Below are 53,798 nucleotides of genomic sequence, written 5' to 3'. Positions count from 1 at the left end.
ATCGGCATGCCTGTCATTTGTTTGTCCTACATATTATTGAAGATGTATTCTAAATGATAATTTTCACTATTTCTAAATTCGAGTTTAGAAACATTCTTAATTTAGCGTGATTACACATTAATGCCAAAACCATTATCAAGCTGACTGAGCTCAAATGCAAACAAGATGTTGAGAATAATTCCTATAATTGCAAATCCTATTCCTATGAACAAACAATTTTTTGCTTTTCTTGGATCATCTTTTCTAATGACAAAGTAAGCAATTACTCCACCAATTAGGCCTAGAAAAATTGGTAACATATACCACCAATTACTTCTTGGCTTTTCTGGATACATTATCATTACAAAATTCTGGACGTCTATGAACTTTTTGGCTTTATTGCAACCTTTTTTTGTTCTTGTGTAATCTCAATCTCTACTGTCTCTAATGGATCATCTACTTGATTTCGTCTGATTGAAAACATCTTTGGTTTTTCGAAATCTTGGGTACAGTCTGGACATGCATAAACCAAAACCCTGTGTTCATTTGGTGCCTTTGGATTGGATAATCGTGGGTAATAGACTAGTCTTGCTCCACAATCCACACAATATCTGTTGGCCCTTCTAGTTCTGGCCAATGTAAATCTCCTGCATTATTCCTTATGTGCGATCAATTATTAGATCCATACAGTCTAATTGAGTAAACAATTTGGTGTTGTTCGATCACTATTATGCCTCTGAAAAATCATTCAAGCTTTGAAATGAAATTGTTTCTAAATTCGAGTTTAGAAATATTAGGCGCCGCCCGACAGACTTGAACTGTCGACCATCCGATTAACAGTCGGATGCTCTACCACGCTGAGCTAGGGCGGCATAGATTTGTTCCTTGATAAAAGCGATTTAATCCTTACGAACTTCATTTTTAGACACTAAGAGACGAAATTAGTTGAATTTTGCAAAGAATTCCTTAATTTCTTTGGCATGTTTTTCAACAAGATCTACAATCTCCATGTGCTCTTCTTTTGATGGTTCACGTTTGTGAAAAATCTGAAATGCACTTAATGCAGAACCCACCATCTCTCCAACAAAAAAACCACACAAAAAATCTCCTGTCCTTTCAACATCCCATATTTGACTAATTCTTGGTGAAGCTCCTGCGTTTTTGTAAAGTTCTAATGTTTGTTCTATTAGAAAATTGGTCTGCTTTTCAAACTCAGAATCTAGAGTCATGAAAAATTTTACTTTTCGATGCCAGAAGTTTTCTCAAAGATATAGATACCATCAAGAAATACTCTGTGATCTTTTCCTTTTACCTTTGTTGCTTGTTCAATATTTGCAGCCGTTTGGGTTACTTCTGTTAGTACATGTCCGGTGATAATTACGTCTTCACCTTTTGGATTTACTTTTGTTTTGCCAATGATTTGACAAACTCTTGCAGATCTTTCACCTTGAAAGTTTTCAATCAAAACTTTATCGTCTTTTGTTTTAACTGTGATTGGAAAGTGTGCAAACACAACTTTCATCTTGATTGTATATCCAGAAACTACTCCTTCGCAAAGTCTTTTGATAATTGAACGAGATGTGTTTAGAATTGCATAGTCTTTTTTTCTTGTATCGAGTGCTTTTAAGGAAACGTTACTTCCTTCCACTTTGATATCAACAGGAATTTTTTTGAAGTTTTTGTATGTTTTACCCAAAGGTCCTTGTACAAGTAACATATGTTTATCTAGAGATACTTTTACTCCTTCAGGAACTTTAACACTTGTTGCAAATTTTTCTAATTGTTTAGTAGACATATCCTATCAAAAATCCTCCTAAATCTTTACTTGCCGCCTCATGATGTGACATAACTCCTTGATTTGTAGTTACCAATAGCATTCCTCTATCATATGATGGGAGATATTGTTGTTCCCATGCTGCATATTCGTCTTTTTTGACTTTGAATCTTGGTGAAATTGCACCACATTTTGTTATCTTTGCTAATAGTGAAATTTTGAACTTGCCTCCTCTTTTATCATCAATATGCTCAAACTCCCCAATGTATCCGTCTTTCTGTAGCACCTTTAGTACATTAATTCCTAATTTTGATGTTGGATACACTAGACATTCATTCTTCCTTCTAGCTTCAGTATTGTATATTGTGACAAACAAGTTTGCAAGAATATTAGTTGCTGGCATAATATCACCTAAGTTTCTTAAATCCCAGAGAATTTGCAACTTCTCTAAAACATCGTCTGCATATCATAAGATCATATTTTTGAATCACCGCAGTATAGTCACCACATCTTTTACACCATTTAGAACCTCTTCCAAATTCATGCTTTTTTCTTCCTGTGTGTTCATATGATCTATCTTTCATTATACTATAACAGCTCCAAATTCATTTTCCATAAACTCTTTTGCCTCATCCTCTGATATTCTATGTGTTTTTCCAACACTTGCCTTGTGTTTGCTTCTTTTTCTAATATTATAACCTGGTCTTGTGAGATTTACTGCAACATCTAATCCTAAAATTCCAATATTTGGATCATATTTGATTCCAGGAATATCTATGTGTTCTAGAATTCCAAAAGAAAAATTCCCAAAGTCATCAAAGGATCTTCCTTTGATTTGATTTCCTTTTGCTTGTAATAGTCTTTTTAGTAATTCCTCTGCATCTTTACCTCTAATTGTAACTGCAACCCCTATTGGTTCCCCTTTTCTAACTCCGAAATCTCTTTGTGTTTCTTTTGCATCTCTTGCACATGATTTCTTACCGGAGATTTGATCAAGTGCTTTCTTTGCAACGTCAATTGCATCTCCTGATTTACCTACCCCCATGTTTAATACCACTTTATCAAGTGAAATTTTCTTCATTATGTTTTCAGTTTGAGACATATTTTATCACCGAATTTGTAAGACTGGTTTGTCTTTCCCTACTGCCATGATAATGTCTGTTGGAATTTCGATTTGTCTTTTGCCAAGTTTCATTGATGCCATTTTTGGAAGAATAAAAGTTCCCTCTTTAATCTCTTCTATAGTTCCAGTCTGACCTGTGTTTGCACCTCTTGTAACGATTGCCTGACATCCTTTTTCTAATTTAATTATCTCAAGTATTTTTTGTTCTGGAACTTGCATCAAACAGGTATCTCCAACATTTACTTTTTCATCTGAAATCATAGAACGTCCGTCATGGAATCCTAATTGGGTCCTTCCACCTCTAATGGTAGTTTTACTAATTACTCTGCAAAGTTTTTTTGTCTTTTCTGATTCGTTTATCTTGATAGGCTTGAGTACTGTACCATCTATTGGTACTAGGCGATAAATATCTGAAACATTTTCTAATTCGACTACGTCCATTAACCCAATTCCATGATGAAGTGATTTTCTTTTGACTCCGTCTACTGTAACTTTTCCTCCGTAAATTGCAGATTTTGATTCTCTTAAGCTAGAAGTCATCTTTAATGTGTCCCTCAAAAACACAGCTGATGGAATAGATGCTTCTTTAGAGTGTGGGCCAGGTTTTACAGTTACTACAAATCTCTTGTCTTTTCTTGTAATTCCCCAGAAAAGAGGCGCCATTTGTCGTTTTAGTTTTTTACTGCCTGCTATGCTTACCATGATTATTCACTTTTCTCCTTTTTTTTAGCTGGTTTTGATTCTTTCTTTGTTGGTTTCTTTTCGGTATCTATTTTCTTTTCTTTTGGTGCTTCTTTCTTTGGTTCTGGTTTTTTTGCTTCTTCCTTAACTTCCTTTGGCATTTCCTTTTTCACATTTTGTGGTTTTTTACCTTCTAGTTTGGACATTCTCCAACTATCTGATGTGTTTAATGATGTGATCATGATATTTGATGTGTGAATTAAAACATCAAATTTATCCCCTTGTCCTTTCTCTTTTTTAATTCCTTCAATTGCGACACTGTTTTGTTCAACTGAAACACTTGCAACTTTACCATCTACATCTTTGTATTCTCCACGAATTACTTTGACAGCATCTCCTTCAATTATTCTGACACTACGTTTTCCATATTTTTTTCTTAATTCTTTTGATAATGTTGATCCTAATTGACTACTTCTTGTAGTTAATGATGCGCGATAAATCTGGTTATTTCTCATTTTAGTTGGTTTCATTTTATACCACCATTGATGCCAAATTAGCTAACCTTGGCCATTTTTCAGAGGCTTCAGCTGCTACTGGTCCTTTAATGTCAGTTCCTTTCATTTCGCCTTCAGGTGTCATTAATGCCGCTGCATTATCTTCAAAGGCTACTCTTACTCCGTTTAGTCTTCTAATTGGATACTTTTGTCTGATGATAACTGCTCCATAGATTTGTTTTCTGAGTTCTGCAGGTCCTTTCTTTACTACTACGTTAACAAAATCTCCGACTGCTGCAGCAGGTAATCTTGAAACACGAGTTTTAGTTTTTTGTACCATGACTATCTCTAAAATTTTAGCTCCGCTGTTGTCTGCACAGATAATTTGAGCCCCAACTGGCAATGCTCGTGTAACATATGGTCTAAATTCTGCTACTCCTTTTGCTTTGCCTCTACTTCTGCCCTGCGACATTACTCTTTAACCTCCACAACAACAAATGCTACTGACTTTGACAGTGGTCTGCATTCTGCTGCCAGCACTTTGTCTCCTTGTTTTACATCCAAGTTTGAGGGCACATGTGCATGTATGCTGCTTTTGCCTCGTGCATATCTTTTGAATTTACTGAAGTAAATTGGTGATTCTTTTTCAATTACGACTGTGTTTTTTGCATTTGCTTTTACAACGGTTCCTTCAAATAATTTTCCACGAATTGCCAATGTTCCATTAAATGGATTTTTCTTATCCCCTGCTTCTGGCTCTTTTTCAGGTGTCTTTACTGGTAATCCTATATTTCTAGTCAAATCTTTATCCTCCATCGATCCTGTGGTTTTTTTGCAATTTGATTTCCATCGAGTATGATTTTTTCATTTTTAAAATCAAATTCCCATTTGGAATTTTCTTTAGGAAATTTCTTATCCCCTGCTTCTGTCTTTAATGTGAACATTGATTTTGTCTCATCGATAATGATTCCATTCTTGGTTATGATTTCTTCATTTGTTGATTCTACAATTTTGGTGTGTAGTCCAATCATTTCTGATACTGCTAATAATTCCTGTTTACTCATTGTTTCTTCATCTCATTTAGTCGTGTAAGAATTCTTGCAATGTCTCTTCTAAGTGGTTTTAATTTTCCACTCTCTTTACGTAATGTTCCCTTTGATGCATCGGTGTATAGTTTTAACAACTCAGAGCGTGATTGTTGAAGTCTGTCTTTCAGATCTTTTTCATTTAGTTCTCTAACTGTCTTCATTTTAATTCTGGCCATTACTTGAGTTTCTCCTCCTCTTCATCTAACAATTCCATCTCTTTGATCTTTTCTTCTTCCATTGCAATCTGTTCTGATTCTGTTCTGGCCTTCTTTTCAGCAGCAGTCTCGTCTCTCATCTTTCCAGTTAACTCGTCTTTGACTTGGTGCTTCTTTGCTTTGGATGTCTTTAATTCAAATTCTGGTACGAATTTCTCTTTTCTAGCAATTCTTATTCTAATTCCTATCAATCCCATGGCTGTTTTTACATGTGCAATATCTTCTGCTACTATGACATCTGCATGATGACCTGCACGTGGTAATATTCCGGCAGTGTGTTTTTCAAATGCTGAACGGTCTCCTCTTAGTTTACCTGAAATTGTAATTTGAACTCCCATTGCTCCATTATTCATTATCTGTTGTAATGTCCACATGGTGGCCCTTCTAAATGCAGTTCCTCTTTCTAGATGAGCTGCCATTCTGTTGCACATCACACTTGGTGATAACTCTGGTTTGTCAATTTCGACTACAGATATTTGTGGATTCTTTAATTCAAAGTCTGATGCTAATTTTTCTGTAAGTTCCCTAATACCAACTCCTTTTCTACCGATTACTATCCCTGGTCTTGTAACATGTAAAGAAACTCGTGTACCTGTTGGTGTCTTTGATATTTCTGCATGTGAAAATCCTGCCTCTTTAATTTGCTCTCTTAGGTAATCTTTTAGAAGCATCATGTTGTAGTTGTCTTTAATTACATTTTTTACTGCAGACATTTCTATACTTCCTGAGCCACCAGCTCTACATGTGTTAATACGTTATTCTTTGGAGTTGCTCTTCCCATTGCACGTGGGGTAAATCTTTTGATTAGTATTCCTTTATGAGAAGTTGCATTAACAATTTTTAGTCTATCTAAATCCATTCCTTTGTACTCTGCGTTTGATTCTAAGTTGTCTAATAACTTGATAAATTCAAGAGCAGTTTTTTGTGGATATCTTCCTGCCATCACTCCAGGATCTGAACGGTGACCTACGTTTGTTTTGTATCTTCTAAATGGAACTGCACGCTCTTTGTTTATTACATTTGTAAGATAATCTCTTGCTTTTTCAATTGTCATTCCCTTGATTTGTTTTGCTACTTCACGTGCATGTTTATGTGAAATTTGTTTTTCACGTAGTGAAGCACGAACATGCTTTGTTGTATCATAATTTTGAAATGCGTAATCGAATCTTCCCATAATAATCACTTTAGTGGTACATACAAACTTGAACGTGATGCTCCTACACCTGGTGCACCATGTGTTACTCGCTTATTTGTAATGACATACTCTCCAAGATAATGTCCTATCATCTCTGGAATGATGGTGACTGGTCTGAACTCTTTACCTGAAAAAACATTTACAGTAACTCCGACCATGTATGGTAAAACAATCAAATCCCTAACGTGGGTTTTAATGGCGTTTTTTGACTTTCCTGCTTTGGCGGCTTTGATTTCTTCAATCAATTTTCTTTTGCCGTCGGTAATGCCTCTAGTAAGGGATCTTCTCTGACGTGAATTAAACAATTTGAATAGATTTTCCAATGAGAGTCCTTCTAATTCCGTTAACGGCATTCCTCTATACTCGAATTTCTTAACCATGCATACACACCTTTAGTGAAACTTGAAATTTTGCGACCATATTATAGCATTCCTATCTTTGTAGCCAAGTCGCGTGCTTTTTCGGTATCTGAAAACTGAACAAATGCCTTTTTGCCTATGTTTGTTCTTGCTGTGTTTACTTTGACTGCTTTTTCATTGTATAATGTAGAAACAGCTTCAATTATCTCTGGTTTTGATGCTGATTTTTCAACAATAAAACAAATTTTACTTTCATTTTCTACCATTGCAAATGTTTTTTCAGTAATGTATGGTCTCAATACAATCTTTGTTGCCTGTTCTAAATTCATTTAACTTTCACCATGATCTCCATATGTGTGGATTTTATCTTTGACATTTCTTCAATAGCGTTTTTTGAATAAACTGTTAATCTTATTGGATCAGAACCTGGAGCTAAATCTAAAACACTGAGCTGATTTGCTGTTCTTACTTCTACTCCGGGAATACTTCCACAAGCTTGTGCAATTTTATCTGCAGATTTTGTTACAAACAGTATGCTTTTTCCAATCTTTTTACTGCGCCCTCTTAATGCAGATTTACCAGTACGTGATTTTCTTTTTGATAATCTTTCTACATCTTGTGTCAGTTTTAAACTGTCTAATACTTTGAGTAAGTCTTTGGTTTTAGAAATATTTTCAATCTCATTTGATACTACCATTGGAAATGATTCTATACCTTCTATCTTATGTCCTCTTTTTTGAATCAATTCTTTTGATGCGGTAGCTGCTATTGCAGAGCATAAAGCTAATTTGTTTTCTTTTCTGTTTATTTTTTTGTAAATTACCTTTTCAACTTTAGGTGGATGTGCTTGTCTTCCTCCTCTTACTGATGCAACTCCTCCTGCTTCTCCTTGTCTTCCACCGCCTCCTCCTCTCATTCTTGCAATTCTTGCACTACCATGTCCTGTTGGTGGATCATTTGAGCGAGCTACTACATCCATGCCTGCTGTGGGATGAGTACCTTTTGGTTGGTAGTGATGAGTATCTAAATTCACATATGCTTTGTGAATCAAATCTTTTCTGATTGGTGTTTCAAAAACTTGTGGAAGTTCTACATCTCCATCTGCTGAACCAGTAATTGATAATACTTTGACTTTCATTACACGACAATCTCCAAAATATTTGGTTTTGTAATCTTTGGTGGAACATTACGTACTTGAGATCTTAGCTTGACCATTCTCTTGTATGTTCCTGGTACTGAGCCTTTTAGAACAATGTAATCGCCTTTTACTAATCCAAAATGTTTGTATCCTCCTTCGGGATTTATCTCAAGTTTTTTGTCATCAGTGTTATTCATGATTAGAATTCGTTTATCATATTCTACTCTTTGATGTAATCCCATTTGACCTGCACGAGGAACTGTATACATGACGTTTTGTGGAGATATTGGTCCTAACGAACCTAGTTCTCTAACAGTTTTTCTTGATTTATGCTGTTTCTTTTTTGCCCCATATCTTTGGATAACTCCTTGCCATCCTTTACCTTTTGTAATAGCTGCAACATCAACACTTCCACCTAACTCAAAAACTTGATCAATCTTCACTTCTTTTCCAAGTAATTCTTTTACATAGTTAAACTGCTTTTGAATGTCTCCACCTTTGATTGCTGCTTCAAAGATGTATGGCTTTTTTTGTTCAATACCTATAACGTTAGGAGATACTGCAACAAGTGCAAAAATTTCTTTAATTCTGCCCAGCATTTTTTCTGCTTTTTCTAAAGCCCCCTCTTTATTTTTCAATGAGATATGTTTTGCAATGTACTTTGGAATGTCTTCTGAATAAACATCAAATTCTGCGTGTAGTCCTGTTGTGCTATTTGAGTATCCTCTGATACCTAGAACTGTAATTGGTGGTGTAACTAAAACAGTGCCTAAACTAACAAGCTGCTTTCCATGGTTTGGAGTTTTTTCTCTATCGTCAATACTTACGACTTGTATGCATCCTGCCTTGAATCCTACATGGGCAAGTAATTTTGGCTCTTCTGAATTTACTTCAGGCCAAGTCCTTATTCTGGCTTCAAAGCTTTTGGCACGACCTCTAGGTAAATATGCCAGACTTCCTCTACGTGGTTGACTGTTCTTTCTATGTCCCATGGATAAAGCGAAAATGTCGTTAACCCCATTATATACCTACAAGTCAAGATCCCATGAATTTTGGGATGTTCAATATTAATCACAAGCAAACCCGGTGATTGATTATGGTGATAACAAATTGCTTGTCATAGAAATTATTGAATATCCTCCAATGATGACACCAGTTATGCCTACTATAATTGCTAAAAGAAAAAAATTCTTTTTTTCAGGCATGAATTCCTTTATAGGATTTTAATTTTAAATGTATTTAGAGATTAATGATTGATAAAGTACCCAGAAGGGCTTCTTCAATACGTACGGTCTCTGTTGCTTGACTTGGGAAAAAATTATAGACTTTAGAATTTTGCAACGAATTGATCTTATTTCCAAGTAACTCGTAAACTCCACGATCAATTGCTCCAAAAACTATCAAAATTGGGTCTGTTTCTTTTTTGTACTCCTGAATTTGTTGTGGTGTGATAGTTTTTCCTTTTCTTGAAGTAAGAATTGTCTTCCCATTCCAAGTTCTGATCAACTCATGAAGATTACTTCTTTCTTTTATCATGTATCCCCAATATTGTTTTACTTCCTCTTTTGTAATCTCTTTAATTGAAAAATTTGGATAACCTGTTTTGAATTGAACAGTTGCACGCTTTCCGATATCGTTTTTTCCAAAGTATGGAATTAATTCGTTAATTCCTATGTCTACAAATCTTTTGCCTTTAAACGGAACTATTACTCCCTCTCGAATATCTCCTGATTTAATTATTTTTGGATTGGCAGGAGTTACATGGCTAGGTATCTTTAATGGATGAAGAACTCCGGCATATTTTAACTCGTTTACTTTCGGAAATAATCTTTTTCGAAGAAATGGTGGTGTTTCAAGATATTTTAAAATGGTAACGAGAGTTGTTTTGTCTTGTTTTGAACCGTTATCCTGGTAGATGTAAATGTAATTGACACTAAAAATTGCACAAGCTCTTGCAATTAATGAAATCTTTCTTGACTTGTCTAAAAGTGTAGTTTCATCAGAGACACATGAATCAGGTATTGCTATTGAAAGATTCACTTGTTAACTCACAACATCTTGTTTTTATGAAATTTATGAGTTTGCAGGATACTTTTCTTTAGCTGTTTTTGCATAAGTAGCTATTTGTTGAGCTGATACAATTTCAAATTGTTTTGTTGCTGTTTTAATGTGTGCCATACGTATGTGGTCTGTACCTTCTTTGTCATCACTTGCCAAGTATATTCCAGCTGTGGCTAATGCGGAAGCTTCATCTAATGATATCTCTGGTTTGAAAGTTTTTTCCAAAAAGTCTGTTACTTGATCTGAGTTTGAACCAATTGCAACTGCATCATATGAAATGTATGTTCCACTTGGGTCAGTAAGATACAATTGACTTTGTCCCTCACTGTCTACGCCACCAAGAATTAATGCTACTCCAAATGGTCTGACTCCTGCATATTGGGTAAATTGTTGACATTGATCTGCAAGATGTTTTGCGATTGTCTCTACATCGACTGGTTCATCATAAATTAACTTGTTACTTTGTGAGAAGAATCTGGCATTGTCTACTTGACTTCTGGCATCTGGTATGTATCCTGCTGCAGCTACTCCCACATGTTCATCAATCTGAAAGATTTTTTGTGCATTTTCTGATATTTGCAGTTTTCGTGGTTTTTCTTCTACTGCAATGACAATTCCTTCTTTGCTTTTTACTCCCACAGCTATGGTTCCACGACGAACTGTTTCAATAGCATATTCTACTTGATATAATCTGCCGTCAGGTGAAAATACTGTGATTGCCCTGTCGTAACCTTGCTGTGCTGGTAGCATTTCGATTTTTTTGATTTGTACGTTATTATTAAGTCTAGCCTCATACTGTGACCGTGAAATATGATATAGAATTCTCAGGTCATCAAAATATTAGATCCCTCCATCAAAGAACTATTGAGATAACAAAAGATTCTTCACTTACTCCTAGTGGTGATTGTATTATTGGTGTAAATGCTACAAGTGCATGTAGTGAAATTCCTGAAGAATTAAGAAAAAAACTACAAGATCCTAAAACTATAATAAAATTTACTATATCTGTAGGTGATTATGCCTTTGTTATCCATGGAAGAGGACATTCTGAATTATCTCTTACGCATACCCACGACATTGTAATTAGAAAAAGCGAATTTGTATGTCCTCGAACTCTTGCAGTAGGCTGCGATAAAGCATCTGATTCTATTCCGAGAGAAATGATAAAATTATTACAAGATCCTAAGTGTAAAGGTATTTTCTCAATTGAAGTGGATTAAAAGCCCAAAGGTTGAATGTTTCCATTAAGGGATAATCCGCATTCTTCAATCTTTAATTCCAATTTTTTCATACAGTCTTTTGGAACTGCAATGCAAAATGGAATGAATTCTCGTTCAACTCCGATTTTATTTATTACAGCATTTGCAAAGTCTTCGAATTGTTCTCTAGTTTTCTCCGAATCTAATTCTTCACAAATTTTCGCTTCTCCAATGTTGTATGTGTCGTTGTCCATATGATATGCTATTACATCTGGTTCATGAGAACCAATTTTTTCACATTTTTGAAAATCTCCATAATCTGCTGAAATAATTTTGTAACCATGTGAGTCATAATAGTCAATCAACCCTTTTACAAGCCTTTCATGCTCGGAATTAGTCATGATAATTTATTCTGAAATCACAAATCACATAAAGTTTAGTATTGTTGGAAAGTAAGTAGCGTTTGAAACTTAAGGCCGAAAACGATTGTTATACGACGACAGCTTCTCTCGCTAATTATTGATACTCAAAATATTATCTATTTCTTAGTATGTTCATCACGCACACACCTGCCTTTTGAGAACTAAAAGATGACCAAATAGTTTGAAAAATCACACATCATTAGCGTAATAACAAAATTTGTAGTTAAATCTAGTCTATCAAATCTCCCGTGACCCCAATGCCCAACATTCTCGTTTATGGGGGATTTGGTGGATCTTTTCTCAATTAAATTGAATTTTATAATGTAAAATGCACTTTTGGTTATGGGATTAAAGTCAAAGTTATTGGTTGTATTGCCTCTGGCGATATTTGCGGCTATAATTTTTGGATATGGAATGTATAATACAATATGTAAAAATTCCCACTTAGACATATTCAATTGTTGATTAATTTTTGAATTAAATTTAGTAGAAAAATCATCACATGTTGTAAAAACCAGTTTAGCATGAATTTCTTATGTTCTAGTGAATTACTCCCACCATGGAGAAAAAATCCCTTGAACTAACAGTAAATGAGGATCTTACTGATTTACAAGCAAAAAAAATTCGTGAGTATTTTCGTGATGTTCCGATCGATGAGATTCTTTCTGGATTAAAATTTGCAAAAAATAGATGGTCTGCTAAGGATGCCGGAATCTTGAAAGTTGGAAGAAAAAGTATCATACAAAAAGAAGTTCATTCAGTTACTTCGGAACAAGCACAATGGAGATTAAAGAATTGGAAGATGATGATTGCAAATTATCGAAGACGTGGTTATAGCTATCCGACAATTTCTAGAATAAAAAAAATTTTAATTCAAAAAAGTAAAAAGAAATAATTTTTTCTTTAATGTTTTAGATTAAGGCCTCTCTGGCAGCGATTTCTTTTCTTAATTCTGCTGGAATCTCTGGGAACTTTGATTTTGCCTCTCCTTCAATTACTGAGTGTGCTTCTTCTAATATTGCAAGAGTTTCAGCATTAGATGAGTGTGTTGGTGATAATAACTCATCACTTCCAACTGCTGATCCTGATAGTACGTCTCCTAGCATTTGTGAAAGATCCTGCATTGATGCGTTTGCTTCTGGCATTAATCCTCCTAATGATGTGCTTAGACCTTTGATTACAGACATGCATGGACTTAGTGTAACTACTACATCTCCTAGTTCTGAAACTGTGTTTAATCTAATCTGAATTTGCTCCATAGCTAGTTTTGCTCCTCCAATCATGTTGTTCATTTTTCTAATTTCATGAAGTTCTGATGCGTATGCTCTTGCATAGGCTACATTGTTTGTTTTTTGAGCCTCGACAATTTTATTGAAAACAAAATCATGCTTTTTCTTTAGTTTTCCATGAATAGAATCTAACTTTAAAATTTGAATCTCTAATTTTCTTTGCGCATCATCAATTTTGCTTTTTAGTGGGGTATCTGGTTTTACTTTGTCTAGAACCTTCTGTGACAAGTTCGTTTTGTTTGAATCCGTATTCCATTTTATCAAGTCTTATTTCCCCGCTAATGCTTGAAAAATTTCTTTTAAAGAGATCTGTCACCTTAGGTGTTGTCACTCCGGTTACACAATATGATAGTTACACTACCCGAACGTAAATGTGTAAATTTCAAATCCCGGTTTATCGATGTAAATTTCAAGTAGATGCGATGATGCAATATCGCTTTTTATTATGTTGTATAGCCCATCTTCTGAAGTATTAAGAATTCCTTCAGTTGTAATGTCTAATCCCATATGCTCTGAAGGAAGTAATGCCCCATCTAGTTGTATTCTAAGTGTAGCTGGGTTTGCAGTGACAATATTAACCTCCTTTGCATGATATGGAAGTTTTATTATTCCTGAATCTGATACTATCTTCATACTTCCTTCCAAATTAGTCCATGTACCTTCTAGATAGAAATGATGTTGTTCTAGCTTTTCTGGCATTGTGTACGAAATATCTTGATTAGGATGAAATCCCTCTGAATTACCTAGTTGATTCCTTCCTTGGGCAAATTTGTATCCAAAGTACAACTCGGGCGTTCTAAAGGCAGAGTGCTCAAATTCTTCCAATTCTACAAGTTGTTGGGCTGAAGACACTTGTAATCCAAGATTCATTGCCCTTTCTTTCAAAAGTTGTTGAATAACTTTCTCTGTTTCCTCATAGGCTCCTTCCCCAATGTGATCATATCTTATGTATCCTTCATTATCTGCAATGAATTTTCTGGGCCAATATCTGTTTTCAAATGCTTTCCAAGTCTCCCAATCATTATCTAATACTACTGGATAATCTATACCGTGTTTTTCTACTGCCATTTTTACATTGTTCAGATCTTTTTCAAATTCAAATTCAGGTGAGTGAATGCCAATAATTAACAGTCCATCATCGGAATATTTTTCATCCCATGCTGTAATGTATGGCAAGGTCCTAATACAATTAATACATGAATAAGTCCAAATATCATATAGGACCACTTTATTTTCAATATCTTTTTCTAATTGCTCAGGGGTCGTATTGATGTATTCTGCAATGCCAACAATTTTTGGTGCTTTCTTAAATTTTGATTTATCAATTGTTGTAGTCTGCAATTGATTATCATCATGAGTTGAATTTGGTTCAAACTCTGTCTCTAGGGTTGATAGCCATACACTAATTCCTACAATTGCCACAATTATTACTCCTGCATAAACCAAAGCTGTTTTAATTGAACTGTCCAATTCTGTCACCCTAGTAACACCAATTCATTTAGAAGCGGAAAGTTTGCTAATAGAGCAAGTTGGTTTGTAAAAACTAGAACTCCAAGAATGATGATAAAACTACCTAGGATTAGTGAGTAATATTTTAGATGTTTGCTCATTGAACGTATAATTCGAGTTGCCCTAGAAAAGAACACTCCCATTAGAATGAAGGGAATTCCTAATGAAAGTGAATATACTAATAGTAAATTAAATGCAAATGCTGGTGTAGTTGCTGCTAGCGTTAGAATAGTTCCTAGGATTGGCCCAACACATGGAGTCCATCCGGCCGCAAATGCTAGTCCAAAAACAAACGATAATGGATAGCTTGTTTTGGTTCTTTTTGGAAAGAATTTTTTTTCAACATTTAACGATTTAATTTTAGATGATAAGACTAAGAATAGCCCAAAGCCTACAATTATCACTCCGCCAATTTGATTAAAACTATCAATAAAATCAAATGCATTAGAAAGTGTACTGTTGATGATAACGCCTATAGTAGAAAAAACAACTGAGAATCCTAGAACAAAAAATATTGTGTTTAAAATCACATTTGTACGATTAATTGTAATTGTTGAATTTCCATTTTTTTGTGCTAATTCTGATACTGTTGTTCCTGAAATGTATGCCAAAAATGCTGGAATCATAGGAAGAATGCATGGAGCAACAAATGATCCTAATCCTGCAAGTGCCGCTATAGCTAATGTTACCTCAGTCATAATAGAATTTGATGTTTTTTGTTTTAAAGGATTGTTCCAAATCTATTCTAATTTCTAAGCGTTTTTATCCTATCAGAAAATAATTTCATTATGAATAAACGATTTATTATTGTAGGAGTTGCATTGGGAATAGTAGTTACAATAGCTGTCTTAGTAGGATCACCAATGTTTGGTGGATTCGATGCATATCGATAATCAAATTACTTTGTACTTTTTTGCCGCCTTTTCTAGAATCTCTGTTGCATAGTCAATCTGCTTATTTGAGAGCCATGATGTGATTGAAATTCTTAGTCTTGCTCTGTTCTTTTTTACTGTGGGGTACCTAATTGGTTGAGCAAATAAACCCTTTTTAAAAATAAATTTACCAAATTCCATTGCTGTTTTTTCATTTCCAATTATAATGGGAATGATATGAGTTTTAGATTCTATGTTGAATCCTGAACTCTTCAACCCTTTTACAAATCTATTTCGATTTGATTCAAGTCTTTTTCGATATTTTTTTTTATCTAGGTTAATTCTATCAACCGAGTATTTGATTAAAGATGAAGGTAATGCGGATGTATATATGAAAGATTTTGATTTGTTAATACAAAAATCTACCACCTGGTTATTTGATGCGACATAACCGCCAAATGACCCTAACCCTTTACTTAAACTACTTATGTATACATCAATTTTTTTACTGACTTGAAAATGATTTGCTGTGCCTTTGCCATCTCTTCCCATTACAAAATCTCCATGGGCATCATCAAGAATGAGTATGGCATCATGTTTCTCTGCAAGTTCGATAATTTCTTTTAACTTGGCAAAATCTCCATCCATGCTGAAAATTCCTTCTGTGATTATAAATCGACGTTTGGAATCATCTTTTAGTTTAGCTCTTAGATCTTCCATGTGATTGTGATTATAAATTGTAATTTTTGCTCCTGAAAGTTTTGAAGCTTCTATGATGCTGGCATGATTTAACTCGTCAGACAATATTGTATCCTTCTTTCCAATTATGCTTGATATGACTCCTAGATTTGCCATGTATCCTGTAGGAAAGATTAATGATCTTTTTTGTGACTTGTGACTTGCTAATCTCTTTTCTAATTTTTCATACTCTTCTGTATTTCCAGAAACTAATCTTGAACTTGACTGCATCTGAGAATTTTGTATTTTGGATGGGGGTATTCCCAAGTAATCATTCGAACAAAGATTGAGGAATGTTTTATTTCTGAATACTATTTCTGAACCTTTGATTTTTCCATATCTGAGGCGTCTTAGGAGATTGTCTCGTTGGATTTGTTCAAGACTCGATTCTAAATATTCAAATTTATGCTTCAAGCCCAATTTCTTTTATCATTTCAAAATCTTTTTCAGATGGATTTCCATTCATAGTCAAGTAGCCAGATGTGATAATTCCATTTGCACCGCTTTGAAGTAGTTCTTTTCCTGAATCTGAAAGTTTGGTTTCTCTGCCTCCTGATATTTTGATTATTGAAGTCGGTAACATAAAGCGCACTAGACTAAATATTCTTACAATTTCGGAAATTGGTAAAGGAGTTTGTAATTCTAGTGGTGTACCTGGGAATGGAACTAGTATGTTGATGGTTACTTCTTCTGGTTCTAATCTCGATAGTTCGATTGCTAACTCTAGTCTCTGCTCACGAGTTTCACCCATTCCAATTATTCCTCCAGTACATAATTCAAGGCCTGCATTACGAGCTATCTGTAGAGTTTTCAATCTATCATCATATGTATGTGTAGTGCATATTTCAGAAAATTTTGATCTTGCAGTCTCTAAGTTGTGGTTGTATCTTTTTACATTGAGTCTTTTTAATCTACTAGCTTGTTCTTGAGTTAAAAATCCTAAACTGCATTCAATTGAAATTCCAACAGTATTGTTAATCTGTTCAATTATGTTACAAACTTTTTCAAAATCATTTTTTGATGGCTCTCTCCAAGCAGCGACCAAACAATATGACTCCGCTCCTTCATTTTTTGCTTTTTTTGCCTTAGAGACTATTTCTTGTGCGGGGGGTAGCTGGTATGTCTCGATTCCTGTATTGTAAAATGCAGATTGTGAACAGAAACTACAATCTTCACTGCACGCATTTTTTTTAATATTGTTTAGCTGTTCGACATCTACCTTACTACCGTTAAATTCTCTTGTAATTTCATTTGCAGATTTTGCCAAAAATTTGAGGCTATCATCTGATATGTTAATCAAGTTTCTAGCTTCATCTGTGCTAATTCCAATGCCTGAGAATACATTTTCTTTACAATGATTAATGAATTCTTGTTCTTGAAGCATAGTGATTTTTAAAAAATTAGATTAATTAAGATTTCCAAAATGTTAACCTATGGAGTTTTACTGGGTTTACATTGATTTTTTGAATTTTACGTTCTTTATTGTATCTACTGCTCTATCTAGTAATGCTGTTAAATCATTTTCTGAAATTGCAAGTGGAGGTACAATCATGACTATGTTTCCAAGAGTCCTAAGATATATTCCGTTTCTTCTACCTTCTTCAAAAAATAGCTTGTTGATGGAGGTTTTGCTGGTTACTGGTGATTTCTTTTTCTTGTTACTGACAAGCTCAATTCCCATTAACATTCCTTTATGTCTGACATCTCCAACAAAATCCAATTTCATAAACTCATCATAGTATTTTTGAAATATCTCTGAAGTTTTTTTAATTTTTGATATTAGCTTATATTTTTCATAGAGTTCCAAATTTTTATTTGCTACTGATGCAGCTATTGGGTTTCCAGTGTATGTATGTCCATGAAAGAGATGTTTTCTTTCATTAAATTCTCCCAGAAATGCATCGTAGATTTTATTTGAAGTTAAAGTTGCTGCCATTGTCAAATATCCTCCTGTCATCATTTTTCCAAATGAAACTATATCTGGAATGCTCTTTTGATTTGTATATTCTACCATCGATCCTAACCTGCCAAAACCGGTTGCAATTTCATCTAATACAAACAAAACTCCATTTTTTTTGCATATTTTAGAAATTCTTTCCTGAAATCCTGTGGGATATATGATGACTCCTCCAGCTACTTGTGCACCACTTTCCATTATGAATGCAGCAATCTTTTCATCCTCTGATAATTTTTTTTCAATTTTTTCCAAGCATTTTTGCTCATATTCCTTTTCTGAATATTTTCTTGGTATTCTGTATGTGTTTGGGACGGAGAATCTTATTGAAGAAAACAACTGTGACTTGAACTTCGAAAAAAATTCTGGAACATATCCTACTGACATAGAACCAATTGTATCTCCGTGGTATCCGTTTACTAGGGTGGCAATTTTGTTTTTATTTTTAATTTTTTTATTTATCCAATATTGGATTGATATTTTTATTGCTATTTCCATCGCGGATGACCCATTGTCTGAGTAGAAAACATGATTCATCCCTGGAGCGATTTTTACAAGTTTCTTTGCTAGCTTTTCTGATGGCTCATTTGTTAAATTAAACATAGGAGAATGTTGGATTTTTTTTGTTTGTGTGATAATTGCGTTGATCAATTCTTTTTTTGAATGTCCCCATACATTACACCACATTGACGAAACTCCGTCTATCATTTTTTTACCTTCATTGTCTATAAGGTAGACCCCATTTCCACGGACTATTTCTGGAAAATCCTTCCATTCTGACATCTGTGTGTTAGGATGCCAGACTGAACTACTCTCTCTCATTTGTTAACCTAGAATATTTCCCGGGTTAATAATTCTAAATTTACATCATGTATTCGTGTGTGAAATGCAACGTTTCCGACTAGCTTTTATAGCTAAATTACTAATTATATGTATAAAACATGAAAAAATTCAAGCATTCTAATTTAGATTTAGAACTTGCAAAATTGCGTTCTGAAAAAGAAAAATTAAAGAAAAAGGTAGACGAGTAATCGTCTCATATTTTTTTACATAACATATTAAAATTAAATTTATTTTCAATACTTATGAATAATATTTGGTTAGGCTCGATTTTTATAAAAAATGAGGGGGGTTATGAAATACTAATTCGATCATTAATGCATTATAAAAAAAGACTTAGAAACATTGCCTCGACGCCTGAACTTCAAGATGCTCCAATGTTTAGGCAAGTTGTTGAACAAGAGGCAATGAAAACATATCCTCACATTGATGTTCTTATAAAAAAAATTAAACAAAGTTTGACCAGTAATGAGAAGTTATACGATTTAAAACAAGATATTTCCTTACTTGAAAAATCCCTTAACAGTTATTTTTCAGACCTTCAAAAATCCACTAAAGACAATAATGAATATTATTCAAACTTAGTTGCAGAAGTAGATTCCTCCGAGGAATTAAATAAAGTAAAAAACGCTTTGGATAAAATTAAAGAATTTGAATAAACATTAATCAATTACATTTAGTGTATTGTTGTATGAAATCGTATTTTTTCACTGGCACTGATACTGATGTTGGCAAAACTGTAATTACTGCCGGTTTTGCTCGGGCATTTTCAAATTGTGGTTTTAATATTGGTGTAATGAAGCCTTTTGCAGCTGGAAAAACACATAACTCAAAATTTCATTCAGAAGATGCCGAATTACTTGCTAAAGCTGCACGAGTAAGTGATCCTGAGGAATTAATTAATCCACAGTTTTTCCCAATTCCTGCTTCTCCTTACACGGCATCTTTGAATCTGGATGTTAATGTAAAATTGGAATTGATACATAATAAATTCAAAGAATTAATGAAAATACACGACTATCTTCTAGTTGAAGGGATGGGTGGCATTATGACTCCCATTCTTCAAAATTATTATGTTGCAGATTTAATTCGTGATTTTAATTTAAGTACGATTATTGTTACTCGGACAAAAATTGGAACAATTAATCATTCAATAATGACAATAGACCAATGTAAAAATTATGGCCTTGATATCAAAGGAATCATAATCAACAATTTTGATCATGATGGTTATCCTACTTCTGAATTAAAAAGAGACCTTGAAAGTTTAACTGATGTTTCTGTATTGGGTATAGTTCCAAAGTTTGACACATTAGAAATTGAATCTGTTTCAAAATACATATCCGATAATTTTGATCTTTCTAAATTTTAATTTTTTAAAATTTTCAATTGATTTGAACTATGAGTTTCTGTAAATTTTTTAATTTCTTTAATGATATTGGAAAACGTCTTATCGACAATGCTGAATTCTTTACAATTAAGATTCTTCTTTTCGTATAGTAAAAACCAGATGTTTTCTTTTACGGGTTGGATTTTTTGTAGATCATGTAATCTTTTTCCTAGATTAGATGGGGTCTGATTGGTCGGTATATCGATTATTAGAGCATGATTGTTCCGACTCTTTAATTCCTTTAAATTTGGAATAACAATGTCTATTTCGATTCCTTCATGAATTATTTTTCGTTGACTGGGAAGAAGTAATGTGGAAAGAAAATAGTGCATCATAACTGTGATAAAAATACCCATTTTTTCATCATCGTTTATTTTCAATTTGATAAATTTTGAATTTAATTCATCAACAATTTTCGAAATTATTTTTTGACTATTTTTCTGTAATTCATTTACTAGCTTTTCTTCTCCAAAATTTTTTACCCACTCATAAAAATTTTCTTTGATAATGCTAGAACTATCTTTCATTCTGATGAATAACTATTCATTGAATATGTATCTACGTTCTCCAGAACCGACTGATGAATTGATTTCTGTTAGTACAAATTCCTTCTTTGGTTGTAACATAGAATCTGTAACTCCAAGTTTATTTTCATGAAGTGCTTCATATTCTTCAATTGTTAGTTTCTTTCTTGGTCCTATTTCTGATTCCAAATTCATATCTTTAACAATCTCTTCAAACTCTTCTTGAATGACTCCTGAAAATACCATTGCACTACTTCCTGAACCATATGAACCAAATCCAACTCTGGTACCAGCTAAAGAAGTTCCTTTCTGATATTCAAATTCTAAACTACTTCTAAAACCAAGGTATAGTGATGCAGTATAGAGATTTCCAATCATAGTTGATGCAATTAATGAACTGGCTAATTTTGATTCGTACACTTCTTGGTATTCTTCCGTTTTAGTAAACATCTTGGTAAACTCATGATCTTTTTCCATAAATTCTTGGTCTCCCAAAACTGATTCAATTGTTCCTCTTGGATCTTTTGGAATTGGTTCGGACATGCCGATTTTTTCAATTATATTTTTCCATCTGGGTAAAGTTCTCCATTCGTGTCTAACAAGATATGCTAACGCTTTCTTTCCCATGTTTGCATAAGGTAAATGCATGTTAAGGAAGTCAATATGATCTAAAATTGTTTCATCATCTTTTAATTTTATTATGCCTGTGCTAATTGCCTTTTTCTTGTAAGCTTCTAATGCTTTTCTAACTTGAATTAAGTAAAGCAGATTGGAATATTGACCGTGTACAATCGGTGTTTCTTTTCCAAAAGGCCTGTAGAAATCATACTCATCCTTGATTGAAGTTGACGTAACTTTAGGATCAAATGCAAGAAGTCTGGGATTGTCATTTAACAACATTGCAACAGATCCTGCCCCCTGTGTCATTTCTCCAGACGATCCTAAATCGTATTTTGCAATATCCGATACTACCACTAACGCATGTTTTCCTTCTGCTTCGCCAGCTCTTATCCAATTTGTATTATCATATAACGCATAAGACCCACTAACACAAGCAAATTTTGTTTCAACTCCTCCGCAATGCTCAAAGGCTCCTTGACCATAGACCTGTTCTAGCATTCCTATAACATAGGAATTCATTGCTTTGGATTCATCAAACGATGATTCTGTTGATACGTATAATCTACCTATGTCTTCTGGTGATAGTTTATTTCTCTGCATAATTCTAAGGCATGCATTTGCAGCTAAACAAGCTGGGTCTTGATTAGTGTCTACAATTGCCATCTGTGAAACTCCTAAACCTTTTTGTAATTTCGCTGGGTCCAATCCTCTACCACGTGCAAAATCTGCCGCATCCACGTACAGCCTAGGTATGTAGATGGCAATATCATCAATTCCTGCTGCCATAAGCTAGCCTCTTGGTACTTCGAATATAAGGATATTGAGCTAAATGAAGATTACAAAATAGGTAAGTTTTGCCAAATTTTTATAATGAATTTGGTATTTTGATCGCAATTTTCTCTATTTTGCCAACTCTGTATCAAAAATTCTTTGAAAAACGTCATATGGTTGAGCGCCTCCGATTTTGGTTACCTTTGCATCAGGACCTATAACAAAAAATGCTGGCGTGCCTGTCAGTCCTAGTGATTTTGCGTCACTATTGCTAGAGATGATCTTTTGTTGATATTTTGCATCAAGCATACATTCACTCCATTGATCAATATCTAATTCAATCTGTGTGGCAAAATTGAGTAGATTTTCAGAACCTGCCCATCCATTATTCTCGCCGTCCCAATTATTGTAAAGAATGTCATGATATTGCCAAAATTTTCCCTGTTCGTTAGCACAGTGCGCACCATGAGCTGCATTAACAGAATCTGGCCCTATAATTGTAAAATCCTTAAAGATTATCTTGACCTTTCCAGTTTCAACATAATTCTTCAATATGTCATCTTCTGTATCATGAAAGAATTTATTACAAAAAAAGCATTGATAGTCACCAAACTCCACCATTAAAACAGGGGCATTAGGATCACCTAGTATGGGGGACCCATTTGCAGTAAAAACCTCCATTGTAATTTCTTCATTAGACTCAGGAATATCCGCAGGGGTTAACTCTACTTCTTGCGTGTCAATCATATTAAATGCAAAAAATGCAGCGAAAATTGAAACAGCTGCAATCCCAGCCCCGATACCTAGAGAAGGACCATGTAACACAAATTTTTCTATTTTTGGATACATTTAGGCTTTTGTAATGTAAATAAATGGCTAATCTTTTTCAAAATACGTGAAAAAAATCTTTGTTAATGGATATGGCTCAATAGGAAGTAGAGTCACCTCCTTTATCAAAGATGACCCTGAAGTTGAAGTAATTGGGGTAGGAAAATATTCTCCAGATAAGGATGTGGAACTTGCCATTTCTAGAGGATTGAAAGTTTTTGTTCCAGAAAAAAAACTAACCGAATTTAAGAACCTACCAATATCTGGAACTATAGAATCTGCATTAGATGATTGTGATTTAGTTGTTGATGCAGCTCCAGGCGGTCATGGATTTAAAAATAAAAAAAATCTATACGAACCAAGAAATCTTCTGGCAATTTACCAAGGGGGTGAGAGTGTATATGGCGATGAAGCAGTATCTGATTTATTATTTAACTCTAGAGCTAACTACGCAAAAGCATTTGGAAAAAAACATGTCATGCAAGGTAGCTGTAATGTAACTGGTATGGGTAGAATATTACAACCATTAAGAGAAAAATTTGCAGATAAACTTGAAAGATTTGATGTTACTTTGATTAGACGATGGGCCGATATTGAACAGACAGAAAAACAAGTAATTGATACCATTGAAATGACTGAAAACCCACATCATGGTGATGATGTAAAATCTTACATGGGAAAAGACACACCATTATTCTTACGTGCAATAAAAGTTCCTACGAGACAAATGCATCTCCACATCCTAGATGTGAGATTCAAGGATAAAGCTCCAAAACCATCTGAAATACTTGAAATTTTTAAACATGAGTATGGTGTTGCAATTTTGTGGACTGCAAAGGGAACCAAGGATGTTCGAGATTATGCAAGTACGATGAATTTTAGTTTTCAAGATACTAATATGATTCACATTCATGCAAATATGATGGCCTCAATTGGAGATACAGTACAAATGATGTATTCTGATGATCAAACAGGAATTGTCATTCCAGAAAATCACATGTTAATGCAAGCAATGTTATTTGAAAAACCATATGAGGATGCATTTCGTCATACTGAAAAATTGTTTCATATGGATGAAAAGAAACAAAAATTAGAAGAACATTTTTCAAAAAATTAATTTTTATTTTCGTTATTTACAGCGGAATTTTTGTGGATTCTTTCAATTCTGATTCTTTCTGGTATGTTCTTCTCCACTTTTTCTACAACTATTTTTACTCCTGCAATCTCTACCTTGTCTCCTTCTTTTGGTATGTCGTGCAGTTTTTCATGTAACAGTCCATTTATTGTTCCATAGTCTTCTCCTTTTGGAATCTTTGTCTTGAACACCTCATTGATTTTATCAATTTCTAAATTACTTGTAATGATTAAGGTATCTTCCCCTTCTGTATGAAAGTCTTTTCCAGGGAGATGATCAGTTTCATCTTCAATGTCTCCTACTATCTCTTCTATTAGATCTTCTAATGTCACTAATCCTTCAACACCCCCATGTTCGTCAATTACCATTGCCATGTGTGTTTTTCTTCCCTTCATCTCTTTAAGAAGTGCACTAACCATTTTTTCCTGAGATGCAAATACTGGATCTCTTGAAATATCCTTTAGTTTGATCATCTTATTTTCATGTTCTAATTCTTTTAGAATATCTCTTACGTGCACAAATCCTACTACGTCATCAACTGTTTCTCCATATATTGGAAATCTAGAGTGTGGACTTTGGTTAATTTTTGGTAATGCCTCAAAAAGCAACATGTCTGCAGGAAGCATCATCATCTTTGTTCTAGGTGTCATTACAGAACGTAACGCCGTATCATCAAACTCCAATGCACTTCTGACCATTCTTGATTCTTCACCTTCTAATGCCTTGTCTCTATGTCCTTGATCAATTATTCCCATTATTTCTGCTTCAGTCAGTGCGGGAGGATGATAATCACTTCCTGTGATCTTGATCATGATTCGTGTAATTCTTTCTAATACCCAAACAACAGGATATGTTACATAGCTAAATGCAATCAATATCGGGCTTGCACGAAGGGCAACTTTTGATGCATTTGCATTACAATATGTTTTTGGTGTAACCTCTCCGAAAATTATAATTAAAAATGTCATAATTCCAACAGCTATGCCAAGACCCTCATCTCCAAATATCTCAATTGCAACAACAGTTGCTAGTGCAGAAGAACCTACGTTGACTAGATTATTTCCAAGGTTTACAGCTGACATCATCCAACCTGGATTGGATTTTAACTTCTGCAGTGCTTTTGAACCTCTTTTATGTTCTTTAACTAAACGTTCTACAGTGGCTTGACTAGTTCCTACTAGTGCTACTTCTAAACCACTAAAAAATCCCGATAATCCAATTAATGCAGCAAGTGCGGCTATCTCAGCCCAAACATCTACCATATTATTCCTCCAAAATTATGAATAACTTTAAAGTTAATCATTTGTTTTTGATTTCACCATCTTAGAATAATTATTTCTAATCTTACTGATTTTTAAGGCTTGGCATGTGTTCATGCATTAATTATTGCTTTATTTCTTTGGAGGGTTAGCAAATCTATTTTGAGGATTATTATGATAATCTACAGGTAGCATCGCATCCTTCTGTCTGCCAGTTAGGATTCCTACAACGATATCATCTTTTTTGATAATTTCTTCTTTGATTAATTTTTTAACACCGGCAGGAGATGCTCCTGATGCCATTTCACAGTCAAACCCATTTAGTCCTATAACTGACATACCGTCTAACATCTCAGAATCTGAAACGGTTGTTGCAACTCCATCTGTAAAATCTAGGGCGCGTAATCCCTTTAGTATGTTTGCTGGTCTTCCAATCTGTATTGCGGTTGCTTTTGTTTTAGGTCTGATTCCTTTTTTATCCAAATCACTATAATATTCTTCAATTAATTCAACATTTGGGTTTCCATTATTCCATCGTAATTCCTCACCATTGAATTTCCCATTGTACAAATCTGATAATGTGCTTGCACCTTCTGCGTTAATTACAGCTATTCGAGGAATTTTCTTTATCCATCCCCACTCATATAATTCCATTATTGCTTTACCACAACTGGATGTATTTCCAAGTGCTCCTCCTGGATAAACTATCCAATCTGGAGCATCCCATTCTAAATACTCTAAGGCTCTAAATGGAATAGTTTTTTGTCCCTCGATCCTAAATGGATTTATTGAGTTTACTGTATATCCACTAGAGTTTTTTGCATCTTCTAATGATTGACTTAATGCATCATCGAAATTTCCTTCCACTTCAATTATTTGAGCACCAAATTGATATGCCTGACTAAGTTTTCCAGGGGCAATCTGCCCTTTGGGTATGTATACATCACATTCAATACCTTCATTGGCTGCAAACATTCCAGCAGATGCTGATGTGTTACCTGTTGATGCACAAACTATTTTTTTTGCATTAACCAATTTTGCGTGAGTTACTGCAGAAGCCATGCCGTTATCTTTGAATGACCCACTTGGGTTGTATCCTTCTGGCTGAAACCATAAATTTCCAGAATTCAATCCTACAAATTCTGCTGCTTTTGACATGTGATATGGTTTTGATTGCCTACCTTCTGATCCATCAAGTGAAACAAGATACTTTGAACATTCTTCAAGATCTTCAGTATCTATCTGACAAAAATTTAATAATTCACGAAATCTCCAAACACCACTTTCGTTAAATATACTTCCTTCAGGATTTCTTCTCTTGAGAAAAGTTTCTTTGAGATTAACGGGTTGTTTATTTTTATATTTTACATCTAATAAATGACCTTTTTCACATTCTACTACCACACTGTTAATTGGATACTCTAAACCACATTTGGGATCAATACACTTCAAGTATGCACTATCTTGCATTGCCAATAGGTTATGTGGTACTGATTTAAAGTTAACATTATCTGATTTGTAATTCTAAATTTATAGTCTGGATAATTTTCAATACTTTTGTGGTTACTAAAGACGAATATGTAAAAGGAATTTTAGAGCAGATCCTTGTTGCCAATAGTGCAATTTCTTCCATAAAGGATAAACCTGGAACCTTAGACTTGGTAAAAAAAGAGTGGCTAAAAATTCATGGCCTACTCCTTGCATTGCTGAATAAATTGGAATCGTTTGAAAATAAATCCGATCTTTTTCTAGATTTACAATCTAGTTCAGAATACTATGTTCAAAACTATGACTTTCAACGAGAAATCAATACTATGAGTCCTCTCTATTCTGATGATGTAGATAGGTTAAAGAACATTAGGATGAAAGTTTTGGAATCTTTACAAGATAAACATTTTATTGATAAAATTGAGTCTATAATTACCAAACTTTAGGTGTATGCTGTGACTGATTCTGAGAAAAAATGTATTTTGTGCGGTTGTAAGGATCATAAATTGTTTGGATGCAACAAACATCTTTCCAAGAAATGCAGTTGCCATAATAATTAATCTGGATTACAAATTTTACAATTTTTTATATCTGTGAATTTTTTTTCCGCTAAAGAAATTGTTGAAAACCAATGAAATTCTAAGTTTTCATTTTCCGAGATAGAAAATTTTTCTTTGTTAATTTCAACACATTTGGTTTCGTGTATAACTGTTGATTCATTGTTTTTAATTATCATGTAACCATAATTTGATTTTATTATGTTTTCAAATTCTTCTATGTTGATAATCTTTACCATCTTACTCTTTCTTAATTTTTGGACCTGATCTCACATGAAAATTTATACAACATTTACACTCTTTTTTCCTACATTCATCTTCAGAAAAATGACCACAAATACCACATTCACAGCTTTTTGCCATATGATTAGTTGTAATTTCAAGAATATAACTAATTTGAGTATTCTTTAACTAAATAACTACTCAAAATATGATTACTTTTTAGATTTTGCTTTCTTTTTTGGTGCTTTTGCAGCTTTTGCCTGTCCTTGTAACTCTTGTTCAACTTCAGCTGCTTTGTTATCTACAACTTTAATGATTTCTTGAATCAAACCATCCAGATCACTATCGGATGCTTCCGGTTCTACTGCACCTGCAATCTCATTAATTGTATTTGATATTTCTGCACTAACTTGTTCAAAACTTTCAGGATCTTCATATGCAGCTGCGTACAAATCTTTCAAATTATTCACCTGATTAATTACCTGATCTGTGAGTGTAACTCTAAATGAAGTCCCGTTAACTACGACTTGTTTTGTAATCAATGACAGCTTTCGAAATCTAGTCCTTAAAACCTTTTTCACTTGAATTATGGTTAATTAACAATAAAATTTTCTAAAAGTTGGACTAAAATACTATGTAATCTAATGCGGCAGCATCACTAATTAATGATGTATGCCGTGAGGCTACCACATAACCGTTTTTTATCTCATTTGTAGGAATCCATCTATTAGTTGATGTATAATGTCTTTTTTCAGTTAACTCTTTCTCGATAGCTTCAATATCGCATTCCCCCTCTTCAATTTGTTGAGTTTCCAAATGTTTTATTGTGATCAAAATTTTATTTACCTTTACCCTATCTCCAAATTTCCATTGGAGTGGGGGATGCTCGTCTGAAACTTCAAGAACTTTTACTTTCATTTCTTTTTTCCCCATCAAATCTCGACTGATCAGCATCCTTTCATCTACAAATTCATCAAAAGAATACTTCTGATGGGATTTATTTGATTCCTCATCATTTGTTGGTTGTAAAAGAGATTCTACAACGTCATTACTCAATGGCTTTGCATTCATTTCCATTGCAGAATTATCATTATCTGTAGCAGATTCTGTTTTTTGTGAAGAATGATTTTCTGGTTCATTTTCTTGTTTTTTCATTAAATCTGCCAATCGCTTTAATTTTTCAAGAGTGTTTAAATCTGAATTGTTGGTATCTTCAGTCATAATGTTGATTCACTTTTACTATTAAAAAATGATTTGACTAGTAGCTTATATTGGCTCTAGGCGATTTTATTTTAAATGGCATTTCACAATCTTTAAGATTTATTTTTAATCTTGTTTTATCTTTTAAACCATAGACTTCCCCCTCATAAGTGCACACACAATCCATAATATCATCTCCCTTGTGCCAAACTTTGAAAAATTCACGCAATTCTCTATTTTCATACTGGCCTACCCCGATTCTCTTTTTTGATAAAAATTTGAATGCTAATATTACATCTCTAGTTTTATACACCTTGAAAGTTTCTGTCCATTTTAAACATCTAGATATTTGATCATAAGGAACCTGCAGTGTGTTATTTGTACCTGATTTCGCTTCAATTGTGAATAGAATTCTTTCTTGGTTATTTACAGTCAAAATATCTGGTAATGCTACACTAGGTGAACCCAGTCTGAATGCTTCCCAATTCTCCAACTTGTTGAATCGCTTCACGATGGTATCTTCCCAATGATACCCTCTTTGTCTTCTCGTTCTTGCTATTTTTTTATTATCCTTTGATGTTTGTTCTATAGAAACAGCTTGATTTGATATCATGGGAATGGTTTTTGTTTTCATCTTTTGAATTCCACTTGGATCTGAATATAGAACTCTTGGTAATTACATAATAACTCAATCAAATCTAACGAATTTGCGAAAGTAGAATTCAATAAAATCCCCCTTAGAAAATTGTAATTTGCCAGAAATTCATTAGGACTTATTTTTATAGTAAAGTTTTATGACATTTTCTACAGTAATGTCTGTATTGAGATCTATTTCCGTACTGACCAATAACAGATGATCATTTCCTAAATAAAAAGAAAATCTCTTAATTGTGTCATACTCATCTAATGTGTATTTTGTTTTTCCTACCCATTTTGAGATGTTCTTTTTTGAATTCCAGTTGAGAATTAACAGGTTAACTAATTCTTTTTCAGATCTTTCACTTAGTAGGCTTTTTACTCCCTCACGCATTCCTCCTCCAACTTTCTGGGCCCATTGATCAAAAACTGCAGCGAATCTAATTTTTGAATCAATTTTTAAAATATCTGAACAAAATTTTTCATAATTCATATCTTATGATATATTTTCTAAATTAATAGAGTTTTATTAACAATATAAAATCACTAATAAAACTAAAAAACCTAAAAAAGTGATAAAATTGATAGAAGAAATAAGAAAAAACTTCATAATCCTTAAACAAGAATTTTACAAAAACTATGCTGGTAGCAGCCATATTCAAGAATTTTTACCTTTAATGTCCTCTGATTCATTCCCTATTAGTAAAACACATTTACAAAAATTAATTGAATTTGCAGAATCGAATCCAATTTACTACAATTCTTTTGATATGAAAATAAATGATATTTCATGCAGAATCTACGAAGGCGACATTAATGATTATTGGATTAATAGTTTGAAACATGATTCTAGTTATCAACCATTTTATCCAACTTGGATCCTTTCTGCATATTTACTTGCTTTGTCCTCAAAACTTCTAGGATATGAAAAATTGATTGATATCGGTTCTGGAGATGGTAGAATCGCATATTGTGGAAGTATTACTGACTTGGAAACTTATTCCATTGAAATTGATGAAAGCCTAGTCGAATTGCAAAATAAAATTCAAACAAATGTTTCTCTAAACTTTCGTCCTATGTGCAGTGATGCCATGGAGTTTGATTTTAATTCTATTCATTTATCTAGACCTGAATTTTTTATTGGCGGATTGCCCCAACAAGGGGAAATGCTTGCTAAAAATATCATTTCCAAAATTCAAAAAACCAATTTAGCAAAAGAATCTGGTTTTGTTTTAGCAGGTACTTATTCGAAAAAACAGTTTTCTGGGAATTCCTCATTAGGGGGATGGTCAGAAATAGTTAATGACTTCAAATTAACTGTGCAGCAAATCCTGGATGTTCCTACTAGTTGGACCTTTGATCAAAAAACCGGCACGCCATATTATTTTACAAAATTTCAGTAATTGGAATTATGATGAAATTTGAAATGAATGATTTAAATTATTTTTTTTAATTTTTTTTAAAATTACCTCTTGATTTATTTTGGGGTTGTTGATTTGGTTTAAATTACAGATTATTCGTATTTGTCCTTCAAATTCTACAATGCCGAAATATCCTTGTTCATTTTTTGAAAATTCAATAATCCTTCCAATACTGTTTCCCTTTCTTAGTGTATTGGGATTCAGGCAATTTTTACAAAATTTTAATGCAGGCCAATTAATTATTTTACATTTGATGCACTCACTTACAATGAATTCTTCGTCTGAATACTCTTCCATTATTTATGACTCCATTAGTAATATTGTTGATGATGTAGCCGCAGCAGACATGTTGTGAACTAATCCTTTTTTTGGGGAGTCTACTTGTCTTTTTCCTGCATCACCTTGTAATTGCTGAACTACCTCAATTGTCTGTGCAATTCCTGTTGCCCCTAGTGGATGTCCTGTCCCAATTAATCCTCCTCTCGGGTTGACCCTTCTTTCGTCTGTTTTGATGATGTCTTCTAGAAAAGACATTCCATTTTCTGAATTTGTAAACCCAATACTTTCAAGAGCCATTGGTTCACAAACTGAAAATGCATCATGCAATTCCATGACATCTACATCTGATGGACTCCAACCTGAATTGTCAAATGCTATTTTTGCAGCAATCGAGGTTGAATGCATCTTTGTTAAATTTGGATTATTGGTAAAACTGGCCGAGATAGTTTTTTGGCCGATTCCTTGAATTTTAACTGGATTATCTGTAAATTTCTTGGCTATCTCATTCTCTGCCAAAAGAATTGCTGATGCTCCAGTACAAGGTCTAGAACAATTCAAAATTCTAAGATCATCTGTCAATTTCTTTGAGGATAGAACATCTTCAACGCTGATAACTCTATTTGAATATGCATAGGGGTTATCTTGGGCATTTTTGTAATTTTTTACCGATACTAAAGCTAGTTGATCATCTTTAACATTGTTTTTTCGTTTATATGCACTTGTAAAAATTGATGCCCAAAAAATTGGATGCTTGAATTCACCCCTAGCTTGATCCCATTCTAAAATTTGACCTGGACTATCGTATCTATCTCCACCTATAACTAGAATGGTTTTTGCAATTTTTGAATTTACATGTGCAGCAGCTGAAACAATGGCATTTGTACCTGAATTACATAAGCTTTCTACTGTGTGGGAAACATTTGGTTCAATCCCAAGTGTTTCTGAAATAATAGCTGCTAAATATTTTGAATTGCTATTTGTGGAAATTAACACTCCGTCAATTTCTTTTTGTGTAAGATTTTTAGTATTGTCAAAAAGATTTTTGACCGCGGTGATCATCTGTTCCTCAATTGTAACGTCATCTGTAGAAAATTTTGTATTTCCATATCCTACTATACTTGTATTATTCATGTCATATACCAGAAAATGTTTTCATGAGTGTTTTGATGGAATTCTGAACTTCGCCTACTGGATTAAATTGTAAAATTGGATGAGTTACTCCTGAATTTCTATATTCTTTAATTTTTCTCACTCCATCGTCCGGAGTTCCACATATAGTCAGCGCATTTAACATATTATCTGAAACTAATTCATGATTGGATTTTAATCCTGATATTTTGAATTCATCATAAATATTGTTTACCTCATTTGAAAATCCATTTTTCTCTAAGAATTCACGATAAATTTTTCCAACCGAAACATAAAATGCTAATGTAATTTTTGCTCTTTCTACTGCCTTTTCTGCATCATTATCTATGGCCGTGATTATTTGACAACTGACATCAATTTTTCGTTTTGATTGAAATTTTTTGGTTGTCTCTTTTAATTCATTTAAGGGTCTTAGGTAAAAAATAACTCCATCAGCTTTGTTCCACGCAAGCTGAGTCATTTTTCTATTTACTGCTGCGATATAGATGGGAATTTTTCCCCTAACTGGCTTTATTAAAAGAGTAAATCCCTTCAAATTGAAGAATTTTCCTGTAAAGTCTATCTTCTTTCTGGCAATTATTAGATTTATGATGTCGATATATTCACTCATTCTAGAGATGGGGTTTTTAAATTGCCCTCCATGAAAATCCTCCACTATTGGGACACTACTAGTTCCTAATCCTAGAATCAATCGACCTTTTGAAATGGTGTCTACAGTTACTGCTCCCATTGCTATTAGTGCGGGGCTTCTAGAATAGATGTTGATAATAGATGAACCTATTTTTGAGCTGTTTATTTTTTGTGAAACCATCGAAAGCATAGAAAAATTTTCCATTCCCCAAGTCTCAGGAATCCATACTGTATCTGTTTTGTATTTGCCTACTGTGGCAGCACACTCTATTAGTTCGTCAATTGATAATACTGAGCCTAGGCTGTAAGAAATACCCATGTTTAACAAATAATTTATTCCTATTCTAGTTTATCTCTTTTAGCATTAGGTAAATAATCATTGAGGCAGAAGATTATGAAATTGAATCCATGAATATAGGTAATGTCAATTCAAGAATTTAAAGAAAATAAATCTGAAAAGAAAACCTTCTGGCATTATGCCACAAAATATGCTGCAGCTGTACAGGATGATGAATCATTCGTAAATGAAATGGCATACATGATGGTAACATTACACAGAACTGGGGCTTAATTTTTTATTATTTTTTTAATTCTTATAGAGCAATCTTCCATATCTTTGAATGAATCAATAGAGTACCATTCCACATCTCTAAATTTTATAATGTTTAATTTTCCTTCCTTTGCATATTTTGGAAATGTTGTCTTTTCAACATCTCCTTTAGATGGAAGATCTTTGAAAATTTTATCTGAAAAATAGTATATTCCTGCATTCATCCATAACCCTTCTACTTGTTTTTTCTCTGAAAAATTCACAATTTTATCCTCTTTTACATCTAGTATACCAAATTTTGTTTTCAATTGAATTGATGCAATTGTATTGGTTTTGGATTTAAGATTGTTAATGTTAATGTTTGTTATTACATCTCCATTTATTACGATGAATGATTCATTTTTTATCCACTTCCTTAATTTTTTTATTGCCCCTCCAGTGCCAAGTGGCGTTTTTTCTTCTGAAAATCGTATTTTTACTTTGAGATTGTTTTTTGTCTCTAGAAAATTTTTGATTTGCTCAGTTCTATATCCTGTACAAATGATGAATTCTTTAACGCCGTATTTTTTCAAATATTTTATTTGCCATTCTATTATTGGAACATTGTTGAGAGGAATAAGTGGCTTGGGAACATAATCCGTAATAGGTCTGAGTCTTTTGCCTCTACCTCCGGCAAGTATTACTGCTTTCATATGTTTTCTAATTTTAAATTACATTCAAACTTATCGCAAACCTGAGTACTGTGAATTACTTAATTACTAGAATACTCATATTCTCATACTGATGGGGGCATTTGATTCTGATCTTTATCAAGAGATCAAAGACGAACTATCTTATTTTGGATTAGAAAAAACTGATTCTGAAATTTATCTTACATTATTAGAATTTGGACCTTCTACGATGAGTGAACTTGCAACCAAGCTAGAAGTTGATCGAGGTAAAATTTATCGTGCAATGGAGAGATTACAAGATTTGGGAATGGTAATCTTGCATAACTCCAAAATCACATCTTGTGAAGCGGTAAAACCCGAAGAAGCCTTTATGATGATTATAGAGAAAAAAAAGACAAAAATTTCCGAATTGAGGCATGCAGCAAAAACTATTGAGAAAGAGTTAGAACAAATTACTAGACCGACTGCATCTCAAGCCGCATCAGCATTTTCAATTATTGAAGGTAGAAATAGCATTTATGCAAGAATTGGAAAATTAATTCAAGATGCACAAAATACTGTCTATCTAGTCACTACTGCTGAAGATCTATCTAGAATGTTTCAAACAGCTATTCCTGAAAAAATCAAACTTGCAATTCAAAAAAACGTGAGTATCAATATTGCTGTAGATACTAACTCAGAAATATTGCAAAATCTTTCAAGCCAATATGGTATCTCCAATATTCGGATTGGAACTCTTCCATCAAAGAGTCGTATTATTGTAGAGAATAAAGCACATTTGCTAATGTCAGGAGCAATAAAAGAAACAAACTCTTTAACGGAACAATCTGAATCGATTCTTTATTCAGATTCCTTAGAAATGATAGAAAATATGTTCAGTTTATGTGAGCAAATTTGGAAGAAAACAAAAACTACGATTTTAAGTAAATAATTTAATTCCCAAATACTGAAACGCCAAAAAAGTATCCTGCTAGAATTACCCCTGTACTATAAACACATGACCCTAAAAATGTGAATAACAAAAATTTTCCAATATTCATTTTTAATAATCCTGCAGGAACTGAAATCATTTCCCTCATTACTGGAACCATTCTTCCAAAAAATACTGTTTTGTCACCATGTCGTTCAAACCATCTTTCGATTTTAACTAATTTTTCTTCAGAAATTCTTGCATACCTAAGATATTTCAAAAGTGCTTTCCTTCCTAAAAAATAAGCTACAAAATAAATCACCGTGGAACCTATCGTAGCTCCGATACCTCCAACAATTCCAAGTAATATGACTTGAAACAATTCAATGCCACTTTGTGATGCTATGTATCCTGCAACTGGAAAAATTGCTAATGTGGGTATTGGTGGAAAAACAGTTTCAATTAGTGCTGCTAAAAATACTCCAAAAAATAGATGCTCTGAAATTAATTCTGTAATCCATTGAATAAATGATTCAATTTCGTTCAATTATTTTCTTGTTCCGTCAGATAATAATGAAGTTCTGTATAGCATTCAGTACAATACTCTTGGTCATTGGTATGTTCGCAATCACGTACCTTAGATACTTCGGCACCGCATTTGGTACAAATTGGCATAAATCATCTTTTTTTATGATTTCTTTAACTTTATGGCGCCTAATGCAGTAATGAAAGCACCTGTTCCAAATAGAGGACCAACTTGAGATATCACACTTCTCTCTTCTGTACCTGCTTCTACTGGTGAGGGCATAGCTAAAACAACTATTCCACCTATTATTATCAGAATTCCTGCAATAATGATTAATCCACCTAATGCCTTGGAAGGTTCTTTTCTTGAAATAAAAAATGCAATAATTGGCAAAATTATTGATGGCATACCCAGACCAACGCCACGAGCCATATGATCAAATGGTAAAAATCCTAAACGATCTTCCGACATCATACCGGCAGCAACGTCTGCTGCATAAATTACTAGTAAGCCTATGGCAATTCCTGTTAAAACTATTGAAACTTTTACTGCCATATCACGCTGGCCTTGTTTGTAATTAATAAATCTATAATGATTTTTAATTATTTTTAACACTATGAATTCTTTGGCAGTCTCACAACAAAGGTTGTAGGATGATTTTTTACACTTATACTTCCATTATGCTGTTCTATGATGTTCTTACAAATTGATAATCCGAGCCCAGTGCCTGTTTGCTTTGTTGTGAATAATGGATCAAAAATCTTTGGTAAAACATCATTTGGAATTCCTTTGCCTGAATCTTCAACTGCAACCATTACGTCTGCCCCATTATCCATAATTCTTACATTAACTGTTCCAACAGTGTCTGTTGCTTGAATTGCATTCATTATTAAATTAGTAAAAACTGCTTCCAGTTTTCTTTTATCACAATAAATTCTGGCATCATTCTGTTCGATATTTATTGTTACATCATTTGGAATGATGATGTTGTCCTTTGACATTCTAATTATATTAAGAATTGATGTCGGTTCTAATGTTAATTCTGTGGTTCTAACAAAATCTAATACATCATCTACTTGATGGGACATTCGTTCAATTGCTCTTCTTAATTTTCCATAATATTGTAGTTTTTCTTCAATTTTCATTCTCGGTTTTGATTCGATTATTTCAACTACATTTTTTATTGTAGATAATGGGTTTCGTAAATCATGGGCCATTCTTGATGCTAATTCCCCTATCACTGCCAATCTTTCTGATTTTTCTAACTCTCCTGATTTTTCATCAACTTGTCTTGCTAATTGATCTCGATGAATTTCTATCTCTTTTTCTTTGACTAGTACCTTTTCCAAATTTTTCCTAAGATCAATTGTTAATTTCGCGTTTTGTTCTTTTTGTTTTTCTAATTCTTTATTTTTTCTTTCTAACTCTTCATTTTTTTTGCTTAATGATGAAGCTAATTCTTGCAAAAACAGTATTTTTTCTTTCACATCAGTACTCATCTTTTTTTCTTTATTGAAAAGTTCACTTGATTGCTGGGCTAATTCTTTAATGAGGGATTCTTTTTCCTCCATTTCCGATTTTGCAATACCTAATTCATAATACGCCTTTGCTGTTAATTCTGCTAAATTTTCATTAGGAGTTTCTTCTTTTGGTACTTGCAATATGCTCGATTTAATTTCTAAAACTTTTCCTATTATCCTATGTTTGTTGTATTCAAACACACAAATTTTTCAGAGTAATTCATGTGAATAATCCAAATACACTAAAAATTATGTCTCCATAGAATAACTGAACTAGAAATCCTCCTAAAATAAACAGCATATATGGAATGCCAGGAGTAACCCACGTGTCTGGCTTATTGCAAAACTCTGCATATTCTGCATGTTGAAGAGATAAATTCAATTTTTTCTTTTTTCCTGCCTTTTTTTCAATGGAAAAGCAATACTTTGGATTTGATGCTTTGTATCCAATAAGCATTGCAAGGATTCTTCTACTTTTTGTTTCCGAGAATCCTTCAAAAATATTCTTTTTTTGAGCAATTAAAATTAGATTTCGTGATAAATTCACAAACATTGGAATAATTGAAAAAATTATTGCATTTGTTAAAACAGTGAATGGACTAATCATATTTTCCGAAAGTGTAATCTGTGGTGCAAGTATTGCCAAAGATATTACAGCAAATGCATCAGCTCCACCAAACAAACCTAATCTCCAGATAAGTAGAACAAATGGGGCAACTATTAATGAAATTACCATTAAATAGATACTGTCCATAAATTCTGGTTCTAAAAATAAGAGTGCGATTCCAGATATACTAAACACAATCCATATCAAATCATTAATTTCTCTTTTAGATACATCGGTGTATGATGCTATTCCTAACATAGTTAAAGCTAGGATGATTCGAATGTTTGTAATTTCTATTAAGGACTCGATCATTGTTTCCCCATCCTATATCATTTGGACAATTTTTTTATTTAATAACAAGCTTGTGCGAAGAAATAAACTGAACTTAATACGAAAATAATAAAAATTTGAGGTAGTTTTCAAAAGATCTACCATTAGGCATTCAGAACTTTTAGTGGCTTTGCTTTCTTCCATAGATGTTGACAAAGACTGTGCATATTGTTTATCATCTCTGCAGAATTTGTATATAGAATAGAGTCTGTGTCTTCATTTAGATCCATTGTTTCCTTAATGGATCCTGACATGATGAGTTGTCCTTTCTCTTCAACTATGACTCTGCTTTTGGATGGTAGTTTTCCTATCCTCGTCTCATGTGCGCCTAGTCTGTCAATCAGTGGTATGATGTTGTCACTTTCTGCATATGTGAGAACTTTGACTGTTCCTCCGTTCTTCTTACAAAGTTTTATCTTCTCAGGAATTGCCGTGTGATACATTCTCAGTACATCTTCTGCGGTAGTCATTATGTAGATAGTTTTTGATGACTCTTGTATCATTTTTCCAATTCTGGAGTAGATGTTGGAACGTCCTTGTACTATGGATATTGAAGAAACTTCTGAAATCTCCTCTGGACGTTTGAGTTCTTTTAACTCTGTAATAATTTTTCGTGAGAGCTTTTGCATGGTTGTTACTTCATCTTCTTTTCTTTGAATTACTGATGTCAGTGCATCTGATGGTGTTACTGCTTCGCAAATTGTTGGATTAGAAAATGTAGTTGTAATCAAACCCATGTCTCTTAATTTGTTAAGAGAACGATATGCCTTACCTCTGTCAATTTCTAATTTTGTCGAAATCTTACCTACAGTCAATGAACCTATTCTTAGTAGGCCCAAGTACATCTTTGAATCGGTTTCATCCAATCCAAAATATGACAATTCTGTAGCCAGATTTGATTCTGTACTCATTTTGTTTGCCTCCATTCAAAAATCGTCTGAATTTTTTGTGGTTTTTGTTGGTTGTTGTTTGTCGTTATGACCATTTTTCCCAAACTAATGATTAATTGGATGGTTATTTCCCCTAGTATGTAATTTTTTGAACTGACATTTTATCCATCAATTGGTTGTAGGGTCAATTCTTCACTAATTTCTTCAACCTTTTCTATCATATTAGTAATTGTTTCATTATTTTGGAAATCTACCATGTTAAAATGACCCATCTTCCGTTGGGGTTTTGATTCTAATTTATTATACATTTTCAAAAAAATATTTTTTTGAGAAATTTTTACTGGCTTGTACTCTCCCTGAAAATTTTTAGGTCCTAAAATATTGCACATTACTGTTTGATAAATTAAATCTGTATCTCCTAACTCTGAGCCTAAAATTGCTTTCAAATGTTGTTCAAATTGTGATGTTTTACTAGATTGTAATGTGTGGTGACCAGAATTATGTACTCGAGGTGCAATTTCATTAATTAGGATTGAATCATCTTTTGTTACAAACATCTCTATTCCAAAAACACCTGCGCCCTTTAGTACGTCCATTGTTTTAATTGCAATTTCACTTGCTTTTTGTGATATTTTTTCTGATACTCTAGCTGGTGCTATTGTCATTTTCAAAATATTATCTTCATGAATATTTTCAACTACTGGAAATGTTTTGATCTCACCATGTGTGTTTCTTGCTGCAATTACAGATACTTCCATTTTGTAATCAACAAATTTTTCTAGGTATGTGGGTTTTCCATCAAAGTAACTAATTGCATTTTGAATTTCATTTTTGTTGTTTATTTTGAAATTTCCTCTCCCATCATATGCATCCCTTCTGATTTTTAACAATGCTGGAAAACCAAATTTTTCCAAATTATGGACTAAATCCTCTTTTGATTCTATCTTGATAAAATCCCCTACTGGAAGTTCATTTTGACGTAAAAATGATTTTTGAGTATATTTATCTTGAATAACTTTTAGCGTATCTGGTGAAGGATTGATAATTACTTTAGACTCTAAAGATTTTAGGACATCACTATTTCCTGACTCTATTTCATATGTCAAAACATCTGACTTTTCTGCCAACTCTTTAATGGCGTTTTCATCTTTGAAATCTGCAATTATTTGTTCAGCACCTGCAATAGATGCTGGACAATTCTCAGTAGGATCTAATACAATTACCTTGGAGATTTTTTCGGGAATGTTTTTTGCAGCTTCTGTCAGCATCATTCCAAGTTGTCCTCCTCCTATGATTCCAAGAATTATGGCCATCATTATTTTCTTGATCTATCGACTAAAAATAGTTAATGTTGTCTGGTGCTAGATTAGTTTAGATGACTTCCACATGAATTCAAATAATAATTCCATTGAAGAAATCATTGCAGTAGAATCCGTCCACATAGCTGATGAATCATCTGGTCTATCGTGATTATTTTTGGTATAGAATATGATTTCTTTTTTATCTTTTATAACAAAACATGTTTTTTTATCCATATGTTTAGAAATTTGTTTTAATTCTTTATTTTTTATTTCATCAAAAACATATGTCGTTTTATCAGTGCATGTTGTTAAAATTTTTATGTTAATATTTTTCTTATTAATTTTATTAAAATCATTAGAATGGTATAGTCTAAGATGATCTTTTTCTGAACCTACTAAAAGAATTTCATGTTCTGTAGTATCGAGCATTTCAATTAATTTACTCTTAATTGGGTTAATTCCTTGTAACATTTGAAATTTATCTTCATGATTATCTGACTCGTCAGAAAGAAAATTTGGGATTTTATCCCATATGTTCATGATGTCTTTTTCTTGTTCTTCTAAACTCTTAATTCGCTCTTTTTCTGAGTTTACTAGAGTCTTCATCGCTTTGTCTACTGGTAACGCTGAAAATTTTATAGGATGTTCAAATGTTGCAGAAACTATCCCTCTGCTTTGGAGCGTCGATAAGAGATGATATGTTTCAGTTCTTGCGATTTTTAATGCTTTACAAACTTCAGGAGCAGTTTTTGACCCATACTTTCCTAAAAATATGTAAACTTTTGATTGATTCGGGGTTAAGTTGAATTTGATCAGATTTTCTTGTAGTTCATCCACTTTGATTTTATAATCCTGATGAAGCGATTCGGTATTATCAAAAATCGTAATCTGTTTTTCAGCCATTGTTAATTTCTGATCGATATTGAGATCCTAATATTGTGCCAAGGTTAAGATCTTTTGATTAGACTGATCGGATATACGATCAAAATAGGCGTAAAATTGATTTTTTAGTAAAAATTAGGCATAGATTTTCAGTTTTTTTAATGCCTATGGGTGTTCAAAGGTAAAAAATTATGATCTATATGGCTAGATAGTTTCCCGGCAGTATAGATAATAACATCAAAATCGCCTTTCTGATTTGTGAGCTATAGTAAAAAACCACTCGTAGGCATCATTATGGGTTCTAGCTCGGATAGCAGAATAATGCATAATGCGGCTGAAATTTTGGATAAATTTGGTGTAAAACACGAAGACCAAATTGTCTCTGCACACAGAACCCCTACCAGATTAGTAGAATATGCTGAGCATGCTGAAAAAAGTGGCTTTAAAGTAATTATTGCAGGGGCTGGAGGTGCTGCTCATCTTCCAGGAATGATAGCATCGCATACTATTATTCCCGTCATTGGGGTTCCAATCTTAGTGTATAATGATAAAAACGACCATAAATCTGAAAAAAGCAAGTTTTCAGCATTTGGCGGTCTAGATTCATTATTATCGATATCTGAAATGCCTACTGGTTCTCCTGTGGTAAGTGTAGGTGTGAATAAATCTGCAAATGCTGCAATTTACTCTATGAAAATCCTTTCAAACCAATTTCCTGATTTAGCTATAAAATTGAAAAATCATAAAATTGATCAATACAAATCTGTTCTAAAGGAATCTGATGAATTAAAAAAACACGGACTGAGTAAATTTGTTAAGAAAAAATTCAAGCAATCAGGTCATTAATTTAAATTGAATATTCTTTCTTTTTAGATGATCAATTAGTTTGTCAGCGCTATCTTTTCCCTGAGTTTCCAAACTAAGTATTACTCCGGCAGAACCAGCATTGATGGCAGAACTTAATCTATCATGTACCACTTCCACAATGTTTGCATTTGCAGATGTAATTTCATCAACTACTTCTTTTAGAGCTCCTGGTCTGTCCGGTAGCAAGATTGACATTTTTAATAATCTCCCTACTGCGGCAAGACCTTTGTCTACAATTTGACCCAAAAGATACATGTCAACATTACCCCCAGCTAAAATTGTTACAATTTTTTTTCCAGGTGATGGTTTATTATGTAACAGATATGCTAGCCCAACTGCTCCTGCTGGCTCTACAACAATTTTTGCTCTCTCCATTAGCAAAAACATTGCCTTGATAATCTCAGCGTCATTAACTAGTACGATATCATCAATCAATTCTTTGATAATTGAATATGTTAACTCGCCTGGATTTTTTACTGAAATACCATCTGCAATTGTTCTATCTCCTCCTTTGGCTACAATCTTTCCATTATTCACTGATTCTTTCATAGCTGGAAATGATTCTGATTGAACTCCAATCACCTTTACTTTTGGATTCTTTGATTTTATTGCGATTAATGTTCCAGCCGCTAGACCTCCTCCTCCTATGGGAACATAAACTTCATCTACGTCTGGTAGGTCTTCTAAAATCTCCAATCCTATGACTCCTTGGGCAGCAATAATTTGAGGATCATCAAATGCATGGATGATTTTTGCACCTGTTTGCTTTGAAATTTCTTGAGCCTTCTTCCAAGCTTCGTCATAATTTGCACCTTCTAAAACAACTTTAGCGCCATATCCTATGGTTGCAGCTACTTTAGCTGGCGATGCATTTTTTGGCATAACTATTGTGCATGAAATTTTCTCTCTATATGCAGCAAATGCAACTCCTTGTGCATGATTTCCTGCAGATGCAGCAATCACTCCATTTTTCTTTTCATCTTCACTTAATGATTTGATTTTATAATATGCGCCTCTAATTTTAAACGAACCTGTTTTTTGTTGAAACTCTGATTTTAGATAAATTTCTGCTCCTGTCATAGAACTAAAAGTTGGTGAAAATGTTAATGGTGTTTTTCTAATGTCTGAACCCCGCATAGAATCTGCTTTTTGAATTTCTTCATATGATGGATTCATGAAAACTATTCGCTTAAATCATCTATATTTTACTTGTTCTCATATTACATGCATATTTTTTCAAATTTTATTGATATTCTAAGAAAATCTTTTATACTTTGAGCAAACCGATCAGATCAAGTCGTGAGGATCAGCTCTCCCCTTTGAGGAAACCTCGCCTCAGTTTGCTGATCCTCCGATAATAGTATTTTAAATAATTTGGTGTAAATTAATTTTTGGATATAATTTGTAAAAACTGTTCAAGTGTTTGAAAAATATCTTGTTTAGTTTTCTCTGAAATTTTTTTTGGATCAAATAATCCTTCTTTAACATTATTTTTTACAAATTCCAAATCAAATGTACAGAGACAACCTTCTTCTCCGGCAATTAATTTTGTATCATCAATTAAAACTGGAGATGTTTGATATGTTTCTAATAAGAAACTATCCAATTCATTAAATAATTGGGTCTTTTTATTAGACAATTCTTTGAAATTCACATCTGTCTTTCCTTCAACTTCATTGTAGATCTTCTCTCTTAATTCATCATTGTCATAAAAAATTTCAAATAAATTCTGATGTGTTAAATTAGTATATCCCATTTCTTTTAGTTTTGATAATACAAATTCATCGCCCATCTCCGAAAGCTGAATTTCTTTATCCTTTGTATTGTCTATCAAATCTGCAAGCTCCTTTTGGATCTTTATTACTCGATTATCCGGTCTATAGTACAATAAAACGTGAAATTGTATGGATAAGTGCCCTGAAATTATATAATTTCCAATCTTTGTTTCGAATTTTGTAAATATTCTTCTAACATCTTCATTATTTGATATTGATATATCTTGAATTTGCCAATTTTCAAGACTTTCGGTAATTTTTTTGTAAAAGTCACTTATCTTTTTAGGATCAAATGTTGATTGTTCGGTTATGGTGCTATCTCCAAGCATAACTTTGATTTTTACTGTATTGGTTAATTCTTTAATAATCTGTAAAAATGAATTCTGAATTTGTTCATTAGTTCGGTTTAATGATTGAATAAATTCGTCATTTGATCTATTCCCTAGCCTCATTATGATCCTATAGTGTATACTACATTAAATCTTTCAAGAACATTGTTTTAAATAGAAAAATCACTGTAACTCATTATTGGAGATTGAAAAAATTGTATGTTGGAATTGTAATGCTGAAATTGTTCAATATTTCAATGATAAATATAAGGGAAAACGAGGCAGATGCCCTATCTGTGGCGTGGATTTTCCACTAGAATAGGTGATAGTTTATGTCAAAAAAAGAACATGATGAACAAAATTCCGATGAATCAGAACAAGGTTCTCCAAATGTAGTTGATATGCTTCTTAGCAAAAAAAATGAGCTAGTAGTAGATTCTGAAACTTTGATCAAAGAAACTCAAAAGAGAGTTTGGGCTGCATTAAAGAAAGGATATGAGTATTCAGGCAGTCCTGATGAATCTGATGCATTTTTGAGAAAACATGTGTTTTCTAGAATAGACATGGTTGTTTTGTATGTGGATTTAGTGGGTTCTACTACCATGACTCTGGAGATGCCAGAAGACAAACTTGCAATAATAATTAGCTCTTTTGCTCAAGAGATGGCCTTTGTCATTAGGCAATATGATGGATATGTGTTAAAATTTGTCGGTGATGCAGTTATTGGTTATTTTGTTGCAGAAGATAACTCTCTTCGAGCATCTGATAATGCAATAAACTGCGCAAAATCAATTATCACTGTTATAGAAAAAGGAATCAATCCAATTTTGAATCAATATGATTATCCCGATCTTAAAGTAAAGATTGGGATTGACTTTGGAAAAAACATAGTAATTCGATATGGTGCAGACGAAAAGAAATCACGAGTAGACTTGATGGGTCCTCCAATGAATATTGCTGCAAAAATACAATCACTTGCTAAACCAAATCAAATTTTAATTGGTGATGATGTGTACTTAAGAATCCATCCAGCTTCTCAAAAGTTTTTCAGTGAAGTGATATGGAAAAATCACGAGTGGAGATACAGAAGTAGAACCACTGGAAATATTTACAAAGTATATCAGCATCACAACTAGACTGTAAATCTATCTGGACATTCTATGTGTTCGTAGTGGTGCTCTGTAAATTTTTCATTAACCACATAAATAACAATTTTATGCAAATCTTTTTCGACAATTTTCCTTTTGCATCTCATACATGTCTTTGTGATATTTTCTGACATATTGTATCAGCGATCAAAATATCATGGGGTATAAGGATCAGCGATCAGCTCGATTTGAGCAAAAATGACAGCTTCTTCACCTCTTGGTATATGTAAAAATCAATAATAAAGCAAAAATAGCCCTCTGATTCTTGTTGAACATGGATTATTACATTACTCAACATATGATGAATCTATATGGAATGGGGCCAAATAATTTACCTGCACTCCACTTTCCAAGAATTCCTCCTGGATTGACACACCCAATATCTCCAATTCGACCAGAATTCAAAAAACAATTTACAAAACACGGAACATCTCTAAATCCTAAATTGGAAGATTTTCGACAAATGTATCATAATATGGCACTAGGCTTATTGCAGATGAACAATCCTGGAATTGTTCCACCTGGACACCCTCTATACTCTAGAGAAAACTCTATTGAGACATTACAAACCGAAAACTCCAAATTACAAAAAGAAAATCAGGAATTAAAAAAACAATTAGAAAAAGTAAATCAATCTAAATCGAATCATTAAGAAAAATATTTTCTATATTTGTTATAGATTTCTTGAAAATACTGAATCTCCTTTTCTTTGATTTTACAGTCATTTTCTAAATTTTTTAAAAGTGATGATATGAACAATCTTTCTTGACTCTCTAAATAATTTCTGGCTTGTGAATTTACAAGAACATGTATCTTTATTTTGATAGAATCCACTGACACATCAAACTATTTTTTCAATATTTGATATCTTTTTGGCAATATGCTTAATAATTTCCACTCAAAGAAGAAATGTGGTAAAAACCCCTCAAGACAAGTGGAATGACACGATTCTAAAATTAAGAAAACAATGTCAGAATATCATGAAAGTATCAGACAATATCAGATATGCTGGTGTCATCAATGAATACGGGAGAACATTAACTGGAATGGTAAAGCCTGGAATTAAACCACTTTTAAAATCTGAACAAGTCAAAAATGAATTTTTCATAATGTCAACACTAATCACTTTGAGACAGAATGCAGCATCTGCAGTAGGAAACCTTGAGTATGTTGTTTTAAAACATGCAAAGGTATCGATAATTCTTTTACAAAAAAATAAGATTACATTTTATGTCTCTATAGATAACAAAGAAAAGACTCCTGACAAACTAATTTTAAAAATTAAAAAAATTATTTAAGCTGGTGTAAATCCGTGGTATCCGCCAGTTTGTTGATCTTTGTCTCCAAAGTTTGGCTCAAATAATGATACCAGATAATCATCGGGATCTAAAACTATGGCATTTTTTCCAGCTTCTCTTTCAACAATTTCTCTGTGGATTTTAACTCCTTTACTACGCAATTCTTCAACTGCTGATTTAACATCGCCCACAAGAAAGCCTATGGTTATCCCGTTTTCAATAGAACTTCCAATGTGTTCTGCTGTGAGTGATGCCGGATGAAGGCTCAAAATTGCCCCAGTGCTGCCAAGATCTACCCAAGATCTTCTTTGGCGTTTTATAGGTAATCCAATCTTGTCATGATAGAATTCTAAGGATTTGTCAATGTCTTTAACAGCTAAAATGACATTTCCTACCTTCTTTACGTTCACGTATTATCTGTACTCCTGAGCGTTAAATGCTTTTTGTTATTGTACTTCAATCATTGTTTCAGTTCGCTCTACCCCAGAAATCTTTTGAATTTCTGTGGTAATTTGTTTAATTTTTACAAGATCACTAACTTCAACAAAGGCAACTGCATCAAATTGTCCACTGACCGGAAACGAATCGTAGATTGACTTTATTTTTCGTAATCTGGCTGCAATAAGCTTTTTTGGTGATTTCACTAGGATTACTGCTCTCACCAACCTAAATTCACCTCGACTTCGATTAGGGTTTCTGTTGTGACAATCTCTTTAACTTTTTTAAAATCAATGACCATGTTATTTATCTCATCCATGCTTCCCTGAAGTAACGTGCAAATATCTGCTCTTCCGGTAACCACCATAATCTGTTTTACAATTTTTCTTTTCTTTTTTAGTACTTGTACAACTATGTCTACTTTACCGGGTTTAACTGTGACTAGACATAATGCACGCATATTATCTAAATATGCTCATACTGGATAAAGATTACTTAATCATCAAATGATTCTTGGGAACGAGCTTCTTCTAGGTATGCTCTTCTCTCTTCATTTTCTTTTTCCTTATCAATTTGCAAATCATCTTCTACAATTACTAAACCTGAATCTTCAATAGGCTCTTCTTTGTTTTTTGTTTTTTTGGATTTTGATTGGGCTTTAGCAGGTTTGGATTTTTTAGCAGATTTTGTTTCAGTCTTTGTTTTTTTTGCAGATGTCTTTTTAGATTTTTTTTCAACCATGAATGTCGGAAAAACAAGAGGATGTGATGTTATTAAATATTGTGCAGGATCCGAGATTTGGTGCCAGGGGCGGGATTTGAACGCGCGACAGCTCGGTCTTCAGCCGAGTGCTCTCCCGGGCTGAGCTACCCTGGCACATTCGTCCTTTTTAAGCTGCGGCATTAAAGCGTATCTTTTCCAGATGACCAAATTACATCTGAAACATTATTTTGTTTGTTAATCGTTCTGCCTATTACAAACAATAGATCTGATAGACGATTAAGGTACGTTATACAGAGTTTATTGATTTCTTGATTTTCTGCCAACTCAACTGTTTGTATTTCTGCTCGTCTTGTCACCGTCCGGGAAAAATGTATTTGTGATGCAGCACGATTTCCGCCTGGTAAAATGAAATTTGTTAATGCCGGGAGATTCTCTTCTAATCTATCAATATCTTGCTCTAAATTCGATACCATTTCCTTACTGATTCGATTTTTTTTATGACTCAAATCTGGATTGGATAAATCAGATCCTAGAACAAACAACTCATTCTGAATCCTGGTAAGAATTTTTTTGATATCTTCTTGTAAATCGTATGTTAAGGTAATTCCGAGTATTGAGTTGATTTCATCAACTATTCCATATGCCTTTATCCGTGAATCTGTTTTAGAAACTCTTGGTCCACTTTGAAGTCCTGTGGTGCCATCGTCGCCTGTTTTTGTATAAATTTTCATATGATTTATTTTAAAATGGTGATATTATTTCGTTCGAATCGTTTAATATAAAGTAATTTTGATTCTGAGGTATGACCTCAAAGGCTTGTCCTTACTGTGACTCTGTTTTTGAAAACAAAGAAGATCTTTCAAAGCACATTGATAGAATTCATCACGGGTCTGGTTTACTTGAAGGCGATACCAGAAAATACTAAATTGCTTTCAAAATTTTTTCGGCATGTTTTAAATCTAAAAACGATACCTAGACAGGGATGGATAGACAAACTTAATCTTACTAATCCAGAATCTGTTGCAGACCATTCATACTCTATGGCTGTAATTGCTATGTTTCTCGGGGATTTTTTAAAAATTGATACTACCAAAATGATCAAAATGACCTTACTGCATGATTTAGCAGAATCTGTAACGGGGGATTTGACCCCAGAACAGGCTTCCAAAATCAACAAGAATGAACTAGAAGAAAATACTATCAAAGCCATCCTACAAGAGCTACCTGATTCACTAAGTAAGGAGTATTTTGAAATTTGGAAAGAATACCTAAACAAATCTTCTAGTGAATCACTAATAGTTCACGAAATTGACAAGTTTGAAATGGCCATTCAAGCTATCCAATATTCTAAACATACAAACAAAAAACTAATTCAGGAATTTTTGAATTCCTCAATGCCATACATAACAAACCCCAAACTAAAAGAAATTTTGAATAACATGTTATATGAAGAATAATTATTCAAGTTGACCGATGAAAAAGATGAATTAATTGAAGCCCAAAAACAGGTAATTGGTATTTTATTTGAAATAATCAAGAGATTACAAGCAAATAATGATCTTGATGATGAATACTTTCAAATCATCGCTTCAAAGAATAAAATGTCACAAAATAAAAGATTGGAAGAAATACTCAAAGAAAGAACTGAAAATGCCAAAATCGTTACTAGATTGCTAAAGCAATTAGAAACCTAGTTTCCGCAACCACAAGAATCTGGATTATCTGAAATCACTCGGAATTTATCTAGTTGTTCATACTTGCTTTGAACATAATGGGATAAATTTGCAATTCGCACTCTAATGACTTTATTTTTCCATGATCCCTCATTTTCAAACCATGATTCTATCTCTTCAGAATCGTATCTTTCTCCGGACTGTAAAAGTTCTTTGAATATTTTTTTTATTTCTTCAACTTCTGATTGCTGTATGGATTCTTTATTTTCTACAATTGTTGTAATCTCATTTAATTTTATAATTACATTGTTTGTTAGTGGCATGACAGTTCAGATTTTAACTAATTATAACAATCTTTTGAGTCATGATTTTTATAATTACTCATAGTTAAACAACTATGCAATACTTTTCTGCCTTAAGACTGGGACAAAAAAGAGTTGCACAGTCTAGGGAATACCTCAACTCCTTGACTAATGGCAAGGCAATGCCCGCATTGGCATTAATTGATAATAAAACAAATGTCTGGGAACCCGTAGGTCAAGAGAATCTTTATGCAATAGTTGATGAATCCTCAGGATTCGTCTTGACAGATACCAGTGGCTATATTGTAAGTATTGTAGATAAAAATGGAATTACTAAAGCACTGGTTCAAGGAGTTTCAAAAGAACAAAGAGACGAGTTAATCAAAATGTTTGAAAAAGATTCCGTACCCGAGTATAAGGGCAAGGTCACTCTTCCAGTTTAGTCTGATTTCTTTTTCTCTTTGTAGATGTGATCACATCAATAGCATAAGTTAGCTCTTTGATGCCATATTTTTTTAATAATGAATTTAATTCTTCTTTGACGATTCTTTCAGGCTCAGTTTCACTATTTGATTGTTTTTTGTCTATTTCTTGTAGTTGCCACTCTCTTTCTTGGAGCTCTTCATTTGCAGATTTGATTTTATTTTTGTAATAATCAATCTTTGACTCTGCAATCTGTTTTTGTAATTTCATATATTCTGATAATTCTGTTATCTCGTTTTGATTTAATTCGTTAATTGATATGTCTGGAAAGATCATTAAATTTGTAATCTCGTTAGTTTGGAGTAGTTCTATCTCCGAATCTAGACTGTTTTTTATCTCCTTCATTTTGTTAATATGTTCCAGTCTTTCAAGCAGATGTGCGTTTACAAACTTCAAATATTGATGAGTTACCTCTCCTTTTACTTCGCCCCATTTTCTTCTAGATGCAAAATTCATGTCTAGTCCCTTTGTTTTTGCTCTAACTGTTATGTTATCTAGGATCTTCGGCTTTGGATACTCTTTTGAAATCCGAATAACCTCGTTTTCTCTAATATCTTCTAGTTTCTCTGCGTTTGTAATTTGCATTATGACTCTATGTCATAAAATTAAGTTAAGGAATCTGCTGTCCATGGTGAACAACAAATTTTGATATATTCTGCCCATTTACCAATAAATCAAATTTTTCACAGTAAACCTTTAGTTATCGCCTAGGCTTTTTATAATAAATGACAAAATATAGGCAAGAAATTGAAGTTCGTGGACATCTAATAGACTCTTCAATCCTTACAAAGATTTTTGATAAAATAATGGATGTTAATGGCGAGTTTGAGGTGCTGACAATAGACATTGGTAAGAAAAAGAAGGATGAAAGCTATGCATTACTATCTGTTAAAGGAAAAAATCAAAAACATTTGGATAAAATTTTAGATCTAGTTTATCGAGAGGGTGCTACTTCCAAAACCCAAAAAGAGATCAAGGTAAAACCTGCTCCAAAGAGTATGGTTATGCCAGAGAACTTTTACAGTACGACCAACAATCGAACTAGCCTATTTTACAAAAATCAGTGGATAGTTGTAGAAAACATGATGATGGACAAATGTATTGTTGTAAAAGGCAATAGGGCATTTTGTGTCCCAATTAGAGACGTCAAAAAAGGAGACAAGATAGTGGTTGGGGAATCTGGGATTAAGGTCACCCCTCCTGAGAGACCTAGAGAAGGAATCAACGTCTTTGAGTTTATGGGAAGTAGCAGCTCAAGTGAAAGACCTACTCAACATATTGCACGAAGAGTAGCTGAAGACATTATCAAGATTAAAAAAAATGGAGGAAAGATTGTTGTCGTAGGTGGCCCAGCTATTGTTCATACTGGCGCTGCTGATTCTCTTGCAGAGTTAATCCGTAAAGGATACGTCGATGGCGTGTTGGCAGGAAACGCTTTGGCTGTTCACGATATAGAATATGCAACATTGGGTACGTCATTGGGAATGAATGTTTCTGATGGAACTCTCGCAGTTAGGGGACATAGAAACCATATGGATACCATTAATGCAGTATTCAAGGCAGGTTCTATTTCCAATATGGTCAAAACTAAAAAACTTCGACGAGGAATCATGTATGAATGTGTGAAAAAGAAAATTCCATTTGTCCTTGCAGGTTCAATAAGAGATGATGGGCCATTGCCGGATGTAATAACCGATATTGCTTTGGCACAACGAAGATACAAAGAAGTTCTAAAAGATGCAAACATGGTTATGATGATCTCAACTATGTTACATTCTATTGCAACTGGAAACATGTTACCTGCAGATGTAAAGGTGATTGTAGTCGACATCAGTCAACCAACTGTTACTAAATTAATGGATAGGGGAACCTGGCAAGCATTGGGAATAGTATCTGACATTGGTGCATTTTTGCCACTAGTAACTAATGAGATTAAACGATTAAAGAAATAACTAATTTTCTAAAACCTGAAGAAAATCTTTGATATCTTGTTGATTTGAAATCTCCTTCATGTTGTTATTTAGAGATATCAAAATATCATGATATGAATTTCCAAATAAATCCTGTAATGTCTGTTTGAGGTATTCTGGATTTTGATAACAATCATCCAGTGTTGCATTGTGATCCTTTTGTAGCAATGAAATCACCTTGTCATATTCTTGGACCCCTAGTTCCAGTAACGTATTTTTTAATGCTAAAGTTACAATTGTCTGCTTCATGTTTTGTTCCGAATCCAATGATGGTGCACATAGCTGATTGACCGTTCTGAGAATCTCATCAATGTCTATTGGTTCTCGAATTATAGCTGATGGTTTTAGCTTGTTTAATGCAAGTTGACTGCTAATTGTCATTTTGTTTGTTGTAATGATTACTACAGCTTCATTGCTCATCTCTCTGATTCTCTTTAATCCATAAATTCCATCATAAACGGGCATGTTTACATCCAAGAATACCACGTCTGGCTTTAGTTTCTGATAAAGAAAGGTAGCGTCTTGTCCATTGTACCCCGTACCTACAACTTCGATATCATTACTCTGTAATAATTCACTAAAGAGCATCACAGTTTCTTTATCGTCATCTACGATTACTGCCCTTATCATAAATCAAATAATTTTTTTCTTTATTAAAAGACTAGCTTTGAATCATACTGGTACTGATCGTCCGATTAGAACACATTGTTGTTACTGATCTGAGGAAATGTTAATCCTTTTTGGGGTCGCTCAATGTTTTATCAAATTCTGCCTTGGACTCATCCAGGCTTTTTTGTTGGTCAGACATGTCCCTTAGCAACCTTGTCTGTTCCTTTTTAATTTGCTCAAGGATTATCTCTTGTTCTACCTTGCTCTGTTCTAGCTGTTTTTGTGAATGAACTAATTCCTCTACTAATTTATCGTGGGCTCTGATCTTTTTATTTTCTGATAAAAGCTGTTTGTTGATATCTTCTTTTGCCTTGAGGATTTTTTCTTCGTATTCTTTTCTATACTTGATTAGTTGATTTAGTTTCTCTTTATGTTGCTTGATTTTATCGTGTAAGATATCTTGGTTGGATATCTTTTCATTTTCTGAATTAATCTGATTTGTTATCTCTTTTAATTCGGGATTATTACTTACTAATTTTATCTTGGATATCTCCTGTCTCAGTGTGTCTATTTTTTGATTCTTTGTGACTATTTCCAGATTTTTATCTTCGATTATTTTTTGCAAATTGGATATTTTGTTAATTGCATCATTTAGCTTCTCTTTTAATTCATCATTTGAGTTTTTTGATATTTCTAACTCTTGTTTTAACTTCTGAATCTCAACTTGTTCTTCAAATGTTCTTTTTGTGTTTTCTTGTGTGATTATTTTGTATGTTGAATTTTCCTCTGGATAGATTTGCTTATTTTCAATTACTTTTTTTTGCTTTATTATTTTGAGTTTATTTTCTAGATACGTTTGATCTGTTTTAAAGAGATTTTTTTCTTTTTTTATAGTTTCTAAAATATAATGTAATCTTCCTGGGTCACCCTGTTTGTTATTGATGAGAAATTTAATC

Annotated in this window: 80 protein-coding genes and 2 tRNA genes (2 of these 82 cut by a window edge); 18 read left to right on the top strand and 64 right to left on the bottom strand. The window is 33.3% G+C overall.

Annotated elements, in window-relative coordinates; genetic code table 11:
- The 23 genes from C6988_RS06370 to C6988_RS06260 form a co-directional block, all read right to left on the bottom strand.
- A protein-coding gene (locus C6988_RS06370; protein ID WP_342752374.1) for a DUF2299 family protein crosses the window boundary here: on the bottom strand, window positions 1-8 show its 5' portion. The gene continues 433 nt to the left of window position 1, outside the view; the window shows 8 of its 441 coding nt (coding positions 1-8); the start codon lies at window positions 6-8; its stop codon lies off the left edge, out of view.
- A gap of 102 nt (window positions 9-110) precedes the next feature.
- The gene (locus C6988_RS06365) at window positions 111-335 is read right to left on the bottom strand and encodes a hypothetical protein (RefSeq protein ID WP_182134225.1); all 225 of its coding nucleotides are present in this window, start codon (window positions 333-335) and stop codon (window positions 111-113) included.
- Window positions 336-358: 23 nt separating this feature from the next.
- Window positions 359-616 (bottom strand): hypothetical protein, encoded by a 258-nt coding sequence (locus C6988_RS06360; RefSeq protein WP_182134224.1) that lies wholly within the window; start codon window positions 614-616, stop codon window positions 359-361.
- Window positions 617-777: 161 nt separating this feature from the next.
- Window positions 778-851 (bottom strand) — tRNA-Asn (locus C6988_RS06355).
- Between the two features lie 69 nt (window positions 852-920).
- Entirely contained in the window at window positions 921-1,208 is a 288-nt protein-coding gene (locus C6988_RS06350; RefSeq protein WP_182134223.1) for a hypothetical protein, read from the bottom strand.
- A gap of 8 nt (window positions 1,209-1,216) precedes the next feature.
- Entirely contained in the window at window positions 1,217-1,774 is a 558-nt protein-coding gene (locus C6988_RS06345) for a 50S ribosomal protein L6 (RefSeq protein ID WP_182134222.1), read from the bottom strand.
- Window positions 1,764-2,156, bottom strand: coding sequence for a 30S ribosomal protein S8 (locus tag C6988_RS06340; protein WP_182134221.1), 393 nt, complete (start codon window positions 2,154-2,156; stop codon window positions 1,764-1,766). Before C6988_RS06340 ends, C6988_RS06345 begins: the two co-directional genes overlap by 11 nt.
- Before the next feature lie 4 nt (window positions 2,157-2,160).
- Window positions 2,161-2,340, bottom strand: coding sequence for a 30S ribosomal protein S14 (locus tag C6988_RS06335; protein WP_182134628.1), 180 nt, complete (start codon window positions 2,338-2,340; stop codon window positions 2,161-2,163).
- Entirely contained in the window at window positions 2,337-2,855 is a 519-nt protein-coding gene (locus C6988_RS06330; protein ID WP_182134220.1) for a 50S ribosomal protein L5, read from the bottom strand. The genes C6988_RS06335 and C6988_RS06330 overlap by 4 nt, the downstream gene beginning before the upstream one ends.
- A gap of 6 nt (window positions 2,856-2,861) precedes the next feature.
- On the bottom strand, window positions 2,862-3,578 hold the full coding sequence (locus tag C6988_RS06325) for a 30S ribosomal protein S4e (RefSeq protein WP_182134219.1): 717 nt from the start codon (window positions 3,576-3,578) through the stop codon (window positions 2,862-2,864).
- 2 nt (window positions 3,579-3,580) lie between these two features.
- On the bottom strand, window positions 3,581-4,087 hold the full coding sequence (gene rplX / locus C6988_RS06320; RefSeq protein ID WP_182134218.1) for a 50S ribosomal protein L24: 507 nt from the start codon (window positions 4,085-4,087) through the stop codon (window positions 3,581-3,583).
- Window position 4,088: 1 nt separating this feature from the next.
- Window positions 4,089-4,523 carry a 50S ribosomal protein L14 gene (locus tag C6988_RS06315; RefSeq protein WP_182134217.1) on the bottom strand — a complete coding sequence of 145 codons (435 nt, stop codon included), beginning with the start codon at window positions 4,521-4,523 and terminating at the stop codon, window positions 4,089-4,091.
- A complete protein-coding gene (locus C6988_RS06310) occupies window positions 4,523-4,852 on the bottom strand; it encodes a 30S ribosomal protein S17 (protein ID WP_182134216.1) in 330 nt (109 codons plus the stop codon). Before C6988_RS06310 ends, C6988_RS06315 begins: the two co-directional genes overlap by 1 nt.
- Window positions 4,849-5,115, bottom strand: coding sequence for a ribonuclease P protein subunit (locus tag C6988_RS06305; protein WP_182134215.1), 267 nt, complete (start codon window positions 5,113-5,115; stop codon window positions 4,849-4,851). The genes C6988_RS06310 and C6988_RS06305 overlap by 4 nt, the downstream gene beginning before the upstream one ends.
- On the bottom strand, window positions 5,112-5,315 hold the full coding sequence (gene rpmC / locus C6988_RS06300) for a 50S ribosomal protein L29 (protein ID WP_182134214.1): 204 nt from the start codon (window positions 5,313-5,315) through the stop codon (window positions 5,112-5,114). Before rpmC ends, C6988_RS06305 begins: the two co-directional genes overlap by 4 nt.
- On the bottom strand, window positions 5,315-6,067 hold the full coding sequence (locus tag C6988_RS06295) for a 30S ribosomal protein S3 (RefSeq protein ID WP_182134213.1): 753 nt from the start codon (window positions 6,065-6,067) through the stop codon (window positions 5,315-5,317). The genes rpmC and C6988_RS06295 overlap by 1 nt, the downstream gene beginning before the upstream one ends.
- A 2-nt stretch (window positions 6,068-6,069) precedes the next feature.
- Window positions 6,070-6,528, bottom strand: a complete 459-nt coding sequence (locus C6988_RS06290; protein WP_182134212.1) for a 50S ribosomal protein L22 — start codon at window positions 6,526-6,528, stop codon at window positions 6,070-6,072.
- A gap of 5 nt (window positions 6,529-6,533) precedes the next feature.
- Window positions 6,534-6,929, bottom strand: a complete 396-nt coding sequence (locus C6988_RS06285) for a 30S ribosomal protein S19 (RefSeq protein WP_182134211.1) — start codon at window positions 6,927-6,929, stop codon at window positions 6,534-6,536.
- A gap of 41 nt (window positions 6,930-6,970) precedes the next feature.
- Window positions 6,971-7,237 carry a 50S ribosomal protein L23 gene (gene rplW, locus C6988_RS06280; protein WP_182134210.1) on the bottom strand — a complete coding sequence of 89 codons (267 nt, stop codon included), beginning with the start codon at window positions 7,235-7,237 and terminating at the stop codon, window positions 6,971-6,973.
- Complete coding sequence (gene rpl4p, locus C6988_RS06275) at window positions 7,234-8,046, bottom strand: 50S ribosomal protein L4 (protein ID WP_182134209.1); 813 nt, start codon at window positions 8,044-8,046, stop codon at window positions 7,234-7,236. Before rpl4p ends, rplW begins: the two co-directional genes overlap by 4 nt.
- On the bottom strand, window positions 8,046-9,038 hold the full coding sequence (locus C6988_RS06270; protein ID WP_182134208.1) for a 50S ribosomal protein L3: 993 nt from the start codon (window positions 9,036-9,038) through the stop codon (window positions 8,046-8,048). Before C6988_RS06270 ends, rpl4p begins: the two co-directional genes overlap by 1 nt.
- A 247-nt stretch (window positions 9,039-9,285) precedes the next feature.
- The gene (locus C6988_RS06265) at window positions 9,286-10,086 is read right to left on the bottom strand and encodes a putative RNA uridine N3 methyltransferase (RefSeq protein WP_182134207.1); all 801 of its coding nucleotides are present in this window, start codon (window positions 10,084-10,086) and stop codon (window positions 9,286-9,288) included.
- Window positions 10,087-10,119: 33 nt separating this feature from the next.
- Window positions 10,120-10,857, bottom strand: a complete 738-nt coding sequence (locus tag C6988_RS06260) for an archaeal proteasome endopeptidase complex subunit alpha (RefSeq protein ID WP_182134206.1) — start codon at window positions 10,855-10,857, stop codon at window positions 10,120-10,122.
- A 53-nt stretch (window positions 10,858-10,910) separates the two neighbouring features.
- Between C6988_RS06260 and C6988_RS06255 the strand changes: the two genes are divergently transcribed.
- Entirely contained in the window at window positions 10,911-11,327 is a 417-nt protein-coding gene (locus tag C6988_RS06255) for a DUF371 domain-containing protein (RefSeq protein ID WP_182134205.1), read from the top strand.
- Here C6988_RS06255 and C6988_RS06250 read toward each other — a convergent pair.
- Both C6988_RS06250 and C6988_RS11095 read right to left on the bottom strand, forming a co-directional pair.
- Window positions 11,324-11,707, bottom strand: a complete 384-nt coding sequence (locus tag C6988_RS06250; protein WP_182134204.1) for a hypothetical protein — start codon at window positions 11,705-11,707, stop codon at window positions 11,324-11,326. The two genes, C6988_RS06255 and C6988_RS06250, sit on opposite strands and share 4 nt — an antisense overlap.
- Before the next feature lie 182 nt (window positions 11,708-11,889).
- On the bottom strand, window positions 11,890-12,180 hold the full coding sequence (locus C6988_RS11095; RefSeq protein WP_220463412.1) for a hypothetical protein: 291 nt from the start codon (window positions 12,178-12,180) through the stop codon (window positions 11,890-11,892).
- Window positions 12,181-12,287: 107 nt separating this feature from the next.
- Here C6988_RS11095 and C6988_RS06245 point away from each other — a divergent pair, with 107 nt between their 5' ends.
- Window positions 12,288-12,623, top strand: a complete 336-nt coding sequence (locus C6988_RS06245; RefSeq protein WP_182134203.1) for a hypothetical protein — start codon at window positions 12,288-12,290, stop codon at window positions 12,621-12,623.
- 16 nt (window positions 12,624-12,639) lie between these two features.
- On the opposite strand, the gene C6988_RS06240 is transcribed toward C6988_RS06245, so the two are convergent.
- The 6 genes from C6988_RS06240 to bioA form a co-directional block, all read right to left on the bottom strand.
- Window positions 12,640-13,281, bottom strand: a complete 642-nt coding sequence (locus C6988_RS06240; RefSeq protein WP_255464316.1) for a Snf7 family protein — start codon at window positions 13,279-13,281, stop codon at window positions 12,640-12,642.
- A 93-nt stretch (window positions 13,282-13,374) separates the two neighbouring features.
- On the bottom strand, window positions 13,375-14,496 hold the full coding sequence (locus tag C6988_RS06235; protein WP_342752373.1) for a redoxin family protein: 1,122 nt from the start codon (window positions 14,494-14,496) through the stop codon (window positions 13,375-13,377).
- The gene (locus tag C6988_RS06230) at window positions 14,493-15,224 is read right to left on the bottom strand and encodes a cytochrome c biogenesis CcdA family protein (RefSeq protein ID WP_182134201.1); all 732 of its coding nucleotides are present in this window, start codon (window positions 15,222-15,224) and stop codon (window positions 14,493-14,495) included. The genes C6988_RS06235 and C6988_RS06230 overlap by 4 nt, the downstream gene beginning before the upstream one ends.
- 195 nt (window positions 15,225-15,419) lie before the next feature.
- On the bottom strand, window positions 15,420-16,550 hold the full coding sequence (locus C6988_RS06225; protein ID WP_182134200.1) for an aminotransferase class I/II-fold pyridoxal phosphate-dependent enzyme: 1,131 nt from the start codon (window positions 16,548-16,550) through the stop codon (window positions 15,420-15,422).
- Window positions 16,540-17,520, bottom strand: a complete 981-nt coding sequence (bioB, locus tag C6988_RS06220; protein WP_182134199.1) for a biotin synthase BioB — start codon at window positions 17,518-17,520, stop codon at window positions 16,540-16,542. Before bioB ends, C6988_RS06225 begins: the two co-directional genes overlap by 11 nt.
- 66 nt (window positions 17,521-17,586) lie before the next feature.
- Entirely contained in the window at window positions 17,587-18,912 is a 1,326-nt protein-coding gene (bioA, locus tag C6988_RS06215; RefSeq protein ID WP_182134198.1) for an adenosylmethionine--8-amino-7-oxononanoate transaminase, read from the bottom strand.
- A 263-nt stretch (window positions 18,913-19,175) separates the two neighbouring features.
- Between bioA and C6988_RS06210 the strand changes: the two genes are divergently transcribed.
- Window positions 19,176-19,589 (top strand): hypothetical protein, encoded by a 414-nt coding sequence (locus C6988_RS06210; RefSeq protein ID WP_182134197.1) that lies wholly within the window; start codon window positions 19,176-19,178, stop codon window positions 19,587-19,589.
- 32 nt (window positions 19,590-19,621) lie between these two features.
- On the top strand, window positions 19,622-20,302 hold the full coding sequence (bioD, locus tag C6988_RS06205; protein WP_182134196.1) for a dethiobiotin synthase: 681 nt from the start codon (window positions 19,622-19,624) through the stop codon (window positions 20,300-20,302).
- On the opposite strand, the gene C6988_RS06200 is transcribed toward bioD, so the two are convergent.
- The 3 genes from C6988_RS06200 to C6988_RS06190 all read right to left on the bottom strand — a co-directional run bounded on the left by C6988_RS06200 (window position 20,299) and on the right by C6988_RS06190 (window position 23,061).
- Entirely contained in the window at window positions 20,299-20,847 is a 549-nt protein-coding gene (locus C6988_RS06200; RefSeq protein WP_182134195.1) for a hypothetical protein, read from the bottom strand. The genes bioD and C6988_RS06200 overlap by 4 nt on opposite strands.
- Before the next feature lie 12 nt (window positions 20,848-20,859).
- Window positions 20,860-22,251 carry a hydroxymethylglutaryl-CoA synthase family protein gene (locus C6988_RS06195; protein ID WP_182134194.1) on the bottom strand — a complete coding sequence of 464 codons (1,392 nt, stop codon included), beginning with the start codon at window positions 22,249-22,251 and terminating at the stop codon, window positions 20,860-20,862.
- A 114-nt stretch (window positions 22,252-22,365) separates the two neighbouring features.
- Complete coding sequence (locus C6988_RS06190) at window positions 22,366-23,061, bottom strand: DsbA family protein (RefSeq protein ID WP_182134193.1); 696 nt, start codon at window positions 23,059-23,061, stop codon at window positions 22,366-22,368.
- 70 nt (window positions 23,062-23,131) lie between these two features.
- Here C6988_RS06190 and C6988_RS06185 point away from each other — a divergent pair, with 70 nt between their 5' ends.
- Window positions 23,132-24,181, top strand: a complete 1,050-nt coding sequence (locus C6988_RS06185) for a type II glyceraldehyde-3-phosphate dehydrogenase (protein ID WP_182134192.1) — start codon at window positions 23,132-23,134, stop codon at window positions 24,179-24,181.
- Here C6988_RS06185 and C6988_RS06180 read toward each other — a convergent pair.
- Window positions 24,178-25,461 carry a hemolysin family protein gene (locus C6988_RS06180; RefSeq protein ID WP_182134191.1) on the bottom strand — a complete coding sequence of 428 codons (1,284 nt, stop codon included), beginning with the start codon at window positions 25,459-25,461 and terminating at the stop codon, window positions 24,178-24,180. The two genes, C6988_RS06185 and C6988_RS06180, sit on opposite strands and share 4 nt — an antisense overlap.
- 129 nt (window positions 25,462-25,590) lie before the next feature.
- Window positions 25,591-26,928: a threonine synthase gene (gene thrC / locus C6988_RS06175; RefSeq protein WP_182134189.1), complete on the bottom strand. Its 1,338-nt coding sequence runs from the start codon at window positions 26,926-26,928 to the stop codon at window positions 25,591-25,593.
- Window positions 26,929-27,017: 89 nt separating this feature from the next.
- Between thrC and C6988_RS06170 the strand changes: the two genes are divergently transcribed.
- A complete protein-coding gene (locus C6988_RS06170; protein WP_182134187.1) occupies window positions 27,018-27,392 on the top strand; it encodes a hypothetical protein in 375 nt (124 codons plus the stop codon).
- A gap of 110 nt (window positions 27,393-27,502) precedes the next feature.
- Here C6988_RS06170 and C6988_RS06165 read toward each other — a convergent pair whose 3' ends face one another.
- The 5 genes from C6988_RS06165 to C6988_RS06145 form a co-directional block, all read right to left on the bottom strand.
- Window positions 27,503-27,742, bottom strand: coding sequence for a hypothetical protein (locus tag C6988_RS06165; RefSeq protein WP_182134186.1), 240 nt, complete (start codon window positions 27,740-27,742; stop codon window positions 27,503-27,505).
- 195 nt (window positions 27,743-27,937) lie between these two features.
- A complete protein-coding gene (locus C6988_RS06160; protein ID WP_182134185.1) occupies window positions 27,938-28,267 on the bottom strand; it encodes a hypothetical protein in 330 nt (109 codons plus the stop codon).
- An 82-nt stretch (window positions 28,268-28,349) separates the two neighbouring features.
- Complete coding sequence (locus C6988_RS06155; RefSeq protein ID WP_342752372.1) at window positions 28,350-28,946, bottom strand: hypothetical protein; 597 nt, start codon at window positions 28,944-28,946, stop codon at window positions 28,350-28,352.
- Between the two features lie 37 nt (window positions 28,947-28,983).
- Window positions 28,984-29,538, bottom strand: a complete 555-nt coding sequence (locus C6988_RS06150; RefSeq protein ID WP_182134625.1) for a resolvase — start codon at window positions 29,536-29,538, stop codon at window positions 28,984-28,986.
- A 153-nt stretch (window positions 29,539-29,691) separates the two neighbouring features.
- Window positions 29,692-30,054, bottom strand: coding sequence for a hypothetical protein (locus C6988_RS06145; protein ID WP_182134184.1), 363 nt, complete (start codon window positions 30,052-30,054; stop codon window positions 29,692-29,694).
- Window positions 30,055-30,142: 88 nt separating this feature from the next.
- On the opposite strand from C6988_RS06145, the gene C6988_RS06140 reads away from it, so the two are divergent.
- The gene (locus C6988_RS06140; RefSeq protein WP_182134183.1) at window positions 30,143-30,964 is read left to right on the top strand and encodes a hypothetical protein; all 822 of its coding nucleotides are present in this window, start codon (window positions 30,143-30,145) and stop codon (window positions 30,962-30,964) included.
- A gap of 6 nt (window positions 30,965-30,970) precedes the next feature.
- Here C6988_RS06140 and C6988_RS06135 read toward each other — a convergent pair whose 3' ends face one another.
- From C6988_RS06135 to C6988_RS06125, 3 genes are read right to left on the bottom strand one after another with little or no spacing between them, the layout of a single operon-like run.
- Window positions 30,971-31,279 (bottom strand): hypothetical protein, encoded by a 309-nt coding sequence (locus C6988_RS06135; protein WP_182134182.1) that lies wholly within the window; start codon window positions 31,277-31,279, stop codon window positions 30,971-30,973.
- Between the two features lie 3 nt (window positions 31,280-31,282).
- The gene (locus C6988_RS06130) at window positions 31,283-32,392 is read right to left on the bottom strand and encodes a thiolase family protein (RefSeq protein ID WP_182134181.1); all 1,110 of its coding nucleotides are present in this window, start codon (window positions 32,390-32,392) and stop codon (window positions 31,283-31,285) included.
- Window position 32,393: 1 nt separating this feature from the next.
- Window positions 32,394-33,359 carry an LLM class flavin-dependent oxidoreductase gene (locus C6988_RS06125; protein ID WP_182134180.1) on the bottom strand — a complete coding sequence of 322 codons (966 nt, stop codon included), beginning with the start codon at window positions 33,357-33,359 and terminating at the stop codon, window positions 32,394-32,396.
- Window positions 33,360-33,461: 102 nt separating this feature from the next.
- On the opposite strand from C6988_RS06125, the gene C6988_RS06120 reads away from it, so the two are divergent.
- Window positions 33,462-33,611 carry a hypothetical protein gene (locus C6988_RS06120; protein ID WP_182134179.1) on the top strand — a complete coding sequence of 50 codons (150 nt, stop codon included), beginning with the start codon at window positions 33,462-33,464 and terminating at the stop codon, window positions 33,609-33,611.
- Here C6988_RS06120 and C6988_RS06115 read toward each other — a convergent pair.
- Window positions 33,608-34,282: a nucleotidyltransferase family protein gene (locus C6988_RS06115; protein WP_182134178.1), complete on the bottom strand. Its 675-nt coding sequence runs from the start codon at window positions 34,280-34,282 to the stop codon at window positions 33,608-33,610. The genes C6988_RS06120 and C6988_RS06115 overlap by 4 nt on opposite strands.
- Window positions 34,283-34,373: 91 nt before the next feature.
- Here C6988_RS06115 and C6988_RS06110 point away from each other — a divergent pair, with 91 nt between their 5' ends.
- Window positions 34,374-35,192, top strand: coding sequence for a TrmB family transcriptional regulator (locus C6988_RS06110; protein WP_182134177.1), 819 nt, complete (start codon window positions 34,374-34,376; stop codon window positions 35,190-35,192).
- A 1-nt stretch (window position 35,193) separates the two neighbouring features.
- Here C6988_RS06110 and C6988_RS06105 read toward each other — a convergent pair whose 3' ends face one another.
- The 7 genes from C6988_RS06105 to C6988_RS06075 all read right to left on the bottom strand — a co-directional run bounded on the left by C6988_RS06105 (window position 35,194) and on the right by C6988_RS06075 (window position 41,248).
- Complete coding sequence (locus tag C6988_RS06105; protein WP_182134176.1) at window positions 35,194-35,718, bottom strand: DedA family protein; 525 nt, start codon at window positions 35,716-35,718, stop codon at window positions 35,194-35,196.
- A gap of 141 nt (window positions 35,719-35,859) precedes the next feature.
- The gene (locus tag C6988_RS06100) at window positions 35,860-36,252 is read right to left on the bottom strand and encodes a hypothetical protein (protein ID WP_182134174.1); all 393 of its coding nucleotides are present in this window, start codon (window positions 36,250-36,252) and stop codon (window positions 35,860-35,862) included.
- 59 nt (window positions 36,253-36,311) lie between these two features.
- A complete protein-coding gene (locus C6988_RS06095; RefSeq protein WP_182134173.1) occupies window positions 36,312-37,358 on the bottom strand; it encodes a sensor histidine kinase in 1,047 nt (348 codons plus the stop codon).
- 79 nt (window positions 37,359-37,437) lie between these two features.
- Window positions 37,438-38,136 (bottom strand): A24 family peptidase C-terminal domain-containing protein, encoded by a 699-nt coding sequence (locus C6988_RS06090; RefSeq protein WP_255464307.1) that lies wholly within the window; start codon window positions 38,134-38,136, stop codon window positions 37,438-37,440.
- Between the two features lie 122 nt (window positions 38,137-38,258).
- Window positions 38,259-39,065, bottom strand: coding sequence for a TrmB family transcriptional regulator (locus C6988_RS06085; protein ID WP_182134172.1), 807 nt, complete (start codon window positions 39,063-39,065; stop codon window positions 38,259-38,261).
- Window positions 39,066-39,205: 140 nt separating this feature from the next.
- The gene (locus C6988_RS06080) at window positions 39,206-40,357 is read right to left on the bottom strand and encodes a 5-(carboxyamino)imidazole ribonucleotide synthase (RefSeq protein ID WP_182134171.1); all 1,152 of its coding nucleotides are present in this window, start codon (window positions 40,355-40,357) and stop codon (window positions 39,206-39,208) included.
- A 48-nt stretch (window positions 40,358-40,405) separates the two neighbouring features.
- Window positions 40,406-41,248, bottom strand: coding sequence for a TrmB family transcriptional regulator (locus C6988_RS06075; RefSeq protein WP_182134170.1), 843 nt, complete (start codon window positions 41,246-41,248; stop codon window positions 40,406-40,408).
- A gap of 273 nt (window positions 41,249-41,521) precedes the next feature.
- Here C6988_RS06075 and purE point away from each other — a divergent pair, with 273 nt between their 5' ends.
- Window positions 41,522-42,073 carry a 5-(carboxyamino)imidazole ribonucleotide mutase gene (gene purE, locus C6988_RS06070; RefSeq protein WP_255464305.1) on the top strand — a complete coding sequence of 184 codons (552 nt, stop codon included), beginning with the start codon at window positions 41,522-41,524 and terminating at the stop codon, window positions 42,071-42,073.
- On the opposite strand, the gene ilvA is transcribed toward purE, so the two are convergent.
- Both ilvA and C6988_RS06060 read right to left on the bottom strand, forming a co-directional pair.
- Complete coding sequence (ilvA, locus tag C6988_RS06065; RefSeq protein WP_182134168.1) at window positions 42,062-43,270, bottom strand: threonine ammonia-lyase; 1,209 nt, start codon at window positions 43,268-43,270, stop codon at window positions 42,062-42,064. The two genes, purE and ilvA, sit on opposite strands and share 12 nt — an antisense overlap.
- A 208-nt stretch (window positions 43,271-43,478) precedes the next feature.
- Window positions 43,479-44,198: a hypothetical protein gene (locus C6988_RS06060; protein ID WP_255464304.1), complete on the bottom strand. Its 720-nt coding sequence runs from the start codon at window positions 44,196-44,198 to the stop codon at window positions 43,479-43,481.
- A gap of 332 nt (window positions 44,199-44,530) precedes the next feature.
- Between C6988_RS06060 and C6988_RS06055 the strand changes: the two genes are divergently transcribed.
- From C6988_RS06055 to C6988_RS06045, 3 genes are all read left to right on the top strand, one after another.
- Window positions 44,531-45,334: an adenylate/guanylate cyclase domain-containing protein gene (locus tag C6988_RS06055; protein WP_182134166.1), complete on the top strand. Its 804-nt coding sequence runs from the start codon at window positions 44,531-44,533 to the stop codon at window positions 45,332-45,334.
- A 286-nt stretch (window positions 45,335-45,620) separates the two neighbouring features.
- Window positions 45,621-45,998 carry an FtsB/FtsL family cell division protein gene (locus C6988_RS06050; protein WP_182134165.1) on the top strand — a complete coding sequence of 126 codons (378 nt, stop codon included), beginning with the start codon at window positions 45,621-45,623 and terminating at the stop codon, window positions 45,996-45,998.
- A 259-nt stretch (window positions 45,999-46,257) separates the two neighbouring features.
- A complete protein-coding gene (locus tag C6988_RS06045; protein WP_182134164.1) occupies window positions 46,258-46,644 on the top strand; it encodes a hypothetical protein in 387 nt (128 codons plus the stop codon).
- On the opposite strand, the gene C6988_RS06040 is transcribed toward C6988_RS06045, so the two are convergent.
- From C6988_RS06040 to C6988_RS06015, 6 genes are all read right to left on the bottom strand, one after another.
- Window positions 46,641-47,054, bottom strand: coding sequence for a VOC family protein (locus tag C6988_RS06040; RefSeq protein ID WP_182134163.1), 414 nt, complete (start codon window positions 47,052-47,054; stop codon window positions 46,641-46,643). The two genes, C6988_RS06045 and C6988_RS06040, sit on opposite strands and share 4 nt — an antisense overlap.
- 36 nt (window positions 47,055-47,090) lie before the next feature.
- Window positions 47,091-47,306 (bottom strand): Lrp/AsnC ligand binding domain-containing protein, encoded by a 216-nt coding sequence (locus C6988_RS06035; RefSeq protein WP_255464303.1) that lies wholly within the window; start codon window positions 47,304-47,306, stop codon window positions 47,091-47,093.
- The gene (locus tag C6988_RS06030; protein ID WP_182134161.1) at window positions 47,303-47,542 is read right to left on the bottom strand and encodes a hypothetical protein; all 240 of its coding nucleotides are present in this window, start codon (window positions 47,540-47,542) and stop codon (window positions 47,303-47,305) included. The genes C6988_RS06035 and C6988_RS06030 overlap by 4 nt, the downstream gene beginning before the upstream one ends.
- Before the next feature lie 35 nt (window positions 47,543-47,577).
- A complete protein-coding gene (locus tag C6988_RS06025) occupies window positions 47,578-47,823 on the bottom strand; it encodes a hypothetical protein (RefSeq protein ID WP_182134160.1) in 246 nt (81 codons plus the stop codon).
- Window positions 47,824-47,881: 58 nt separating this feature from the next.
- Window positions 47,882-47,958 (bottom strand) — tRNA-Phe (locus tag C6988_RS06020).
- A 26-nt stretch (window positions 47,959-47,984) separates the two neighbouring features.
- Window positions 47,985-48,536 carry a cob(I)yrinic acid a,c-diamide adenosyltransferase gene (locus C6988_RS06015; protein WP_182134159.1) on the bottom strand — a complete coding sequence of 184 codons (552 nt, stop codon included), beginning with the start codon at window positions 48,534-48,536 and terminating at the stop codon, window positions 47,985-47,987.
- A 71-nt stretch (window positions 48,537-48,607) separates the two neighbouring features.
- Between C6988_RS06015 and C6988_RS11185 the strand changes: the two genes are divergently transcribed.
- The 3 genes from C6988_RS11185 to C6988_RS06005 are packed head-to-tail and all read left to right on the top strand — an operon-like array spanning window position 48,608 to window position 49,499.
- Complete coding sequence (locus C6988_RS11185; RefSeq protein ID WP_255464451.1) at window positions 48,608-48,730, top strand: hypothetical protein; 123 nt, start codon at window positions 48,608-48,610, stop codon at window positions 48,728-48,730.
- Window positions 48,675-49,262: an HD domain-containing protein gene (locus C6988_RS06010; RefSeq protein ID WP_255464446.1), complete on the top strand. Its 588-nt coding sequence runs from the start codon at window positions 48,675-48,677 to the stop codon at window positions 49,260-49,262. Before C6988_RS11185 ends, C6988_RS06010 begins: the two co-directional genes overlap by 56 nt.
- A 9-nt stretch (window positions 49,263-49,271) precedes the next feature.
- Window positions 49,272-49,499 carry a hydrolase gene (locus tag C6988_RS06005; protein WP_182134157.1) on the top strand — a complete coding sequence of 76 codons (228 nt, stop codon included), beginning with the start codon at window positions 49,272-49,274 and terminating at the stop codon, window positions 49,497-49,499.
- On the opposite strand, the gene C6988_RS06000 is transcribed toward C6988_RS06005, so the two are convergent.
- A complete protein-coding gene (locus tag C6988_RS06000) occupies window positions 49,496-49,801 on the bottom strand; it encodes a hypothetical protein (protein WP_182134156.1) in 306 nt (101 codons plus the stop codon). The two genes, C6988_RS06005 and C6988_RS06000, sit on opposite strands and share 4 nt — an antisense overlap.
- Window positions 49,802-49,875: 74 nt before the next feature.
- On the opposite strand from C6988_RS06000, the gene C6988_RS05995 reads away from it, so the two are divergent.
- Window positions 49,876-50,223, top strand: coding sequence for a hypothetical protein (locus tag C6988_RS05995; protein WP_182134155.1), 348 nt, complete (start codon window positions 49,876-49,878; stop codon window positions 50,221-50,223).
- Here the strand turns inward: C6988_RS05995 and C6988_RS05990 are convergent.
- Window positions 50,207-50,848 (bottom strand): hypothetical protein, encoded by a 642-nt coding sequence (locus C6988_RS05990; protein WP_182134154.1) that lies wholly within the window; start codon window positions 50,846-50,848, stop codon window positions 50,207-50,209. The genes C6988_RS05995 and C6988_RS05990 overlap by 17 nt on opposite strands.
- A gap of 140 nt (window positions 50,849-50,988) precedes the next feature.
- On the opposite strand from C6988_RS05990, the gene C6988_RS05985 reads away from it, so the two are divergent.
- The gene (locus C6988_RS05985; protein ID WP_182134153.1) at window positions 50,989-52,215 is read left to right on the top strand and encodes an ornithine cyclodeaminase, nickel-pincer nucleotide-dependent; all 1,227 of its coding nucleotides are present in this window, start codon (window positions 50,989-50,991) and stop codon (window positions 52,213-52,215) included.
- On the opposite strand, the gene C6988_RS05980 is transcribed toward C6988_RS05985, so the two are convergent.
- A complete protein-coding gene (locus C6988_RS05980) occupies window positions 52,216-52,863 on the bottom strand; it encodes a response regulator (protein ID WP_182134152.1) in 648 nt (215 codons plus the stop codon).
- 100 nt (window positions 52,864-52,963) lie between these two features.
- Window positions 52,964-53,798 carry the 3' portion of a coiled-coil domain-containing protein gene (locus C6988_RS05975; RefSeq protein ID WP_182134151.1) on the bottom strand. It continues 224 nt past the right edge of the window, so 835 of the gene's 1,059 nt are visible here — the last part of the coding sequence; its start codon lies off the right edge, out of view; its stop codon occupies window positions 52,964-52,966.

The sequence above is a fragment of the Nitrosopumilus sp. b1 genome, from assembly GCF_014078545.1.
Lineage (GTDB): Archaea > Thermoproteota > Nitrososphaeria > Nitrososphaerales > Nitrosopumilaceae > PXYB01.
This window is presented reverse-complemented; position numbering and strand designations above follow the sequence as displayed.

Excerpts from the sequence above, each read along its gene's own strand:
- C6988_RS06365 (WP_182134225.1), bottom strand. The coding sequence starts at position 335 with ATGTATCCAGAAAAGCCAAGAAGTAATTGGTGGTATATGTTACCAATT.
- C6988_RS06350 (WP_182134223.1), bottom strand. The coding sequence starts at position 1,208 with ATGACTCTAGATTCTGAGTTTGAAAAGCAGACCAATTTTCTAATAGAA.
- C6988_RS06345 (WP_182134222.1), bottom strand. The coding sequence starts at position 1,774 with ATGTCTACTAAACAATTAGAAAAATTTGCAACAAGTGTTAAAGTTCCT.
- C6988_RS06340 (WP_182134221.1), bottom strand. The coding sequence starts at position 2,156 with ATGCCAGCAACTAATATTCTTGCAAACTTGTTTGTCACAATATACAAT.
- C6988_RS06330 (WP_182134220.1), bottom strand. The coding sequence starts at position 2,855 with ATGTCTCAAACTGAAAACATAATGAAGAAAATTTCACTTGATAAAGTG.
- C6988_RS06325 (WP_182134219.1), bottom strand. The coding sequence starts at position 3,578 with ATGGTAAGCATAGCAGGCAGTAAAAAACTAAAACGACAAATGGCGCCT.
- rplX (WP_182134218.1), bottom strand. The coding sequence starts at position 4,087 with ATGAAACCAACTAAAATGAGAAATAACCAGATTTATCGCGCATCATTA.
- C6988_RS06315 (WP_182134217.1), bottom strand. The coding sequence starts at position 4,523 with ATGTCGCAGGGCAGAAGTAGAGGCAAAGCAAAAGGAGTAGCAGAATTT.
- C6988_RS06305 (WP_182134215.1), bottom strand. The coding sequence starts at position 5,115 with ATGAGTAAACAGGAATTATTAGCAGTATCAGAAATGATTGGACTACAC.
- rpmC (WP_182134214.1), bottom strand. The coding sequence starts at position 5,315 with ATGGCCAGAATTAAAATGAAGACAGTTAGAGAACTAAATGAAAAAGAT.
- C6988_RS06295 (WP_182134213.1), bottom strand. The coding sequence starts at position 6,067 with ATGTCTGCAGTAAAAAATGTAATTAAAGACAACTACAACATGATGCTT.
- C6988_RS06290 (WP_182134212.1), bottom strand. The coding sequence starts at position 6,528 with ATGGGAAGATTCGATTACGCATTTCAAAATTATGATACAACAAAGCAT.
- C6988_RS06285 (WP_182134211.1), bottom strand. The coding sequence starts at position 6,929 with ATGGTTAAGAAATTCGAGTATAGAGGAATGCCGTTAACGGAATTAGAA.
- rplW (WP_182134210.1), bottom strand. The coding sequence starts at position 7,237 with ATGAATTTAGAACAGGCAACAAAGATTGTATTGAGACCATACATTACT.
- rpl4p (WP_182134209.1), bottom strand. The coding sequence starts at position 8,046 with ATGAAAGTCAAAGTATTATCAATTACTGGTTCAGCAGATGGAGATGTA.
- C6988_RS06270 (WP_182134208.1), bottom strand. The coding sequence starts at position 9,038 with ATGGGACATAGAAAGAACAGTCAACCACGTAGAGGAAGTCTGGCATAT.
- C6988_RS06260 (WP_182134206.1), bottom strand. The coding sequence starts at position 10,857 with ATGCTACCAGCACAGCAAGGTTACGACAGGGCAATCACAGTATTTTCA.
- C6988_RS06250 (WP_182134204.1), bottom strand. The coding sequence starts at position 11,707 with ATGACTAATTCCGAGCATGAAAGGCTTGTAAAAGGGTTGATTGACTAT.
- C6988_RS11095 (WP_220463412.1), bottom strand. The coding sequence starts at position 12,180 with ATGTCTAAGTGGGAATTTTTACATATTGTATTATACATTCCATATCCA.
- C6988_RS06245 (WP_182134203.1), top strand. The coding sequence starts at position 12,288 with ATGGAGAAAAAATCCCTTGAACTAACAGTAAATGAGGATCTTACTGAT.
- C6988_RS06230 (WP_182134201.1), bottom strand. The coding sequence starts at position 15,224 with ATGACTGAGGTAACATTAGCTATAGCGGCACTTGCAGGATTAGGATCA.
- bioB (WP_182134199.1), bottom strand. The coding sequence starts at position 17,520 with ATGCTTCAAGAACAAGAATTCATTAATCATTGTAAAGAAAATGTATTC.
- bioA (WP_182134198.1), bottom strand. The coding sequence starts at position 18,912 with ATGAGAGAGAGTAGTTCAGTCTGGCATCCTAACACACAGATGTCAGAA.
- C6988_RS06210 (WP_182134197.1), top strand. The coding sequence starts at position 19,176 with ATGAATAATATTTGGTTAGGCTCGATTTTTATAAAAAATGAGGGGGGT.
- bioD (WP_182134196.1), top strand. The coding sequence starts at position 19,622 with ATGAAATCGTATTTTTTCACTGGCACTGATACTGATGTTGGCAAAACT.
- C6988_RS06200 (WP_182134195.1), bottom strand. The coding sequence starts at position 20,847 with ATGAAAGATAGTTCTAGCATTATCAAAGAAAATTTTTATGAGTGGGTA.
- C6988_RS06195 (WP_182134194.1), bottom strand. The coding sequence starts at position 22,251 with ATGGCAGCAGGAATTGATGATATTGCCATCTACATACCTAGGCTGTAC.
- C6988_RS06180 (WP_182134191.1), bottom strand. The coding sequence starts at position 25,461 with ATGGTAGATGTTTGGGCTGAGATAGCCGCACTTGCTGCATTAATTGGA.
- thrC (WP_182134189.1), bottom strand. The coding sequence starts at position 26,928 with ATGCAAGATAGTGCATACTTGAAGTGTATTGATCCCAAATGTGGTTTA.
- C6988_RS06165 (WP_182134186.1), bottom strand. The coding sequence starts at position 27,742 with ATGGTAAAGATTATCAACATAGAAGAATTTGAAAACATAATAAAATCA.
- C6988_RS06155 (WP_342752372.1), bottom strand. The coding sequence starts at position 28,946 with ATGACTGAAGATACCAACAATTCAGATTTAAACACTCTTGAAAAATTA.
- C6988_RS06150 (WP_182134625.1), bottom strand. The coding sequence starts at position 29,538 with ATGATATCAAATCAAGCTGTTTCTATAGAACAAACATCAAAGGATAAT.
- C6988_RS06145 (WP_182134184.1), bottom strand. The coding sequence starts at position 30,054 with ATGAATTATGAAAAATTTTGTTCAGATATTTTAAAAATTGATTCAAAA.
- C6988_RS06135 (WP_182134182.1), bottom strand. The coding sequence starts at position 31,279 with ATGGAAGAGTATTCAGACGAAGAATTCATTGTAAGTGAGTGCATCAAA.
- C6988_RS06130 (WP_182134181.1), bottom strand. The coding sequence starts at position 32,392 with ATGAATAATACAAGTATAGTAGGATATGGAAATACAAAATTTTCTACA.
- C6988_RS06125 (WP_182134180.1), bottom strand. The coding sequence starts at position 33,359 with ATGGGTATTTCTTACAGCCTAGGCTCAGTATTATCAATTGACGAACTA.
- C6988_RS06120 (WP_182134179.1), top strand. The coding sequence starts at position 33,462 with ATGTCAATTCAAGAATTTAAAGAAAATAAATCTGAAAAGAAAACCTTC.
- C6988_RS06115 (WP_182134178.1), bottom strand. The coding sequence starts at position 34,282 with ATGAAAGCAGTAATACTTGCCGGAGGTAGAGGCAAAAGACTCAGACCT.
- C6988_RS06110 (WP_182134177.1), top strand. The coding sequence starts at position 34,374 with ATGGGGGCATTTGATTCTGATCTTTATCAAGAGATCAAAGACGAACTA.
- C6988_RS06100 (WP_182134174.1), bottom strand. The coding sequence starts at position 36,252 with ATGGCAGTAAAAGTTTCAATAGTTTTAACAGGAATTGCCATAGGCTTA.
- C6988_RS06090 (WP_255464307.1), bottom strand. The coding sequence starts at position 38,136 with ATGATCGAGTCCTTAATAGAAATTACAAACATTCGAATCATCCTAGCT.
- C6988_RS06085 (WP_182134172.1), bottom strand. The coding sequence starts at position 39,065 with ATGAGTACAGAATCAAATCTGGCTACAGAATTGTCATATTTTGGATTG.
- C6988_RS06080 (WP_182134171.1), bottom strand. The coding sequence starts at position 40,357 with ATGGCCATAATTCTTGGAATCATAGGAGGAGGACAACTTGGAATGATG.
- C6988_RS06075 (WP_182134170.1), bottom strand. The coding sequence starts at position 41,248 with ATGGCTGAAAAACAGATTACGATTTTTGATAATACCGAATCGCTTCAT.
- purE (WP_255464305.1), top strand. The coding sequence starts at position 41,522 with ATGGGTTCTAGCTCGGATAGCAGAATAATGCATAATGCGGCTGAAATT.
- ilvA (WP_182134168.1), bottom strand. The coding sequence starts at position 43,270 with ATGAATCCATCATATGAAGAAATTCAAAAAGCAGATTCTATGCGGGGT.
- C6988_RS06060 (WP_255464304.1), bottom strand. The coding sequence starts at position 44,198 with ATGCTTGGAGATAGCACCATAACCGAACAATCAACATTTGATCCTAAA.
- C6988_RS06055 (WP_182134166.1), top strand. The coding sequence starts at position 44,531 with ATGTCAAAAAAAGAACATGATGAACAAAATTCCGATGAATCAGAACAA.
- C6988_RS06050 (WP_182134165.1), top strand. The coding sequence starts at position 45,621 with ATGGATTATTACATTACTCAACATATGATGAATCTATATGGAATGGGG.
- C6988_RS06030 (WP_182134161.1), bottom strand. The coding sequence starts at position 47,542 with ATGCGTGCATTATGTCTAGTCACAGTTAAACCCGGTAAAGTAGACATA.
- C6988_RS06025 (WP_182134160.1), bottom strand. The coding sequence starts at position 47,823 with ATGGTTGAAAAAAAATCTAAAAAGACATCTGCAAAAAAAACAAAGACT.
- C6988_RS06015 (WP_182134159.1), bottom strand. The coding sequence starts at position 48,536 with ATGAAAATTTATACAAAAACAGGCGACGATGGCACCACAGGACTTCAA.
- C6988_RS11185 (WP_255464451.1), top strand. The coding sequence starts at position 48,608 with ATGACCTCAAAGGCTTGTCCTTACTGTGACTCTGTTTTTGAAAACAAA.
- C6988_RS06000 (WP_182134156.1), bottom strand. The coding sequence starts at position 49,801 with ATGCCACTAACAAACAATGTAATTATAAAATTAAATGAGATTACAACA.
- C6988_RS05995 (WP_182134155.1), top strand. The coding sequence starts at position 49,876 with ATGCAATACTTTTCTGCCTTAAGACTGGGACAAAAAAGAGTTGCACAG.
- C6988_RS05990 (WP_182134154.1), bottom strand. The coding sequence starts at position 50,848 with ATGCAAATTACAAACGCAGAGAAACTAGAAGATATTAGAGAAAACGAG.
- C6988_RS05985 (WP_182134153.1), top strand. The coding sequence starts at position 50,989 with ATGACAAAATATAGGCAAGAAATTGAAGTTCGTGGACATCTAATAGAC.
- C6988_RS05980 (WP_182134152.1), bottom strand. The coding sequence starts at position 52,863 with ATGATAAGGGCAGTAATCGTAGATGACGATAAAGAAACTGTGATGCTC.